At 54.7% G+C, this 55,551-nt stretch carries 65 protein-coding genes (2 of these 65 only partly in view); 23 read left to right on the plus strand and 42 right to left on the minus strand.

Going from position 1 to position 55,551, the window contains the following annotated elements; genetic code table 11:
* From SIK69_RS22380 to SIK69_RS22410, 7 genes are all read left to right on the plus strand, one after another.
* Positions 1-724 carry the 3' portion of a LysO family transporter gene (locus SIK69_RS22380; RefSeq protein WP_319629800.1) on the plus strand. It extends 176 nt beyond the left edge of the window, so the window shows 724 of its 900 coding nt (coding positions 177-900); its start codon lies off the left edge, out of view; it ends in the stop codon at positions 722-724.
* A 146-nt stretch (positions 725-870) separates the two neighbouring features.
* Positions 871-2,523: a hydroxylamine reductase gene (gene hcp, locus SIK69_RS22385; RefSeq protein WP_319787150.1), complete on the plus strand. Its 1,653-nt coding sequence runs from the start codon at positions 871-873 to the stop codon at positions 2,521-2,523.
* 10 nt (positions 2,524-2,533) lie between these two features.
* On the plus strand, positions 2,534-3,502 hold the full coding sequence (gene hcr, locus SIK69_RS22390) for an NADH oxidoreductase (protein ID WP_319787152.1): 969 nt from the start codon (positions 2,534-2,536) through the stop codon (positions 3,500-3,502).
* An 85-nt stretch (positions 3,503-3,587) separates the two neighbouring features.
* The gene (gene poxB / locus SIK69_RS22395; protein WP_319787153.1) at positions 3,588-5,306 is read left to right on the plus strand and encodes a ubiquinone-dependent pyruvate dehydrogenase; all 1,719 of its coding nucleotides are present in this window, start codon (positions 3,588-3,590) and stop codon (positions 5,304-5,306) included.
* 38 nt (positions 5,307-5,344) lie between these two features.
* Positions 5,345-6,352, plus strand: coding sequence for a low-specificity L-threonine aldolase (gene ltaE / locus SIK69_RS22400; RefSeq protein ID WP_319629796.1), 1,008 nt, complete (start codon positions 5,345-5,347; stop codon positions 6,350-6,352).
* Position 6,353: 1 nt separating this feature from the next.
* Entirely contained in the window at positions 6,354-7,784 is a 1,431-nt protein-coding gene (locus SIK69_RS22405) for an SDR family oxidoreductase (RefSeq protein WP_319787154.1), read from the plus strand.
* A gap of 96 nt (positions 7,785-7,880) precedes the next feature.
* Positions 7,881-8,894 (plus strand): 3-beta-hydroxysteroid dehydrogenase, encoded by a 1,014-nt coding sequence (locus tag SIK69_RS22410; RefSeq protein ID WP_319787155.1) that lies wholly within the window; start codon positions 7,881-7,883, stop codon positions 8,892-8,894.
* A gap of 10 nt (positions 8,895-8,904) precedes the next feature.
* On the opposite strand, the gene SIK69_RS22415 is transcribed toward SIK69_RS22410, so the two are convergent.
* Together SIK69_RS22415 and SIK69_RS22420 are read right to left on the minus strand one after the other, a co-directional pair.
* On the minus strand, positions 8,905-9,747 hold the full coding sequence (locus SIK69_RS22415; RefSeq protein WP_319787156.1) for an N-acetylmuramoyl-L-alanine amidase: 843 nt from the start codon (positions 9,745-9,747) through the stop codon (positions 8,905-8,907).
* The gene (locus SIK69_RS22420; RefSeq protein ID WP_013366920.1) at positions 9,744-10,067 is read right to left on the minus strand and encodes a heavy metal-binding domain-containing protein; all 324 of its coding nucleotides are present in this window, start codon (positions 10,065-10,067) and stop codon (positions 9,744-9,746) included. Before SIK69_RS22420 ends, SIK69_RS22415 begins: the two co-directional genes overlap by 4 nt.
* A gap of 108 nt (positions 10,068-10,175) precedes the next feature.
* Here SIK69_RS22420 and SIK69_RS22425 point away from each other — a divergent pair, with 108 nt between their 5' ends.
* From SIK69_RS22425 to artJ, 6 genes are all read left to right on the plus strand, one after another.
* Positions 10,176-10,688: a lipoprotein gene (locus SIK69_RS22425; protein ID WP_319629791.1), complete on the plus strand. Its 513-nt coding sequence runs from the start codon at positions 10,176-10,178 to the stop codon at positions 10,686-10,688.
* Between the two features lie 207 nt (positions 10,689-10,895).
* A complete protein-coding gene (gene artP / locus SIK69_RS22430) occupies positions 10,896-11,624 on the plus strand; it encodes an arginine ABC transporter ATP-binding protein ArtP (protein WP_319787157.1) in 729 nt (242 codons plus the stop codon).
* Between the two features lie 20 nt (positions 11,625-11,644).
* Positions 11,645-12,376: an arginine ABC transporter substrate-binding protein ArtI gene (gene artI / locus SIK69_RS22435; protein WP_319629789.1), complete on the plus strand. Its 732-nt coding sequence runs from the start codon at positions 11,645-11,647 to the stop codon at positions 12,374-12,376.
* Positions 12,377-12,382: 6 nt separating this feature from the next.
* A complete protein-coding gene (gene artQ / locus SIK69_RS22440) occupies positions 12,383-13,099 on the plus strand; it encodes an arginine ABC transporter permease ArtQ (RefSeq protein ID WP_319787158.1) in 717 nt (238 codons plus the stop codon).
* A complete protein-coding gene (gene artM, locus SIK69_RS22445) occupies positions 13,099-13,767 on the plus strand; it encodes an arginine ABC transporter permease ArtM (RefSeq protein WP_319629787.1) in 669 nt (222 codons plus the stop codon). The genes artQ and artM overlap by 1 nt, the downstream gene beginning before the upstream one ends.
* A 174-nt stretch (positions 13,768-13,941) precedes the next feature.
* Positions 13,942-14,673, plus strand: a complete 732-nt coding sequence (artJ, locus tag SIK69_RS22450) for an arginine ABC transporter substrate-binding protein ArtJ (protein ID WP_319787159.1) — start codon at positions 13,942-13,944, stop codon at positions 14,671-14,673.
* 60 nt (positions 14,674-14,733) lie between these two features.
* On the opposite strand, the gene SIK69_RS22455 is transcribed toward artJ, so the two are convergent.
* Entirely contained in the window at positions 14,734-16,206 is a 1,473-nt protein-coding gene (locus SIK69_RS22455) for a sensor histidine kinase (RefSeq protein WP_319787160.1), read from the minus strand.
* Complete coding sequence (locus tag SIK69_RS22460; RefSeq protein ID WP_319629784.1) at positions 16,203-16,925, minus strand: response regulator; 723 nt, start codon at positions 16,923-16,925, stop codon at positions 16,203-16,205. The genes SIK69_RS22455 and SIK69_RS22460 overlap by 4 nt, the downstream gene beginning before the upstream one ends.
* 139 nt (positions 16,926-17,064) lie before the next feature.
* Between SIK69_RS22460 and SIK69_RS22465 the strand changes: the two genes are divergently transcribed.
* The 3 genes from SIK69_RS22465 to SIK69_RS22475 are packed head-to-tail and all read left to right on the plus strand — an operon-like array spanning position 17,065 to position 18,754.
* Positions 17,065-17,664: a cytochrome b/b6 domain-containing protein gene (locus SIK69_RS22465; RefSeq protein WP_319787161.1), complete on the plus strand. Its 600-nt coding sequence runs from the start codon at positions 17,065-17,067 to the stop codon at positions 17,662-17,664.
* A 10-nt stretch (positions 17,665-17,674) separates the two neighbouring features.
* A complete protein-coding gene (locus tag SIK69_RS22470; RefSeq protein ID WP_319787162.1) occupies positions 17,675-18,445 on the plus strand; it encodes a molybdopterin-dependent oxidoreductase in 771 nt (256 codons plus the stop codon).
* Between the two features lie 42 nt (positions 18,446-18,487).
* Entirely contained in the window at positions 18,488-18,754 is a 267-nt protein-coding gene (locus tag SIK69_RS22475) for a hypothetical protein (protein ID WP_319629781.1), read from the plus strand.
* A gap of 40 nt (positions 18,755-18,794) precedes the next feature.
* Here the strand turns inward: SIK69_RS22475 and rlmC are convergent, their stop codons facing one another.
* The 10 genes from rlmC to SIK69_RS22525 form a co-directional block, all read right to left on the minus strand.
* Positions 18,795-19,922, minus strand: a complete 1,128-nt coding sequence (gene rlmC, locus SIK69_RS22480; RefSeq protein ID WP_319787163.1) for a 23S rRNA (uracil(747)-C(5))-methyltransferase RlmC — start codon at positions 19,920-19,922, stop codon at positions 18,795-18,797.
* A 42-nt stretch (positions 19,923-19,964) separates the two neighbouring features.
* Entirely contained in the window at positions 19,965-20,438 is a 474-nt protein-coding gene (locus tag SIK69_RS22485; RefSeq protein ID WP_319787164.1) for a YbjO family protein, read from the minus strand.
* A 75-nt stretch (positions 20,439-20,513) separates the two neighbouring features.
* On the minus strand, positions 20,514-21,359 hold the full coding sequence (gene potI / locus SIK69_RS22490; protein ID WP_319787165.1) for a putrescine ABC transporter permease PotI: 846 nt from the start codon (positions 21,357-21,359) through the stop codon (positions 20,514-20,516).
* Positions 21,356-22,309 carry a putrescine ABC transporter permease PotH gene (potH, locus tag SIK69_RS22495; RefSeq protein WP_319787237.1) on the minus strand — a complete coding sequence of 318 codons (954 nt, stop codon included), beginning with the start codon at positions 22,307-22,309 and terminating at the stop codon, positions 21,356-21,358. The genes potI and potH overlap by 4 nt, the downstream gene beginning before the upstream one ends.
* Positions 22,310-22,323: 14 nt before the next feature.
* Positions 22,324-23,457: a putrescine ABC transporter ATP-binding subunit PotG gene (potG, locus tag SIK69_RS22500; protein ID WP_319629777.1), complete on the minus strand. Its 1,134-nt coding sequence runs from the start codon at positions 23,455-23,457 to the stop codon at positions 22,324-22,326.
* 176 nt (positions 23,458-23,633) lie between these two features.
* A complete protein-coding gene (gene potF / locus SIK69_RS22505) occupies positions 23,634-24,746 on the minus strand; it encodes a spermidine/putrescine ABC transporter substrate-binding protein PotF (RefSeq protein ID WP_319629776.1) in 1,113 nt (370 codons plus the stop codon).
* A 406-nt stretch (positions 24,747-25,152) separates the two neighbouring features.
* A complete protein-coding gene (locus tag SIK69_RS22510) occupies positions 25,153-25,632 on the minus strand; it encodes a type III secretion system chaperone family protein (protein ID WP_319629775.1) in 480 nt (159 codons plus the stop codon).
* A gap of 106 nt (positions 25,633-25,738) precedes the next feature.
* Positions 25,739-26,641, minus strand: a complete 903-nt coding sequence (rimK, locus tag SIK69_RS22515) for a 30S ribosomal protein S6--L-glutamate ligase (RefSeq protein WP_319629774.1) — start codon at positions 26,639-26,641, stop codon at positions 25,739-25,741.
* 77 nt (positions 26,642-26,718) lie between these two features.
* On the minus strand, positions 26,719-27,441 hold the full coding sequence (gene nfsA / locus SIK69_RS22520; RefSeq protein WP_319787166.1) for an oxygen-insensitive NADPH nitroreductase: 723 nt from the start codon (positions 27,439-27,441) through the stop codon (positions 26,719-26,721).
* Complete coding sequence (locus SIK69_RS22525) at positions 27,425-27,712, minus strand: DUF1418 family protein (protein WP_319787167.1); 288 nt, start codon at positions 27,710-27,712, stop codon at positions 27,425-27,427. The genes nfsA and SIK69_RS22525 overlap by 17 nt, the downstream gene beginning before the upstream one ends.
* Positions 27,713-27,888: 176 nt before the next feature.
* Here SIK69_RS22525 and SIK69_RS22530 point away from each other — a divergent pair, with 176 nt between their 5' ends.
* Positions 27,889-28,152: a GrxA family glutaredoxin gene (locus SIK69_RS22530; RefSeq protein ID WP_319787168.1), complete on the plus strand. Its 264-nt coding sequence runs from the start codon at positions 27,889-27,891 to the stop codon at positions 28,150-28,152.
* A gap of 15 nt (positions 28,153-28,167) precedes the next feature.
* Here the strand turns inward: SIK69_RS22530 and SIK69_RS22535 are convergent, their stop codons facing one another.
* A complete protein-coding gene (locus SIK69_RS22535; protein ID WP_319629770.1) occupies positions 28,168-28,542 on the minus strand; it encodes an inner membrane protein YbjM in 375 nt (124 codons plus the stop codon).
* Between the two features lie 261 nt (positions 28,543-28,803).
* Between SIK69_RS22535 and SIK69_RS22540 the strand changes: the two genes are divergently transcribed.
* The gene (locus SIK69_RS22540) at positions 28,804-30,489 is read left to right on the plus strand and encodes an aspartate:alanine antiporter (RefSeq protein WP_319629769.1); all 1,686 of its coding nucleotides are present in this window, start codon (positions 28,804-28,806) and stop codon (positions 30,487-30,489) included.
* Positions 30,490-30,779: 290 nt separating this feature from the next.
* Here SIK69_RS22540 and SIK69_RS22545 read toward each other — a convergent pair whose 3' ends face one another.
* From SIK69_RS22545 to SIK69_RS22580, 8 genes are all read right to left on the minus strand, one after another.
* Entirely contained in the window at positions 30,780-30,995 is a 216-nt protein-coding gene (locus tag SIK69_RS22545) for an ogr/Delta-like zinc finger family protein (protein ID WP_058842448.1), read from the minus strand.
* A gap of 67 nt (positions 30,996-31,062) precedes the next feature.
* Positions 31,063-32,160 (minus strand): phage late control D family tail protein, encoded by a 1,098-nt coding sequence (locus SIK69_RS22550; protein ID WP_319787169.1) that lies wholly within the window; start codon positions 32,158-32,160, stop codon positions 31,063-31,065.
* The gene (locus SIK69_RS22555) at positions 32,157-32,642 is read right to left on the minus strand and encodes a phage tail protein (protein WP_097732496.1); all 486 of its coding nucleotides are present in this window, start codon (positions 32,640-32,642) and stop codon (positions 32,157-32,159) included. Before SIK69_RS22555 ends, SIK69_RS22550 begins: the two co-directional genes overlap by 4 nt.
* A complete protein-coding gene (locus tag SIK69_RS22560) occupies positions 32,639-35,380 on the minus strand; it encodes a phage tail tape measure protein (protein ID WP_319787170.1) in 2,742 nt (913 codons plus the stop codon). The genes SIK69_RS22555 and SIK69_RS22560 overlap by 4 nt, the downstream gene beginning before the upstream one ends.
* Positions 35,373-35,492 (minus strand): GpE family phage tail protein, encoded by a 120-nt coding sequence (locus SIK69_RS22565; RefSeq protein ID WP_166430180.1) that lies wholly within the window; start codon positions 35,490-35,492, stop codon positions 35,373-35,375. Before SIK69_RS22565 ends, SIK69_RS22560 begins: the two co-directional genes overlap by 8 nt.
* Positions 35,493-35,506: 14 nt before the next feature.
* Entirely contained in the window at positions 35,507-35,809 is a 303-nt protein-coding gene (locus SIK69_RS22570; protein ID WP_319787171.1) for a phage tail assembly protein, read from the minus strand.
* 52 nt (positions 35,810-35,861) lie between these two features.
* Entirely contained in the window at positions 35,862-36,380 is a 519-nt protein-coding gene (locus SIK69_RS22575; protein WP_110512037.1) for a phage major tail tube protein, read from the minus strand.
* Between the two features lie 9 nt (positions 36,381-36,389).
* Complete coding sequence (locus SIK69_RS22580; protein WP_203457707.1) at positions 36,390-37,562, minus strand: phage tail sheath protein; 1,173 nt, start codon at positions 37,560-37,562, stop codon at positions 36,390-36,392.
* A gap of 129 nt (positions 37,563-37,691) precedes the next feature.
* Here SIK69_RS22580 and SIK69_RS22585 point away from each other — a divergent pair, with 129 nt between their 5' ends.
* Positions 37,692-38,198, plus strand: coding sequence for a hypothetical protein (locus tag SIK69_RS22585; RefSeq protein ID WP_319787172.1), 507 nt, complete (start codon positions 37,692-37,694; stop codon positions 38,196-38,198).
* Between the two features lie 193 nt (positions 38,199-38,391).
* Here the strand turns inward: SIK69_RS22585 and SIK69_RS22590 are convergent, their stop codons facing one another.
* The 6 genes from SIK69_RS22590 to SIK69_RS22615 are packed head-to-tail and all read right to left on the minus strand — an operon-like array spanning position 38,392 to position 42,818.
* Complete coding sequence (locus tag SIK69_RS22590) at positions 38,392-38,988, minus strand: tail fiber assembly protein (protein WP_319787173.1); 597 nt, start codon at positions 38,986-38,988, stop codon at positions 38,392-38,394.
* A complete protein-coding gene (locus tag SIK69_RS22595) occupies positions 38,988-40,394 on the minus strand; it encodes a phage tail-collar fiber domain-containing protein (protein ID WP_319787175.1) in 1,407 nt (468 codons plus the stop codon). Before SIK69_RS22595 ends, SIK69_RS22590 begins: the two co-directional genes overlap by 1 nt.
* Positions 40,391-40,996, minus strand: a complete 606-nt coding sequence (locus SIK69_RS22600; protein ID WP_319629761.1) for a phage tail protein I — start codon at positions 40,994-40,996, stop codon at positions 40,391-40,393. Before SIK69_RS22600 ends, SIK69_RS22595 begins: the two co-directional genes overlap by 4 nt.
* Positions 40,989-41,897 carry a baseplate assembly protein gene (locus SIK69_RS22605; RefSeq protein WP_319787176.1) on the minus strand — a complete coding sequence of 303 codons (909 nt, stop codon included), beginning with the start codon at positions 41,895-41,897 and terminating at the stop codon, positions 40,989-40,991. Before SIK69_RS22605 ends, SIK69_RS22600 begins: the two co-directional genes overlap by 8 nt.
* On the minus strand, positions 41,884-42,243 hold the full coding sequence (locus tag SIK69_RS22610) for a GPW/gp25 family protein (RefSeq protein WP_319787177.1): 360 nt from the start codon (positions 42,241-42,243) through the stop codon (positions 41,884-41,886). Before SIK69_RS22610 ends, SIK69_RS22605 begins: the two co-directional genes overlap by 14 nt.
* Positions 42,240-42,818 (minus strand): phage baseplate assembly protein V, encoded by a 579-nt coding sequence (locus SIK69_RS22615; RefSeq protein WP_319787178.1) that lies wholly within the window; start codon positions 42,816-42,818, stop codon positions 42,240-42,242. Before SIK69_RS22615 ends, SIK69_RS22610 begins: the two co-directional genes overlap by 4 nt.
* An 86-nt stretch (positions 42,819-42,904) precedes the next feature.
* Between SIK69_RS22615 and SIK69_RS22620 the strand changes: the two genes are divergently transcribed.
* A complete protein-coding gene (locus SIK69_RS22620; protein ID WP_319787179.1) occupies positions 42,905-44,137 on the plus strand; it encodes an AAA family ATPase in 1,233 nt (410 codons plus the stop codon).
* A complete protein-coding gene (locus tag SIK69_RS22625; protein ID WP_319787180.1) occupies positions 44,137-44,790 on the plus strand; it encodes an HNH endonuclease in 654 nt (217 codons plus the stop codon). The genes SIK69_RS22620 and SIK69_RS22625 overlap by 1 nt, the downstream gene beginning before the upstream one ends.
* A 28-nt stretch (positions 44,791-44,818) precedes the next feature.
* Here SIK69_RS22625 and SIK69_RS22630 read toward each other — a convergent pair whose 3' ends face one another.
* From SIK69_RS22630 to SIK69_RS22680, 11 genes are all read right to left on the minus strand, one after another.
* Positions 44,819-45,262, minus strand: coding sequence for a phage virion morphogenesis protein (locus tag SIK69_RS22630; RefSeq protein WP_319787181.1), 444 nt, complete (start codon positions 45,260-45,262; stop codon positions 44,819-44,821).
* Positions 45,255-45,686 (minus strand): phage tail protein, encoded by a 432-nt coding sequence (locus SIK69_RS22635; RefSeq protein WP_319787182.1) that lies wholly within the window; start codon positions 45,684-45,686, stop codon positions 45,255-45,257. The genes SIK69_RS22630 and SIK69_RS22635 overlap by 8 nt, the downstream gene beginning before the upstream one ends.
* On the minus strand, positions 45,649-45,891 hold the full coding sequence (gene lysC / locus SIK69_RS22640; RefSeq protein WP_319787183.1) for an Rz1-like lysis system protein LysC: 243 nt from the start codon (positions 45,889-45,891) through the stop codon (positions 45,649-45,651). Before lysC ends, SIK69_RS22635 begins: the two co-directional genes overlap by 38 nt.
* Positions 45,782-46,210 carry an Rz-like lysis system protein LysB gene (lysB, locus tag SIK69_RS22645; protein WP_319787184.1) on the minus strand — a complete coding sequence of 143 codons (429 nt, stop codon included), beginning with the start codon at positions 46,208-46,210 and terminating at the stop codon, positions 45,782-45,784. Before lysB ends, lysC begins: the two co-directional genes overlap by 110 nt.
* Positions 46,207-46,722: a lysozyme gene (locus SIK69_RS22650; protein ID WP_319787185.1), complete on the minus strand. Its 516-nt coding sequence runs from the start codon at positions 46,720-46,722 to the stop codon at positions 46,207-46,209. Before SIK69_RS22650 ends, lysB begins: the two co-directional genes overlap by 4 nt.
* Positions 46,703-46,918 (minus strand): HP1 family phage holin, encoded by a 216-nt coding sequence (locus tag SIK69_RS22655; protein ID WP_276333839.1) that lies wholly within the window; start codon positions 46,916-46,918, stop codon positions 46,703-46,705. Before SIK69_RS22655 ends, SIK69_RS22650 begins: the two co-directional genes overlap by 20 nt.
* A gap of 3 nt (positions 46,919-46,921) precedes the next feature.
* Entirely contained in the window at positions 46,922-47,125 is a 204-nt protein-coding gene (locus SIK69_RS22660; protein ID WP_166515006.1) for a tail protein X, read from the minus strand.
* Positions 47,125-47,589 carry a head completion/stabilization protein gene (locus SIK69_RS22665; protein WP_319787186.1) on the minus strand — a complete coding sequence of 155 codons (465 nt, stop codon included), beginning with the start codon at positions 47,587-47,589 and terminating at the stop codon, positions 47,125-47,127. The genes SIK69_RS22660 and SIK69_RS22665 overlap by 1 nt, the downstream gene beginning before the upstream one ends.
* A 94-nt stretch (positions 47,590-47,683) precedes the next feature.
* Positions 47,684-48,334, minus strand: coding sequence for a phage terminase small subunit (locus tag SIK69_RS22670; RefSeq protein WP_319787188.1), 651 nt, complete (start codon positions 48,332-48,334; stop codon positions 47,684-47,686).
* Positions 48,335-48,337: 3 nt separating this feature from the next.
* Positions 48,338-49,423 carry a phage major capsid protein, P2 family gene (locus SIK69_RS22675; RefSeq protein WP_319787189.1) on the minus strand — a complete coding sequence of 362 codons (1,086 nt, stop codon included), beginning with the start codon at positions 49,421-49,423 and terminating at the stop codon, positions 48,338-48,340.
* Positions 49,424-49,439: 16 nt separating this feature from the next.
* Complete coding sequence (locus SIK69_RS22680) at positions 49,440-50,273, minus strand: GPO family capsid scaffolding protein (protein ID WP_319787190.1); 834 nt, start codon at positions 50,271-50,273, stop codon at positions 49,440-49,442.
* A 142-nt stretch (positions 50,274-50,415) separates the two neighbouring features.
* Between SIK69_RS22680 and SIK69_RS22685 the strand changes: the two genes are divergently transcribed.
* Both SIK69_RS22685 and SIK69_RS22690 read left to right on the plus strand, forming a co-directional pair.
* Positions 50,416-52,182 carry a terminase ATPase subunit family protein gene (locus SIK69_RS22685; protein WP_319787191.1) on the plus strand — a complete coding sequence of 589 codons (1,767 nt, stop codon included), beginning with the start codon at positions 50,416-50,418 and terminating at the stop codon, positions 52,180-52,182.
* The gene (locus tag SIK69_RS22690) at positions 52,182-53,231 is read left to right on the plus strand and encodes a phage portal protein (RefSeq protein WP_319787192.1); all 1,050 of its coding nucleotides are present in this window, start codon (positions 52,182-52,184) and stop codon (positions 53,229-53,231) included. Before SIK69_RS22685 ends, SIK69_RS22690 begins: the two co-directional genes overlap by 1 nt.
* Positions 53,232-53,321: 90 nt before the next feature.
* Here the strand turns inward: SIK69_RS22690 and SIK69_RS22695 are convergent, their stop codons facing one another.
* Together SIK69_RS22695 and SIK69_RS22700 are read right to left on the minus strand one after the other, a co-directional pair.
* Entirely contained in the window at positions 53,322-54,185 is an 864-nt protein-coding gene (locus SIK69_RS22695) for a hypothetical protein (RefSeq protein WP_319787193.1), read from the minus strand.
* A 1-nt stretch (position 54,186) separates the two neighbouring features.
* On the minus strand, positions 54,187-55,551 hold the 3' portion of the coding sequence (locus tag SIK69_RS22700; RefSeq protein WP_319787194.1) for an AAA family ATPase. Its footprint extends 285 nt past the window's final position; the window shows 1,365 of its 1,650 coding nt (coding positions 286-1,650); its start codon lies beyond the right edge, outside the window; its stop codon occupies positions 54,187-54,189.

Raw genomic sequence — 55,551 nt, forward strand, 5'->3', positions numbered from 1 at the left:
TGCCATATTTCATTATTCAGCGGTCAGCATTGTGGTTATTCTGCTGTGCAATATTATTGCCCTGCTGTGGCTCGAACGAACGCTCCCGTGGCACCATAACCATCAGCAGGAGAAATTACCCTCACGAATTGCAATGGCTCTGGAATCATTGCAGCTGTGCGGCGTGGTATTACTCGGTTTTCTGTTGGGGCTTACCGGCTGGCCCATTTTGCAGCACGCCACCGAAGCCAGCGAATATACCTTGATATTCCTTTTATTCCTGATTGGTATCCAACTGCGAAACAACGGCATGACCCTGAAGCAGATTGTCCTTAATCGTCGGGGAATGATTGTGGCAGTGGTTGTGGCGCTGAGTTCACTGTTTGCCGGGGTGATTAACGCCTTTATTCTCGATCTGCCGCTGAAAACCGGCCTGGCAATGGCCTCCGGTTTTGGCTGGTATTCGCTGTCCGGTATTTTAATGACCGAATCTTTCGGGCCGGTGATTGGCAGTGCCGCCTTCTTTAACGATCTGGCACGTGAACTGATTGCTATTATGCTGATCCCGGGTCTGGTGCTACGCCATCGTTCCACCGCGTTGGGGATTTGCGGCGCGACCTCGATGGACTTCACCCTGCCGGTATTACAACGTTCCGGCGGGGTGGAAATCGTGCCTGCGGCCATCGTGCATGGCTTTATTCTGAGCCTGCTGGTGCCGCTGCTGATGGCCTTTTTCTCCGCCTAATCTACCTCTCTGGCGGTAGGTCTCCTGCCGCCAAAATTGCGTTAAATCAATCTCCCGCTAAGTTGCCCGATAATTCCCTTTTCAGCACTGCATCACAGGCTTACCCTTAAACATGCATTTTATATATAACTTTAAAAGGTGTGACCATGTTCTGTGTGCAATGTGAACAAACCATCCGTACTCCCGCCGGAAACGGCTGTGCTTACGCCCAGGGTATGTGCGGCAAAACGGCACAAACCTCTGACCTTCAGGATCTACTGATTGCCACTCTGCAGGGGCTGTCAGCCTGGGCGGTGAAAGCCCGCGAGTTGGACATCATCAGCCATGAGGTCGATAGTTTCGCCCCGCGCGCCTTCTTCTCCACTCTCACCAACGTCAACTTTGATTCCCCTCGCATCGTGGGCTACGCCCGTGAGGCCATTGCCCTGCGCGAATCCTTGAAAGCACAATGCCTGGCGAAAGATGCCCGTGCCGCGGTGGATAACCCGATGGCCGATTTACAGCTGGTGAGCGATGACCTCGGCGAGTTACAGCGCCAGGCCGAAATGTTTACCCCGAACAAAGATAAAGCCGCCATTGGCGACAACATTCTTGGCCTGCGTTTACTGTGCCTGTACGGCCTGAAAGGCGCTGCGGCGTATATGGAACACGCCCACGTGCTTGGCCAGTACGATAACGAGATTTATGCCCAGTACCATAAAATCATGGCCTGGCTCGGCACCTGGCCTGCGGACATGAATGCCCTGCTGGAATGTTCGATGGAAATCGGCCAGATGAACTTTAAGGTGATGAGTATTCTGGATAGCGGCGAAACCAACGCCTACGGCCATCCCACTCCGACGCAGGTCAACGTCAAAGCGGTAGCGGGCAAAGCGATTCTGATCTCCGGCCACGACCTGAAAGATCTCTACAATTTGCTGCTGCAAACCGAAGGCACCGGGGTGAATGTCTATACCCACGGCGAAATGCTGCCTGCACATGGCTACCCGGAGCTGCGTAAATTCAAACATCTGGTCGGCAACTACGGCAGCGGCTGGCAGAACCAGCAGGTCGAATTTGCCCGCTTCCCGGGCCCAGTGGTGATGACCTCCAACTGCATTATCGACCCGACAGTGGGCGATTATGATCAGCGTATCTGGACCCGCAGCATCGTCGGCTGGCCAAACGTCAGCCATCTTGAAGGGGATGATTTCACCCCGGTGATTGAACAGGCGCAACAGCTGGCGGGCTTCCCATATAGCGAAATCGAGCACCTGATCACCGTCGGCTTTGGCCGTCAGACGCTGCTTGGCGCAGCGGATACGCTGATTGATTTGGTCAGCCGTGAAAAACTGCGTCACATCTTCCTTGTAGGCGGCTGTGATGGCGAACGCACCGAACGGAGCTATTTCACCGATTTCGCCACCAGCGTGCCGGACGACTGCCTGGTAATGACCCTCGCCTGCGGGAAATACCGCTTCAATAAACTGGATTTCGGCAACATCGAAGGCCTGCCGCGTCTGGTCGACGCCGGACAGTGTAACGACGCCTACTCGGCAATTATCCTGGCGGTGACGCTGGCTGAAAAACTGGGCTGCGGCGTGAATGATTTGCCGCTGTCACTGGTGCTGTCGTGGTTCGAGCAGAAGGCCATCGTTATCCTCCTGACCCTGCTGTCACTTGGAGTGAAAAACATCGTCACCGGCCCTACCGCGCCAGGCTTCCTGACCCCTGACCTGCTGGCGGTGCTGAACGACAAGTTTGGCCTGCGTTCGATTACCACCGTTGAGCAGGACTTACAGCAGATGCTGTGCGCGTAAGGAGACCACGATGACTATGCCCACTTCTCAATGCCCGTGGCGGATGCAGGTGCATCACATTCAGCAGGAAACCCCGGATGTGTGGACCCTGTCGCTGCTCTGTCACGACCATTATCCCTATCGCGCCGGGCAATATGCGCTGGTCAGTATCCGCAATACGGCGGACACGTTGCGCGCCTACACCCTGTCTTCTACGCCCGGCGTGAGCGAATACATCACGCTGACCGTGCGGCGAATTGATGACGGGAAAGGCTCGGAATGGCTGACGCGCGAAGTGAAACGCGGCGACTATCTGTGGCTGTCCGATGCGCAAGGGGAATTCACCTGCGACGATAAACCTGACGATAAGATGCTTTTGCTGGCGGCAGGCTGCGGCGTTACGCCGGTGATGTCGATGCGCCGTTGGCTGGCAAAATATCGTCCGGACACCGACGTGCAGGTGATTTTTAGCGTGCGTTCACCAGAAGATGTGATTTTTGCCGACGAATGGCGGCAGTATCCGCTGACCTTGGTAGCAGAGCATCACGCCGCCCACGGGTTTGTCGCCGGACGCCTCAGCGCATCAATACTCGAAAGCGTGCCTGATCTCGCACAACGCACAGTAATGACCTGCGGTCCGGCCCCCTACATGGACTGGGTGGAAGAAAATGTGAAAGCGCTGGGCGTGACGCGTTTCTACAAAGAACAATTCTTCACCCCGGTGGCGGAAGCGGCAACCAGTGGACTGAAAATCACCACCCTGCAACCGGCGAAAGCATTTTATGCGCCGGTCGGGACTACACTGCTGGAAGCGCTGGAAAGCAATCACGTGGCGGTCAATGCTGCCTGTCGCGCGGGCGTGTGCGGCTGCTGCAAAACCCGGGTGGTCAGCGGGGAGTATCGCGTCACCAGTACCATGACGCTGAGTGAAGAAGAGCAGCAGCAGGGCTATGTCTTGGCCTGCTCCTGCCATCCGCAAAGCGATTTGGTTCTGGCCTGACACCTGACCTGATTAATCGCCCCGGGCACTCCAGTGAGTTTCATCTAAGCTTGTAAGCGGTATCACAAAAAGGAGATGGAATCCCATGAAACAAACAGTTGCTTCTTATATTGCGAAAACGCTTGAACAAGCCGGGGTAAAACGAATCTGGGGTGTGACGGGTGACTCCCTGAACGGGCTGAGTGACAGCCTGAACCGCATGGGCACGATTGAGTGGATGCCGACGCGCCATGAAGAAGTGGCCGCCTTTGCCGCCGGGGCTGAAGCTCAGCTTACCGGCGAACTGGCGGTCTGCGCCGGTTCCTGTGGGCCGGGCAACCTGCATCTGATCAACGGCCTGTTTGACTGTCATCGCAACCACGTGCCGGTAGTGGCGATCGCCGCCCACATTCCGTCCAGCGAAATTGGCAGCGGTTATTTTCAGGAAACCCATCCGCAGGAGTTGTTCCGCGAATGCAGCCATTACTGCGAACTGGTTTCTTCCCCGGAGCAAATTCCGCAGGTGCTGGCGATTGCGATGCGCAAAGCGGTGCTTAACCGTGGAGTATCAGTGATTGTGCTGCCCGGGGATGTCGCGCTGAAAGCGGCTCCGGAAAGCGCCAGCTCCCACTGGTATCACGCCCCGCAGCCGGTAGTGGTGCCAGAAATGGAAGAACTGCGCAAGCTGGCCCAACTGCTGCGCTACTCGAATAATATTGCTCTCCTGTGCGGCAGCGGCTGTGCCGGGGCGCATAAAGAGCTGCTGGAATTTGCCGGAAAGCTGAAATCACCGATTGTCCACGCTATGCGCGGCAAAGAGCATGTCGAATATGACAACCCGTACGACGTCGGCATGACCGGGCTAATCGGCTTCTCATCCGGGTTCCACACCATGATGAACGCCGACACCCTGGTGCTGCTCGGCACCCAGTTCCCGTATCGCCCGTTCTACCCCAGCGATGCCAAAATCATTCAGATAGACATCAACCCGGCCAGCATCGGGGCGCACAGCAAAGTAGACATGGCGCTGGTCGGCGATATTAAGGCCACACTCGCGACGCTTACCCCGCTGCTGGAAGAGAAAAACGACCGGGCGTTTCTCGACAAAGCGCTGGAGCATTACCGCGATGCGCGTAAAGGACTCGACGACCTCGCGAAGCCCAGCGAGAAAGCCATTCATCCGCAGTATGTGGCCCAGCAAATCAGCCACTTCGCCGACGATGATGCGATCTTCACCTGCGATGTTGGCACCCCGACGGTATGGGCCGCGCGTTACCTGAAGATGAACGGCAAACGCCGCCTGCTCGGTTCGTTCAACCACGGATCGATGGCCAACGCCATGCCGCAGGCGCTGGGTGCGAAAGCGACCATGCCGGACCGCCAGGTGGTGGCGATGTGCGGCGACGGCGGTTTCAGCATGTTGATGGGCGACTTCCTGTCGGTGGCGCAGCTAAAACTGCCGCTGAAAATCGTGGTCTTTAACAACAGTGTGCTTGGCTTCGTGGCAATGGAAATGAAAGCCGGAGGCTATCTGACCGACGGCACCGAACTGCACGACACCAACTTTGCGCGCATCGCCGAAGCCTGCGGCATTACCGGCATTCGGGTGGAGAAAGCCGCAGACCTTGATGAAGCGCTGCAACAGGCCTTCAGCACCGACGGGCCGGTACTGGTCGATGTGGTGGTGGCGAAAGATGAATTAGCTATTCCACCGCAGATTAAACTTGAGCAGGCCAAAGGATTCAGCCTGTATATGTTGCGCGCGATCATCAGTGGACGCGGGGATGAGGTTATCGAACTGGCGAAAACCAACTGGCTCAGGTAAAAAGAGAGGCATAACCCTGATGGAAAAAAGGAAATGCCGTGATCGATTTACGTAGTGATACCGTTACCCGCCCTGGGCGCGCCATGCTGGAACAGATGATGGCCGCCCCGGTCGGGGACGATGTGTACGGGGATGACCCGACCGTGAATGAACTGCAACGCTACGCGGCGGAGCTGGGCGGGAAAGAAGCCGCCCTGTTCCTGCCGACCGGCACACAGGCTAACCTGGTGGCGCTCCTGAGCCACTGCGAACGTGGCGAAGAGTACATCGTCGGTCAGGGGGCGCATAACTATCTGTACGAAGCAGGCGGTGCCGCAGTGCTCGGCAGCATCCAGCCTCAGCCAATTGATGCCGCCAGCGATGCGACTCTGCCGCTCGACAAAGTCGCGGCCAAAATCAAAGCCGACGATATTCACTTCGCCCGCACTAAACTGCTCAGCCTTGAAAACACCCACAACGGCAAAGTGCTGCCGCGCGAATACCTGAAACAGGCGTGGGAATTTACCCGTGAGCGCGGACTGGGCCTACACGTTGACGGGGCACGTATCTTTAACGCCATCGTGGCCTACGGCTGCGAGCTGAAAGACGTGACCCAATATTGCGACTCCTTCACCATCTGCCTGTCTAAAGGCCTGGGCACGCCGGTCGGCTCCCTGCTGGTCGGCAACGCCGATTACATCAAGCGCGCCAATCGCTGGCGTAAAATGACCGGCGGCGGGATGCGCCAGGCGGGCATTCTGGCAGCGGCGGGTCTGTATGCGCTGAAAAATAACGTGCAGCGTTTGCAGGAAGATCACGACAATGCCGCGTGGATGGCGGAACAGCTGAAAGCCATTGGGGCAGACGTGATGCGCCATGACACCAACATGCTGTTCGTGCGCGTCGGTGAAGACAACGCCGCCGCCCTGGGCGAACATCTGCGTGCCAACGGGGTGCTGATCAACGCCTCACCGATTGTGCGCCTGGTGATGCATCTGGACGTTAATCGCCAGCAGCTCGAAGAGGTGGTTGGTCACTGGAAATCATTTCTGAACCGTAGGGGCTAACGTGCAGACAATTCTGGTGCTTGGTGCCAGCGGCTACATTGGCCAGCATCTGGTCACCGAACTCAGCGCGCGCGGTATGACCGTGCGGGCTGCGGCACGCAACACGGATCGTTTACAAAAGCTGGCGCTGCCTGGCGTCAGCTGTCATCCCCTCGATCTCAACTGGCCCACCGAACTGCCCGCCCTGCTGGACGGCGTAGACACGGTCTATTTTCTGGTTCACGGCATGGGCGAAGGCGGCAATTTCGTCGCCCATGAGCGTCAGGTGGCGCTCAATGTGCGCGATGCTTTGCGCCAGCAGCCGGTGAAACAGATTATCTTTTTAAGCTCGTTGCAGGCCCCGGAACATCAACAGTCTGATCACCTGCGTGCGCGTCAAATCACCGGAGAACTGCTGCGCGAAGCCGGTATTCCGGTCACCGAACTGCGTGCGGGCATTATTGTCGGCGCGGGATCGGCGGCATTTGAAGTCATGCGCGACATGGTTTACAACCTGCCGGTACTGACCCCACCGCGCTGGGTTCGCTCCCGTACCACGCCAATTGCGCTGGAAAACCTGCTTTTTTACCTGGTGGAATTGCTCCATCATCCGGCAGAGCAACATCGCGTTCTCGAAGCCGCCGGGCCGGAAGTGCTGAGCTATCAGCAGCAGTTCGAGCATTTCATGCGGATCAGTGGCCGTCATCGTCTGCTGATCCCCATTCCCTTCCCCACCAGTTGGATTTCGGTGTGGTTTTTGAACGTCATTACCTCTGTGCCGCCGACCACCGCCAAGGCGCTGATCCAGGGACTAAAACACGATCTGCTGGCAGATGACACGCCACTGCGAGCGCTTATCCCGCAGCCATTGATCTCCTTTGATGAGGCGGTCAAAAGCACGTTGCAAGAAGAACAACAGCTGATGAACTCCAGCGACTGGGGCTATGACGCCCAGGCGTTTGCCCGCTGGCGGCCAGAATATGGGTACTTTCCAAAGCAGGCGGGCTGTACCGTCAGTACTTCCGCCAGCCTGGATGCGCTGTGGCAGGTGGTCAATCGTCTTGGCGGCAAAGAGCGTTATTTCTTCGGCAATATTCTGTGGGATATCCGCGCCGGGATGGACCGCGCGATCGGTCATAAGCTGGCGAAAGGTCGCCCGGCACGTGAAATGCTGGAGACCGGCGATGCGGTGGACAGCTGGAAGGTTATCATCGTCGAGCCGCACAAACAGTTGTCGCTGCTGTTTGGCATGAAAGCACCGGGGCTGGGCCGCCTGAGTTTTACGCTAAAGGATAAAGGCGACCATCGCGAAATCGACGTGCGCGCCTGGTGGCATCCGCACGGTATGCCAGGCTTATTCTATTGGCTGCTGATGATCCCGGCGCATCTGTTTATTTTTCGGGGCATGGCGAAACGAATTGTGACGCTCGCCGAAGAAATCACGCGCAAATAGCGTAATCAGGGATGATTCTTCGCAGTTTCTCATTGCAACTCAGCGTAATTCACGGAAAAATGCGCACGAAATTCTTTTCAAACACAGTGGATGGATATGAAGGTCTTGGTCACCGGAGCCACCAGCGGTTTAGGCCGTAATGCGGTGGAATATCTGCGCCGTAAAGGCATCAGCGTCAGAGCAACCGGTCGCAATGAAGCGATGGGACGGTTGCTGGAAAAAATGGGCGCTGAGTTTGTCCCGGCGGACTTGACCGAGCTGGTGTCATCGCAGGCAAAGGTGATGCTCGCCGGAATCGATACCCTGTGGCATTGCTCCTCTTTCACCTCCCCGTGGGGCACCCAGGAAGCGTTCGATTTAGCCAACGTGCGCGCCACGCGTCGTCTGGGCGAATGGTCCGTGGCCTGGGGGGTGCGCAACTTTATTCATATCTCATCCCCGTCGCTCTATTTTGATTATCACCACCATCGCGACGTCAAAGAAGATTTCCGTCCGCAGCGTTTTGCCAATGAATTTGCCCGCAGCAAAGCCGCTGGCGAAGAGGTGATTAAACTGCTGGCGCAGGCCAACCCAAACACCCGTTTCACGGTGCTGCGTCCGCAAAGCCTGTTTGGCCCGCACGATAAAGTGTTTATTCCGCGTCTGGCGCAGATGATGCACCATTACGGCAGCGTACTGCTGCCACGTGGCGGCGCGGCGCAGGTGGATATGACCTATTACGAAAACGCGGTACATGCGATGTGGCTGGCGAGCCAGCCGCAGTGTGATTCGCTGCCGTCAGGCCGGGCATATAACATCACCAACGGCGAGCCGCGCAGCCTGAAAAGCATCGTGCAGAAGCTTATCCACGAGCTGGATATTCACTGCCGCATCCGGTCGGTGCCGTATCCGATGCTGGATATGGTGGCCCGCAGCATGGAGCGTTTCGGCAATAAAGCGGCGAAAGAACCCTCTTTCACCCACTACGGGGTGTCCAAACTGAACTTTGATTTCACTCTGGACATCAGCCGTGCCGAGCAAGAGCTCGGCTATCAGCCGATTGTCACCCTCGATCAAGGGATCGTGCAGACCGCCCACTGGCTGAAAGATCACGGGAAACTGCCGCGCTAACGCTCAGCCTTTAACCCTGGCCATATTTTTCCAGTAACGCTTCGGCGATGGCCTGGGTTTGTGCATCTGCGATGCCGTCGTAGCGAGCTGGCCGGAAATGCATCTGAAACGCCATAATCACGCGTTTCTTCTGATCGGCTGTCATGCCCGGTGCCACCTCATAGCCATAACGCGCAAGCACATCCAGCACCGCCCCCGTGTTCACGCGCTCCGACGGCAGACGCCCATTAAGATAGAACGCCACCCGGTTCGCATCCGGCCATGCGCCTATCCCCTGCTGCGCCATCAGCTGCCACGGGAAGAGCGGGCCAGGATCGACTTTACGCTGCGGGGCAACATCGGCATGGGCGACCACGTTCTGCGGCTCAATGTGATACCGCGCAATGATGTCTTTGGCCAGCGGGATCAAAGCGTTGATTTGTGACTGGGCAAACGGGGTAAAGCTTTTTTCCCCTGCGACGGTCTGCCAGCCTTTATTTTCCAGTTCAATACCAATCGAGGTGTCATTGATGCGCGTGGCCCCGCGCCAGAAACTCACCCCCGCATGCCAGGCCAGATCCTGTTCCGGCACCAGCTGCCAGATAAGCGGCTTACCCTTTTGCTGCGGTGGATTTTCGGGGACCAGGTAATGCACGCTGACTTTGTCATCCGTCAGGGTCGCCAGAGAATTTTCAAAATCTCCGGCAGTGTAATGGATAACCAGCACTTTGACGCGCGGGTAAGCATTGGGCGACGGATGGCTGGTATCCAGCATATAGCCCGGTTTGCTTACCAGAGGCGGCTGCCCGGCATCCTTTTTACTGGCGCAGCCTGTCAATAGCAGCGCCAGGGACATCAGTAAGCAACGCTTCATCGACGCACTTTAACGGCGGTACCGCTGACGCTGACCATCAACATACTGCTGTCTTTACCGACGGTTTCGTAATCAATGTCGATGCCGACCACTGCATCCGCGCCCAGCGCTTTGGCCTGTTCACCCAGTTCCTGGAACGCGATTTCTCGCGCCTTGCGCAGTTCTTTCTCATACGCACCAGAACGCCCGCCAACGATATCGCGGATCCCGGCAAAAAAATCACGAAAAATGTTGGCACCCAGAATCGCTTCGCCGGTGACGACGCCGCAGTATTCCACGATAGTTTGCCCTTCCAGGGTCGGTGTAGTTGAAAATTGCATTCATCCTCCTTCTTCAATGCCTTAGCTCGGTTAGTCAAACACATTATCGTCCTGATACGCTATGCTTGAAAACATCTAAATCGTACTCAGTCTATAAGGAAATCACTCATGCGCTACTCTGCCGCTGCACTTCTTGTCCCTTGCGCACTTCTGCTGAGCGCCTGCACCACCGTTACGCCTGCCTATAAAGATATTGGTACCCGGTCTGGCGCATGCGTAGAAGGCGGCCCGGACACCGTGGCTCAGAAGTTTTACGACTATCGCATTCAGCACCGCAACAACGATTTGACCGCTTTGCGCCCCTACCTGAGCGACGACCTCGCCAAAGTGCTTAACGATGCGAATAACGATCCGAACAAACGTGCGCTGATGCAACAGGACCTGTTCTCAAGCCGCACGACAGCACCTGACAGCGCCGTTGTGGCCGACGCCTCCACCATCCCAAATACCGATGCCCGCAACATTCCGCTGCGTGTAGAACTGAAGCAGGGTTCCAACAGCTGGCAGGATGAAGTGCTGATGATTAGGGAAGGCCAATGCTGGGCTGTAGACGACGTGCGCTACCTCGGCGGCACCGTCCACGCCCCGGCGGGTACCCTGCGCCAGACTCTCTCTAAGTAAAATCCCCCCGTAATAACTCAGGTAAAATGTCGGCATTCATCACAGAATGCCGACATTTATTTTATCGCCCCTACACCCTCGCTATATTGTGCTAACTTTAAGGTTAAACGTGGTTTATATTTAAGTTTTAACGCAGAAATATTGCATAACTATTCTGTGAACGTTACTATTTGCGGCCTCAATAGCTATCGGTGTCAGATTTCCCGGATGAGTATAAAACTAGAAGGCATTAACTGCTTTTACGGCGCACATCAGGCGCTGTTCGACATAACCCTGGATTGCTCGCAGGGTGAAACGCTGGTGCTGCTTGGCCCTAGCGGCGCGGGAAAAAGCTCGCTGTTGCGCGTTCTTAACCTGCTGGAGATGCCCCGCTCCGGCACGCTTTCCATTGCAGGAACTCAATTCAATTTCAGCAAAGCCCCTTCTGATAAAGCGATTCGTGACCTGCGTCAGAACGTCGGTATGGTCTTTCAGCAGTACAACCTGTGGCCGCACCTGACCGTGCTGCAAAACCTGATTGAAGCGCCATGTCGCGTGCTCGGCTTATCCAAAGAGCAGGCTCTGGCTCGCGCTGAAAAGCTGCTGGAACGTCTGCGCCTGAAGCCGTATAGCGACCGCTATCCGCTGCATTTATCCGGCGGCCAGCAACAACGTGTGGCGATTGCCCGGGCGCTGATGATGGAACCACAGGTTCTGCTGTTTGATGAGCCAACCGCCGCACTGGATCCGGAAATCACCGCCCAGATTGTCAGCATCATTCGCGAGCTGGCACAAACTCAGATTACCCAGGTTATCGTGACCCATGAAGTCGAAGTGGCGCGTAAAACCGCCAGTCGGGTGGTGTATATGGAAAACGGTCATATTGTCGAGCAAGGGGACGCGGAGTGCTTTGCCCATCCGCAGACCGACGCCTTTAAAAACTATCTTTCACACTGATGTAATCGGGAACAATGACAATGAAAAAAATCGTGATTGCCGCGCTGCTGGCCAGCGTCAGCCTGTCCGCCGGTGCAGCACAGACCATTCGTTTTGCGATGGAAGCGTCCTACCCTCCGTTTGAATCGATGGATGCCAGCAATAAGATTGTCGGTTTCGACGTGGACCTGGCGAACGCCTTGTGTAAACAAATCGACGCCACCTGTACCTTCACTAACCAGGCCTTCGACAGCCTGATCCCTAGCCTGAAATTCCGTCGTTTTGACGCCGTCATTTCCGGCATGGACATCACCCCTGAGCGTGAAAAACAGGTCCTGTTCACCAAGCCTTACTACGATAACTCCGCCCTGTTCGTGGGCCAGAAAGGCAAGGTGGCTGATATCGCCGCGCTGAAAGGCAAAAAGGTTGGGATGCAGAACGGCACCACGCACCAGAAGTTCATCATGGATAAACATCCGGAAATCACTACCGTGCCATACGACAGCTACCAGAACGCCAAACTGGATCTGCAGAATGGTCGTATTGACGCGGTGTTCGGTGATACCGCCGTGGTCACTGAATGGCTGAAAGCCGATCCGAAACTGGCCGCCATCGGCGATAAAGTGACGGATAAAGAGTACTTTGGTACCGGCCTCGGCATCGCCGTGCGTCAGGGCAACACCGATCTGCAGCAGAAACTGGATGCTGCGCTCGACAAAGTGAAGCAGGATGGGACTTACCAGACCATCTATAGCAAATGGTTCCAGAAGTAATTCTTGATGAACGAAATGTTTCCATTAGCAAGCGCCGCCGGGATGACCGTCGGCCTTGCCGTTTGTGCGCTGGCGATTGGCCTGGTGCTGGCGATGATCTTTGCGGTGTGGGAGTCAGCGAAATGGCGTCCTGTCGCATGGCTCGGCACCGGACTGGTCACCCTACTGCGTGGATTACCGGAAATTCTGGTGGTCCTGTTTATCTATTTTGGCTCCTCACAACTGCTGCTCCTGCTGTCAGACGGTTTTACGCTGAACCTCGGTTTTGCGCAGATCCCGATTCAGGTGCAAATTGAAAACTTCGACGTCAGCCCGTTCCTGTGCGGCGTGATTGCGCTGTCGCTGCTCTATTCCGCCTATGCCTCACAAACGCTGCGCGGTGCGCTGAAATCCGTCCCACAGGGTCAGTGGGAATCCGGCCAGGCGCTGGGGCTGTCGAAAGCGGCGATTTTCTTCCGGCTGGTGATGCCGCAGATGTGGCGTCATGCGCTGCCGGGGCTCGGTAACCAGTGGCTGGTGCTGCTGAAAGATACCGCCCTGGTGTCGCTTATCAGCGTGAACGATTTGATGTTGCAGACCAAAAGCATCGCCACCCGTACCCAGGAGCCGTTTACCTGGTACATCGTGGCGGCGGCTATTTACCTCGTTATCACCCTGCTCAGTCAGTACATTCTCAAACGCATTGACCTGCGCGCGACTCGCTTTGAACGGAGACCAGGCTGATGCTTGAGTATTTACCCGAACTGCTGAAAGGGCTGCACACCAGCCTGACGCTGACCGTCGCCTCCATCGTGCTGGCGCTGATTATGTCGCTGATTTTCACCATCATCCTGACGCTGAAAACGCCGGTGCTGGTGTGGATTGTCCGCGCCTATATCACACTGTTTACCGGTACGCCGCTGCTGGTGCAGATTTTCCTGATTTACTACGGCCCGGGCCAGTTCCCACAGTTGCAGAACTATCCGGCGCTGTGGCATCTGCTCTCTGAACCCTGGCTGTGTGCGATGATTGCCCTGTCGCTCAACAGCGCCGCTTATACCACCCAGCTGTTCTATGGCGCGATCCGCGCGATCCCGGACGGCCAGTGGCAATCCTGCGGTGCGTTAGGAATGAGCAAGAAAGACACTCTGGCGATTTTGCTGCCGTATGCCTTTAAGCGTGCCCTCTCTTCTTACTCCAACGAAGTGGTGCTGGTGTTCAAGAGTACCTCTCTGGCGTACACCATCACATTGATGGAAGTGATGGGTCACGGGCAGCTGCTGTATGGCCGGACCTATGACGTGATGGTATTTGGCGCGGCAGGCCTGGTCTATCTGGTGGTCAACGGGCTCCTGACCCTGATGATGCGCCTGATCGAACGTAAGGCACTGGCGTTCGAACGCCGTAACTGATATTGCATAAGAAAGCATCACCTAAAGCGGGCAAGTGATTCACTTCCCGCTTTTTTATGTCCACTGTAAAATATTTAGTCATTTTTATTGCATGATAATTCACAAGGTGGCAAGGTAACTCCCATGCCTCAGACACGGCACAACATCATAAGATTGACCGACGGGAGCTTTACCATGAAGAAATTTATTCTGGCAGCGCTGCTTGCCTCTTTCGCCGCAGGCGCGGCTGCGGCTGACAAAATCAGCTTTGGCGTCTCCGCCACCTATCCACCGTTTGAATCTCTCGATGCCAATAATCAGATTGCCGGTTTTGATATCGATCTGGCGAAAGCGTTATGCAAACAAATGCAGGCGGACTGCACCTTCACCAACCACGCGTTTGACAGCCTGATCCCGTCGCTAAAATTCAAAAAATACGACGCGGTGATTTCCGGGATGGACATCACGCCTGAGCGCAGTAAGCAGGTGGCGTTCACCGACCCGTACTACGCCAACTCAGCGCTGGTGATTGCGAAAAAGGGCGAGTTCACCTCTTTTGAGCAGTTGAAAGGCAAACGCATCGGGATGGAAAACGGCACCACGCATCAGAAATACTTGCAGGATAAGCACCCGGAAGTAAAAACTGTGGCGTACGACAGCTACCAGAATGCGATTATTGACCTGAAAAATGGCCGTATCGATGGGGTGTTTGGCGATACTGCGGTCGTGAATGAGTGGCTGAAAACCAATCCGCAGTTGGGCACCGCCACGCCGAAAGTGACCGATGCCCAGTATTTCGGTACCGGTCTGGGGATTGCCGTTCGTCCGGACAACAAAGCGCTGCTGGAAAAACTGAACGGAGCGCTGAAAGCGATTAAAGCAGACGGAACGTACCATAAAATCAGCCAGCAGTGGTTCCCGCAGTAAGCGGAAGAGTGCTGATTATCAAGCCGGGCCATTGCGCCCGGCTTTTGCATATATAACGGCTTATAACGGCACGTAAAAACGGAAACAGGCCCCCGGCGTGGCATCCACCAGCCGAATACCGCCCCCGTGCAATTCCAGCATTCGCCGCACGATCAACAGCCCTAATCCGCCCCTGTCCTCACGGGCCCGTCGCGCATTGAGCGCCGAAGGACGCTGAAACAGCTGCTCTCGCAACTCTGCCTCTACCCCCGGCCCGCTGTCGGCCACTTCCACCTGCAGTTGCGCGTTTTCCTGCCAGACGCGCAGCTGAATGGTGCCGCCCTGCGGAGTGTGGCGCACGGCGTTATCCAGCAGATTGGTCACCACCCGTTCAATCATCGACACGTCGGCATTCACCAACGGCAGCGAGCGCGGCATCTCGACCTGCAATGTCAACTGACGAGTTTCAATCGCCAGGTCGAATTTCTGCGCCACGTCCTGAATCAGCTCCCCGATGGCAAAGCGTTCCAGCTGCGGCTTGATCCCGCCATGCTCAAGTTTCGCCAGTTCAAACAGCTGCTGTGACAGATGGCGCACCTTGTGGCCCTGGCGCAGGGCAATCGCCAGATACTGGCGGTTATCTTCCGGCGACAAGCTGTCGGCTTTCATCGACAGGGTTTCCAGATAGCCGAGCAATGACGTCAGCGGGGTGCGTAAATCATGCGAAATGTTGGCAATAAACTCGCGGCGCTGGCGATCGCTGTCAGAGAGCTGATCCCACTGGCAGGCAATTTTGCGCGCCAGCTCGATAAAGGTGTTGTGCAGGATCGCAACCTCATTGGCGGGCTCGCGCTCCGGCGTTTGCTGCGCCAGTTGTTTGATGGCGCTGATGCTGTCCTGATCCAGACCGCGCACATCGGCGGTCAGCCGTTTGACCGGGCGGGTGACCGAATACCAAACCATCATCCCCGCCAGCGTGCCAAACAGCGCCACCAGCAGCAGCGACCACAGCACCGTGCTCCACAGCGCTTTTTCCCAGGCGCTGTCGGCCAGCGCATTGAGATTTTCGCCCTGCAAAATAATGTACAGATAGCAGTGTAATTCGCCGTTTAACCGCACCGGCGCAACGCTGAAGACTTTCTGTTTATCGAGGCTGCGCGGATCGTCGCCAAACACGGGCCACGCCGCGCCGCCGAGGAAGGTCTGCAACGGTGTCACATCGATTTTCTGTCGTTTGATGTGTCCAGCCGGGGCCGCATCGGCCAATAAATCGCCTTCCGGCGACACCAGATACAGCTCCACGCTCGGGTTCAGGTTCATCAGCCTGTCAAACAGGGTTTTGAGCGTCTGGCGATTAACATCCCCCTGTTTATCCAGCAGCGGTTCGCTGTTGACGATTTGCTGCGCCAGCCCGGCGGAAAGGCGCTGAACCATCGCGCTGCCGTATTGCGAGGTACTGTAAAGCTGCACGCTGCACGCCGCTACGGCGCACAGCAGTAAAATGGCGGTGAACACCAGCGTCAGCCGCTGGCTGAGGCTCAAACGGCGGATCATAAAGCGGGCTCCGTTTTATCGCTGGCAAACTTATAGCCTTTACCCCAGACGGTGAGAATGATTTCAGGCTCCGCCGGGTCGCGTTCGATTTTGATGCGCAGCCGGTTGATGTGGGTGTTGACGGTATGCTCGTAGCCTTCGTGCTGGTAGCCCCAGACCCGGTCGAGCAGCGACAGACGAGAGAACACTTCCCCCGGATGACGGGCAAACCAGTACAGCAAGTCAAACTCGCGCGGGGTTAAGTCGACAATCTCATCGCGCAGACGCACTTCGCGCGCCAGCGGATCGATAGCCAGCCCGTGGGCAGTAATCAGGCCGCCTTCCATGCGAATGTTCTGCCCCATCGCTTCCTGACGCCGGAACAGCGCTTTCACGCGGGCAATCAGTTCCAGCACCGAAAAGGGTTTTGGCAAATAGTCGTCCGCGCCCATCTCCAGGCCCAAAACGCGGTGCGTTTCACTGGTGCGGGCGCTGATAATGATCACCGGCAGGTAGCGCGTCATCTGCCGAATACGACGGCAAATCTCCAGGCCGTCAACGCCGGGCAGCATCAGATCGAGGATAACCGCATCCCAGACAGGTTTCTCGAGCTGCGCCAGGGCCTGATGACCGTCCGCTTCGTGGACAATCTCGTAACCCTCATCCTGCAAATTAAGCCGCAGCAAGGTGGCGATATCCTGATCGTCTTCAACCAGCAGTATTTTCTTTGGGTTATTCATGGCGTTCCACCGACAGTCTTTTGCTAAAGCTTAACGCAGGCGAGCGCCGCAAGTTATCACATTTTATTTAAACTTCCGTGAGGATCTGGTGACCCGATGCGGCGCATGCTGCAAACATGTCATCCGGGGAGAATCCACCATGTCCTCATCGCGTCCAGAAAAGATCCACCCGCTGTGGCTGCGCTGCTGCCATTGGGTCAACGCCGTCGCCATCGCGGGCATGATGTTCAGCGGCTGGCGAATCTATAACGCCTCTCCGCTGTTTGATTTCGACTTTCCGGCGAGCCTCACCCTCGGCGGCTGGCTCGGCGGGGCGCTGCAATGGCACTTCGCCATGATGTGGGTGTTGGTGATTAACGGCGCAGTCTATCTGACGCTCGGCATCCTAAGCGGTCGTTTCCGCCGCAAATTCTTTCCGCTTTCTGTACGCCAATTGCGCGATGACCTGCTGACAGCCCTGCGCGGCAAGTTACAACACGCTGACGTGAGGCATTACAACATGGTGCAAAAGCTGGCTTATCTCAGCGCGATTGTGCTCGGCGTCGGGCTACTGCTCTCGGGGCTGGTACTGTGGAAATCCGTGCAGTTTCCGCTGCTGCGGGAAATGCTTGGCGGCTACGAGGCCGCGCGCTACATCCACTTTTTCTGCATGAGTGCGATGGCCCTGTTCGTGATTATTCATCTGCTGATGGTGCTGCTGGTGCCACGGACGTTACTGGCCATGCTGCGTGGACGCTAAGGACAATAGAATGAAAAAATCGACCTCACTCTCCGCCAGCGACGCCCACTATCTGGTGAAAGATGCGGAGAAACTGTTAAGCCCGGACCGTCGCCGCCTGCTGCGCCAGGGTTTGACTCTGGGTGGCGTGATGCTGCTCACCGGGTGTGATATCAGCGATAACGAAAGCGTAGAGACAGCGCTGTCCCGCATGTCGCGCTTTAACGACCGGGTGCAGGGTTTTCTCTTCAGCCACCGTAATCTGGCACCGGAATACCCCGAATCCGAGATATCCCGCCCCTTTCCGTTTAACGCCTTTTACGGCGAGGACGATATCCCCCAGGTCAACGGGCGGGACTTCCAGCTGGAAATTCGTGGCCTGGTGCGGGACACCAAACCCTGGACGCTGCCGGAGTTATACCACATGCAGCAGGCAAGCCAGGTGACCCGCCATATTTGCGTCGAGGGCTGGAGTGCGATCGGCAAATGGGGGGGCGTGCCGTTTGCTCAGTTTTTACAGCTGATCGGGGCCGATACCCGCGCGAAATACGTCAGTTTCCGCTGCGCCGATGATTACTACACCAGCATCGATATGGCCACCGCCCTGCATCCGCAAACGCTGCTGGCGCTGACCTGGGATAACCAAATTCTGCCGCCGAAGTACGGTTATCCGATGAAAATCCGCATCCCCACCAAGCTCGGGTACAAAAACCCGAAACACGTTTTATCCATTGAAGTCACCAATCGCTTCCCGGGCGGTTACTGGGAAGACCAGGGTTACAACTGGTTTGGTGGCAGCTAATTCACGACGACACAACCCCAACCTAAATAACGAGGAAATACCATGAAAAAGATGATGCTTGCCGCCGCTGCCGTTTCTGCCCTGGTAATGTTTAACGTTCAGGCCGCCGACAACATGAGCAAAGACACAATGGCAAAAGATAAAATGGCGATGTCCCATGACGGAATGGCGAAAGACAATATGGGTAAACCCTGTAAAGACGAGATGTGCAAGGACGGGATGAAGAAAGAGACGATGAAAAAGGACAGTATGGGGAAAATGGATAACATGTCGAAAGACGGCATGAAAAAAGACAACATGAGCAAGTAAACGCCGGGCCGGGTCAGGTGTCAGCCTGCCCGGCGCGAGCTTAGCGGCGAATCAACAGGGTTAACACTTCGTAGTGCGCGGTGTGCGGGAACATATCAAACAGCTGCACCCGGGCAACCCGGTAGTCCGGCAGGTGGCCAACGTCTTTCGCCATCGACTGCGCATTACAGCTGGAATAGATAATAAACGGCGGTGCCATCTCGCTCAGATAATCGCACAGCGCTTTCCCTATTCCCCGACGTGGCGGATTGACCAGCACCAGTTCAGGGACACTACCCTGCGCGGTCGCAAATTGGGTGGAATCCAGGGCCTGAAAATGCAGATTGTGTAAGCCCAGCGCTGTCGCCGACTGCCTGGCACAGGCAATGGCTTCCGGGGCAATTTCTATCCCAGTGAGTGTCATTTCGGGCGTGGCGCAGTGCAGGCCAAATCCACCGACCCCACAGAACAAATCCCACATATGTTGCGCCGGTAATTCGCGTACCCAGCGCCGCGCGGTGGCGTACAGCTGACTGGCAACCGTCGGGTTGGTCTGGAAGAAACTTTGCGGACGGATCCACAAGGGCACGTCGTTAAAACGTTCCGCCAGCGCCTGCTGTTCGGTGAGAAAGATTTCCTGTTCACCCTCCATGATCGCCATGTGTACCGGCTGGATGTTGACAGAAATCACTTTCAACTGCGGCAGCTGAGCCTGTAACGCCGGTAGCGCGGCGCGCAGCTGTGCCAGCTTGGTGTCGGAGCGCAGCACAAACCGCAGCATCATCCCGCCGTCGAGCTGGCTTTCAGTCAGCAGCAGATATTTCAGTTCACCACGTTTACGCGCGACGTTATACGGTGTCAGGCCCGCCCGGGCGATGAACGGCTTCAGCGCGGCAAACACCGGGGCAAACGAAGCGGGATACAGCGGGCAATCACACAGGTCTTCCGGGGTGCCGTCGCGGTGCAACATGCCCAGCAGCGGTTTTTCAACACTGCCGCTGACCACCATTTTCGCTTTATTACGAAACCCGCTTTCCGGGCCGCCAATCGGTGCACACCACTCTTCTACCGTCGAGGCGGACAGCAGTTGCTGGAGATCCGCCATTTTGGCGGCAAGCTGTTGGGACACCGGCTGTTCGAGCCACTGACAGGAGCGACAGCGATCGGCATCATAGAGTGCGCACTGCATACAAAGACCTTTGAAATTCCAGGGGCCGGGATTGTATCACCGTTAATGCAGACGGAAAAACCGACGGCTGGCTGCGGGCACAAAAAGCAGACACAGGACCAGCATATCCGGCAGTTTTTGCATCACCAGCGAGCGGAATATTTCCCGTTTTGATTCCCCGGGAATGCTGAACAGTTCAGGATAACCATAGCCCAACGACGCAGCCCAGAGGTAAACGGCGGCGATCACCTGGGTCGACAGGTACAGCCAGCGCGACCAGTTTCGTCCTTTAATCAGCGAAAATGCACACCAGATTTCGACAAAAACCAGCACCAGGCTGGCCAGAAAAACCAGGGTTAACGCCCAGGTCTGCACGCTGCGATGGACGAACTCCATCATCCCTTGCGGACCGAGCAGGCCGAGGATCATCAATACATCCAGCGCACGAATCAGAATAATAGCGAGCGCCGCCACCTGCACCAGGACAGGGACGTTCGGTCTGGCATGTGTATTCGCAGTTTTAGAAAAGAATCGCAATTGTGGCCTTCCATGAAAACGTCTCCCTGGAAACACCAGGGAGACGATGACACAACGCTAATGATTTTAAGCGGTTCAGCCGCGTCTTGCACGCTGGATGTCGCGTACACGCTGCTTTTCAGACCTTGCCATGAGAAACCTGGCGATTAAACCAACAATTCCGACCACCCCCAGGATCAGCGTCGCCAGGACGTTGATTTCCGGGTTGACCCCCATACGTACGTTGGAAAATACCAGCATCGGCAAGGTGGTCGCGCCCGGTCCGGAAACAAAGCTGGCGATCACCAGGTCGTCAAGCGACAGGGTAAACGCCAGCAGCCAGCCGGAAATCACCGCTGGCATAATCATTGGCAGAGTAATAACGAAAAAGACCTTCAGCGGCGTCGCCCCCAGATCCATCGCCGCCTCTTCTATCGAACGGTCAAGTTCACGCAACCGCGAGGAGATAACCACTGCCACATAGGCAGTACAGAACGTGACGTGCGCCAGCCAAATTGTCAGCATGCCACGGTCAGACGGCCAGCCGGTGGCGTGGCCGAGCGCCACGAACAGCAGTAGTAGCGACAAACCCGTTATCACATCCGGCATCACCAGCGGCGCGGTTATCATGAACGCAAAGCCATTCGAGCCGCGAAAACGCCCGAAGCGTACCATCACTACCGCAGCGATAGTGCCGAGAATAGCCGCCATGGTTGCCGCACAGGCGGCAATGGTCAGGCTTAATCCTACCGCACTCATCATGGCCTCATCGCGGAACAATTCGCCATACCAGCGCGTGGACCAGCCCGCCCACACCGTCACCAGTTTGGAACTGTTGAACGAGTAGATAACCAGCATCAGCATCGGCGCATAGAGGAAGGTGAACCCGAGCAGTAGAATCAAAATACGCCACGGGGAGCGGACTACCGGTAAGTTGTTCATCCGTGTTCTCCCATCTGTTTTTGCTGATGCTTGTGGAACCACATGATAGGCACGATCAGCAGCAACAACATCACGATTGCCACGGCAGAGGCTACCGGCCAGTCGCGGTTATTAAAGAACTCCTGCCACAGCACGCGTCCAATCATGATAGTGTCCGGCCCGCCGAGCAGTTCCGGAATAACGAACTCACCCACCGCCGGAATAAACACCAGCATCGACCCGGCAATGATCCCGCCTTTGGTCAACGGCACAATCACGCTGAAGAAGGTTTTCAGCGGTCTGGCACCTAAATCGAGCGAGGCTTCCACCAGCGAATAATCAATGCGAGTCAGCGCGGTATAAATCGGCAGCACCATAAACGGCAAGTAGGCGTACACGATGCCGATATACACCGCCAGATTGGTGTGCAGGATTTCCAGCGGCTGGTCGATGACGCCGGTCCACAGCAGGAAATTATTCAGGATACCGTTGCTTTTCAGGATCCCCATCCAGGCATAGACACGAATCAGGAATGACGTCCACGACGGCAGAATAATCAGCAGCAGCAGAATATTACGCGTCGACGGCTTGCTGTGCGCCACCGCCCATGCCAGCGGATATCCCATCAGCAAGCAGCAACAGGTTGAGATCGCCGCTACCTGCAACGACTGCAAATAGGCCTCGATATACAGCGGATCGTCGGTCAATTGCAGGAAGTTACCGATATTAAGCGTCAGGGTGATTTGATTATCTGCCCACTCCCACAGATCGGTGTACGGCGGGATCGCCCGCGCAATATCGGACAAACTGATTTTAAAGACGATCAGGAACGGCAGTAAAAACAGCAAAATAAGCCACAGATACGGCAGGGCAATCACCAGCTTGCGACCATGCTTCATCTGCATTTTGGCAAGCCATACGCCAACGCCGCCGGGCTGTTTCACTTGTACCGGAGGTTCTAAAGTCTTCATCATTGCGCCCTCCTCTATACCGTCAGGACCACACAGCTATCGGCATCCCAGCACAGACGCACCTCATCGCCCCAGGTCGGCTGACCTTTGCGATAGCGGTGTTCGTTCTGTAACTGGGCACTGATCATCTGACCACTTTTCAGGCGAACGTGATAAATCGACAGATCGCCGAGATAGGCGATGTGTACGACTTCCCCGACCGCAAAGTTGTAGCCGTCAGCAGGTGCTCCGTCGCAGAGCATGATTTTTTCCGGGCGCAGCGCGACGTATACCGGCACATTATCCAGCACCGACGCGTCGGCATCGACCTTCAGCGGATGCACCAGCCCCGGAGAATCAATTACCAGGCCATCTTCCTGACGCGCTTTCAACAGCCCTTCGAACACGTTCACCGAGCCAATAAATTCGGCGCTAAAACGGGCGGTCGGATGCTCATAAATCTCTTCCGGTTCACCAATCTGTACGAACTTGCCCCGGTTCATGATCGCAATTCGCCCGGCCATGGTCATCGCTTCTTCCTGGTCATGGGTCACCATGACGCAGGTCACGCCAACACGCTCAAGAATATCCACCACCTCGAGCTGCATCCGGTCGCGCAGTTTTTTATCCAGCGCGCCCATCGGCTCGTCGAGCAGTAACAGTTTTGGCCGTTTGGCGAGGCTGCGGGCCAACGCCACACGCTGACGCTGGCCGCCAGAAAGCTGATGCGGCTTACGTTTGGCGTATTCCTGCATGTGAACCAGGCTCAACATCTCTTGCACCCGCTCAGCGATTTCCGCCTTCGGCAGTTTGTCCTGCTTGAGGCCGAAAGCGATGTTCTGCTCGACGGTCATGTGCGGAAACAGCGCGTAGGACTGGAACATCATATTGATTGGCCGCTGATAGGGCGGCACCTGCGACAGGTCTACACCATCCAGCACGATTTGCCCGGCGGTCAAGGTTTCAAAACCCGCCAGCATACGCAGCAGGGTCGATTTACCGCAGCCCGAAGGGCCGAGCAGCGCGAAGATTTCGCCTTTATAGATAGTGAGGCTGACGTCATCGACGGCGTGCTGCCCGTCAAAGGATTTGGTCAGATTGCGGATTTCCAGCAGCGGGGTCAGCGCTTTGGGGGGTTTCGCCTGTGGGCGTGGGATTGCGTCAGTCACGAGGGTGCTCTCCGGTAAAAAAAACAAACATTTGCATGGTCCGGTGCCATACAAAGAACATCACAGTGCAGATGCACTGACCCGGTGCGTTTTATTCTTGCCGGGCGGCACATCGCTGGCCCGGCCTATATGAGAGTGCAGGCCCGGTCAGCATCACGCCACCGGGCATGACGGGTTTACTTCCCGGTCTTAACCGTGGTCCACGAACGGGTGATCACGCGGTCGATTTTTGGCGATAACACGGATTGGGTGAACAGCTTCGCACGCACGTCCGCAGGCGGATAAATGCCCGGATTATCGCGCACTTCGGCAGTCAGCAGCGGCGTCGCGTCTTTATTGGCGTTGGCGTAGTAAACGTGATTACTGATATTCGCCACCACGTCAGGTCGCAGCAGGTAGTTCAGGAACTGATACGCTGCATCGGTATTTTTGGCATCCTTAGGAATGGCAAACATATCGAAGTAAACCATCGCCCCTTCCTTCGGAATGGTATAGGCAACATTCACGCCGTTTTTGGCTTCTTTCGCGCGGTTCGCCGCCTGCAGAATATCGCCCGACCAGCCAATCGACACGCAGATGTCGCCATTCGCCAGGTCGTTAATGTATTGAGAAGAGTGGAAATAACGCACGGAAGGACGCAGCTTTAGCAGCAGATCGTTCGCGGCACCGGTGTAATCTTTCGGGTCCGAACTGTTGGGATCTTTACCGAGATAGTGCAGCACTGCGGCATAGACTTCGCTTGGCGCATCCAGGAACGAGACACCACAGCTTTTCAGTTTTTCGAGATTTTCCGGTTTCAGGATCAAATCCCAGCTGTTCACCGGCGCATCTTTACCGAGCGCCGCTTTCACTTTATCGACGTTATAGCCAATGCCGGTAGTGACCATCATGTACGGAATACCGTATTTATTGTCGTGGTCGTTTTGCGCCACCAGCTTGAGCATTTCTGGATCGAGATTCTTGTAGTTCGGCAGTTTGCTTTTATCGATCGGCTGGAAAATCCCGGCCTGAGACTGACGCTCCAGGAACTGTGACGACGGCACCACCAGGTCATAACCGGTGCTACCGGCCATTAATTTCCCTTCCAGCACTTCGTTGGAATCAAAGACGTCATACACCACTTTAATACCGGTTTCTTTGGTGAAATTCGCCAGCGTATCCGGGGCGATATAATCAGACCAGTTATAAATGTGCAGCGTTTTTTGTTCAGCGGCGAGCGTACCAGCAGAGACTGCCATCAGCGCGCCCGCAACCAGGCCTGTTAACCATTTCTTATTCAAGGCGGTCATATCTCTTTTCCTTTTCAACGTCCGTTAACATTCGAACCAATGTAGATGCAGCTTTATGCATGCAAAAATCATGCATATTTTTTCAGTCAGCATAGTAAAGGAGAGAGCGTCTCTCCCGGCCGGTATTGCTCGCGAGTGCTTCAGGATATTACGCGCCGCATCAGGATAAACGCAGTATTTCACGCGCCCTGTTTGAGGCTTCGCAAGAATAACTTTAGCCAGGGTTCGAGGCTATAGCTCGGGTCAAAAAACGCCTTTTATCAATTTTTTATGCAAGATCACTATATGGCATAAGCCATCAGTGGCGTTGGAGTGGTGAATAATTCTTTAAGAAGAGGTTAACAGCAGAATATTGGCGGGTTTTGCGCAGTCGCACTGGTGGCGACTGCGTCGATTATGGCGGTCTTTAGTGAAGAAAATGGAATTGCGTCTGTTCGACCGGCTGCTCTTCTTCATCACCTTTATACAGCAGTTCATGGGAAGCGGCTTCGAGGATAACCATCGATATCTGCTCCTCGCTCTGACGGAAGAACCATTCGAACTGCTCACGGGTGACGCCGACATTCACCGACAGCGACTGGCACACCACCAGCTTCGGCAGGTTGTCATCCTGAATATCGAGGAACGCCTTGACCGTCAGGGAACTGGCATTGATAGAGGATAAATCGGAGGCCAGCGGCAGCAACGCTGAAGGCTTCACTTCCGCCAGCGCGGAAAACAGCACGACGTTGTCCAGCAGGTCGAGTTTGGCATCGAAAATACCGTCGAAATTCTGCATGTGCGGCAAGTGCAGCGCCTGACAGGTATCGCACTCATAGAAGCTGATGCCCATTTCGTCGAGCCATTGACGTAACGTATCCAGACCCGGAACGACGAGTGAATCCATAAACCCTGAAACCTCTTGCTGTGAAATAAATGCATAACCTTAATGGAACCCGTTACAGGTTACGCAAAAACGCGTCCAGATGCTACGGAACCGATGAGATCTTGTGCTATCCGCCCGTTTTAAGACAAAAACCTGGCCTGGCATGGCGCTCTATCCACTGGATCATTTTGCCCGCGATATCGATCCCGGTGGTTTTTTCGATGCCTTCCAGCCCCGGCGAAGCGTTGACTTCCATGACCAGCGGGCCGCGACTGGCACGTAAAATGTCGACTCCCGCAACGTCCAGCCCCAGCGTTTGCGCGGCCTTGATGGCAATTTCGCGCTCTAACGGCGTAATATTCGCCACCGTCGCCACCCCGCCACGATGTAGGTTTGAACGGAAATCGCCCTCTTTGGCCCGCCGTTCAATGGCGGCCACCACGTCATCGCCCACCACCAGGCAGCGAATGTCACAACCTTTGGCTTCCTGAATGTATTCCTGCACCAGAATATGCGCGTTCAGCCCGCGAAACGCGTCGACCACGCTTTCTGCCGCCTGGCGGGTTTCAGCCAACACCACGCCGATCCCCTGCGTGCCTTCGACCAGTTTCACCACCAACGGCGCACCGCCGACCATATCAATCAGGTCACGCGTGTCGTCCGGGGAGTGCGCAATGCCGGTAATTGGTAAATCAATGCCTTGTCTGGCCAGCAGCTGCAAGGAACGCAGCTTATCGCGGGCGCGGGTGATGGCGACGGATTCATTCAGCGGATAACTGCCCAGAATTTCAAACTGTCGCAGCGCGGCGGTGCCGTAAAAGGTAATCGCCGAGCCAATACGCGGGATAACCGCATCAAAATAAGGGAGCTGACGACCCTTATAGTGAATAGAGGACGCCGCCGGACTGATGTTCATATAGCAGGAAAGCGGATCGAGGATTTCGACCTGATGACCGCGTTTTACCGCGGCCTCGCGCAGACGTTTACAGGACCAGAGCGTTCCGTCCCTGGACAAAATGGCTATTTTCACCCTGCACCTCACTGTGATGACCTGAAACAGGCAGGCTCATCATACACGTCGGCGAAATTAGCGGATAGCTTCGCGCATTAACGGATAGCCCAGCCCTGTTTATGCAAATAGTCGAGAATAAACGGACGTGTTTCTTTGACGATAGTGCGACGAATATGGTCGCTCCAGGTATCAACCCGGGTGTTGCTGTCCCGCGAAAGATAATAGTCGGCGATCTGCTGGTCATAACGCGCCAGTTCGGCTTTATCCACCGGATGATAGTGATTTTCATGCACCACGATGCTGGCAGGCAGACGCGGCTTTACACCCGGATCGTCTGAAGGCCAGCCGAGACACAGGCCGAACAACGGCAGGACGTGTTTAGGCAGGTGCAGCAACTCGGTCACCGCGTCAATGCTGTTGCGGATCCCGCCGATATACACCCCGCCGAGGCCCAGTGATTCCGCAGCTATCATCGCGTTCTGGCCCATTAGCGCGGTGTCTACCGCCCCGAGCAGCAGCTGTTCTGCGCGGCCCAGCTGGGCATCCGGGCAAATTTGCAGATGACGATTAAAGTCGGCACAGAAAACCCAGAACTCAGCGGCCTGAGCGACATGCGCTTGCCCCCCGGTCAGGGTCACCAGCTGTTCACGCATCTGAGGGTCGGTGACGCGCACAATCGAGCTGCACTGTAAAAAGCTGGAGCTGGCTGCCGCCTGAGCGCTGGCGATAATCGCCTCACGCTGCGCCTGAGAAATGGGTTCGTCGGTAAAGTGGCGAATAGAACGGTGGCTTAGCAGCAGATCAATGGTCGGCGTCATTACGTTTTTCCTGGTCGGGCGAAGTCGGTTTATCGTTACGTTGCATTAGCTGTGGGGCGATGGTCTGTGCCATGCCGCGAAACAGCGCAACCGCGGCGGGGATCATCAACAGGATGCCCACAAATATCATGATTACCCCGGCTACAGGGCTTGCGAACGGTGCAGGCAAGGCGACGTATTGTTTGAGCGAAAGCCATGCCAGCACCAGCAGCACCATGCCGAGGGCTTCGAGGATCAACACGCTTTTCGGCAAAGAGCCCAGTGAGCGCATAGTCAGTCTCCGGTTAACGAGTATAACGGGGAGGATAGCAACTGTGTTTGGCGAAACAAGTCTTCTGTATAACCCCAGGGTATCGGAACAAAAGGTACAACCTTCTTTCAACGCGACGGCAGAGCGGGCATTATAGGCTCCATTCGCCGACAGGCTCAGTTTCAGGAGAGAAAACGATGTTTACCGTAATTTTTGGTCGTCCAGGTTGCCCTTACTGTGTTCGCGCTAAAGAGCTGGCAGAAAAACTGACCACCGAGCGTGATGATTTTAACTATCGTTATATCGATATTCATGCGGAAGGCATCAGCAAAGCTGACCTCGAGCAGAGCGTAGGTAAGCCGGTAGAAACCGTACCGCAGATTTTTGTCGACCAGACTCACATCGGTGGTTTCACTGATTTTGAAGCCTGGGCAAAAGAGAACCTGGGTCTGTACGCGTAATGAACGGCGTGGGCGTTAATCGCGCCCACGTATTCTTGCAACCAACCCGCTGACAAACAAAAAGCACAGCGCCCCCAGCGCACACCAGAACACCGCACTGCATAGCCACGCCAGTTCCTGCCATAACGATCGGTTCGAGAAAATCCACACACGCATCAACACCAGACAGACCGGTGCGGCCATCATTGCCCCAACGAGCGGCAATAAAATCCGCTGTCGTGATGAGAGAAAACTTGCCACAGCGCCAGGGATAACAAAGCACAGCAGGCCCAGTTCCTGATGCCCGGACGCGCGGAACGCACCTTTCATATTCATTAACAGGTAAAGGCACACCACAATAAAGAGGACAAAACAGCAGATAACGCCCGCCCAACCTCGTTCAGATCTCAAAATTCCTCCTGATATGTCTCTATCAAACTTCAACTCTGCCTCGTTGGATAAAGTTTTCCGGCACTCCTTGCCGTGACGCCTACATAAGAACAAACGATTGTTACTAGCCGCCGCTATCAGGAACGATTAAACTAACGGCCTTTATTTGATGGTGAAACACAGGCTGCCGTGTCGTTGTTTTTTTCTGGCTGACCAGGAAAAACCTTAGCCCAAAAGACCATTCCTTTCAACAACTTACTCGTAAACAAGAAGTTAGCTTCCGTGAATATAAACGTCGCAGACTTGTTAAATGGGAATTACATCCTGTTATTATTTGTAGTACTGGCGCTGGGCCTGTGTCTGGGCAAATTACGCTTAGGATCTATCCAACTCGGTAATTCCATTGGCGTTTTAGTGGTCTCTCTGTTATTAGGCCAGCAGCATTTCAGTATTAACACTGACGCCCTGAATCTGGGCTTTATGCTGTTTATTTTCTGCGTCGGCGTGGAAGCCGGACCTAACTTTTTTTCCATATTTTTTCGCGATGGCAAGAATTATCTGATGCTGGCGCTGGTGATGGTCGGCTCCGCGCTGGTCATGGCCTTAGGTCTCGGAAAACTGTTTGGCTGGGATATCGGTCTTACCGCCGGGATGCTGGCCGGGGCGATGACCTCCACGCCAGTGCTGGTTGGCGCGGGTGACACGCTGCGTCATTCAGGTATGGCTGGCCCGGAACTGGCCACTGCGCTCGATCACCTGAGCCTCGGTTACGCCCTCACCTATCTGATTGGCCTGGTCAGCTTGATCCTCGGCGCACGCTATCTGCCGAAGTTTCAGCACCAGGACCTGCAAACCAGCGCCCAGCAAATCGCCCGCGAGCGTGGGCTGGACACCGATTCCAACCGCAAAGTGTATCTCCCGGTCATCCGCGCCTATCGCGTTGGCCCGGAACTGGTGGCGTGGGCCGACGGCAAAAACCTGCGCGAGCTCGGCATTTATCGCCAGACCGGCTGCTACATCGAACGTATTCGTCGCAACGGTATTCTGGCGAACCCGGACGGCGACGCGGTACTGCAAATGGGCGATGAAATAGCTCTCGTCGGCTATCCCGATGCACACGCCCGCCTCGACCCCAGCTTCCGTAACGGCAAAGAAGTGTTCGACCGCGATCTGCTCGACATGCGTATCGTCACCGAAGAAGTGGTGGTCAAGAACCATAACGTCGTCGGTCGTCGTCTGGCACAAATTAAGTTGACCGATCACGGTTGCTTCCTTAACCGCGTGATCCGCAGCCAGATTGAAATGCCGATTGACGACAGCATTGTGCTCAACAAAGGCGACGTTTTGCAGGTCAGCGGTGACGCGCGCCGGGTAAAAACCATCGCCGACCGCATCGGCTTTATCTCGATTCACAGTCAGGTTACCGATCTGCTGGCCTTCTGCGCCTTCTTTATTGTCGGCCTGATGATCGGCATGATCACCTTCCAGTTCAGCTCCTTCAGCTTTGCCATCGGTAACGCGGCAGGCCTGCTGTTCGCCGGGATCATGCTGGGCTTCCTGCGTGCAAACCACCCGACCTTCGGCTACATCCCGCAAGGTGCGCTGAATATGGTGAAAGAGTTCGGCCTGATGGTGTTTATGGCGGGTGTTGGCTTAAGCGCGGGTAGCGGTATCGGCAATGGCCTCGGCGCTATCGGCGGTCAGATGCTGGTCGCGGGCCTGATAGTCAGCCTGGTGCCGGTGGTTATCTGCTTCCTGTTTGGTGCCTACGTACTTCGCATGAACCGCGCGATGCTGTTCGGCGCAATGATGGGGGCGCGCACCTGTGCGCCGGCGATGGAAATCATCAGCGATACCGCACGCAGTAACATTCCTGCTCTGGGTTACGCAGGCACCTACGCCATCGCTAACGTGCTGTTAACCCTTGCGGGTACGCTGATTATCGTCATCTGGCCAGGCTTGGGATAAATCTGAAGAATGCAATAAGCAGAAAAAAAAAGTGTGAACTGCCGAACTTTTTGAATGGGTGGTAGTCATAATTAGTGCCACTGCTTTTCTTTGATGTCCCCATTTTGTGGAGCCCATCAACCCCGCCGCTCTTCGGTTCAAGGTTGATGGGTTTTTTGTTGCCTGAAATACGTGGCCCTATGAATCAAGCAGTTAGAACACACCTTTGACGCCTGTGGCGACAAAATGGCGGCAGCCGTTTAGCCATGGCGGCAACAGCCGTTAAAAAACCCGCCATCGGCGGGTCAGATTCAGTAAGCAAATTGTTCCTGCATACCTTTTGGATGAGGTGGCGCGGCGCTAATTTTTTGCGGACGGCACACAGAACGGACAAAAGTTTCATGCGTCACGAACGTATGCCCGCACTCGATGTTGGTGCACTGGTTGTAACGCTCTTTGGTTTCGTTGGAAACCTGGAAGCTGCTTCGGGTATGTGCAGCCTGTCCGCACATAGGACAATTCATCATTTTCGTCAGCCCTCATTATTAACCAGTTCGCAATAATGATACATCATTGTTCGCAATTTGGAACTAATCATTCCATTTCGAAATCATCAATTTTCACCTCAAACTCAATGCTGGTCGTAAAACCACTGTCAGCGCTGACGTTGTGCGTCAACGTGGTGATGGTCCATTCCGCTTCATCAATCGGCTGTTTGAAGCCGCTGACCTTCACGGGCATTTCCGTGTAGAGATCAGCCCGCCCTTCTGCCAGCTGCAGCGAGAAGGAAGCCACACCACGCTGCAGGCGTTCCCACTGCATTTTCGCGGCCCGTTCAGCATTGGCCCGGTTGGCATAGGTCCGGTTCAGGACCAGCACGTTTTCATCCGTTCCGACCAGATAATCCCCCTGCTTTGCTTCTGGCTCCTTTGTTGCTGTACTTTTCTTCCGGCGCTTAACGCCAGTGGTTTCTTTCTTCGCAGGCTCCCGCGTGTGTAACCAGCTGGCAATCACACCTGTATAAGCTCCCCGGTCTGCCAGGCTAAAACGGTGGCTGTCTCCGGCGCTGCGGGTAAGGGTGATTACCGGCAGCGGCTTTCCGCTGGCAGTTCTGCCCTGCCCCTGGCGGATAAACAGCAGATGCCCGTCTTTGACGGACGCGATGGCACCATACTTCCGGGCCAGTTTCATCAGAAAACTCGCGTCACTTTCGTTGGTCTGGTCCAGGTGATCCAGCGGTTTGCTGGTCAGGCCTTTGCCCAGCGCCATTGTCAGATTGTGGCGGGCGGCAATGTCTTTCACCACGTCGCCCACGGTTGTCTGGTGCCAGGATTTCTCCCGGCGTGTGTTCAGGGTTTCCCTAAAGTCGGCGCTGCGGGCGCGGATGATCAGCCTGTCCGGCGCGCCTGTATGTTCAATTTCATCCACCGTGAAACTGCCCTTTGGAAAAAGGGGCTGCCCTTTCCAGCCCAGCGCCAGGGTGATGACTGCCCCACGTCGGGGCAGCGCAATCTGTCCGTCCGCATCATCCAGTTCCAGATCGAGCTGGTCCGCTTCAAACCCCCGGTTGTCCGTCAGGGTCAGGCTCATCAGACGCTTGTCCAGCACCTCCGTCACGTTCTTACCTTCAATCACGATACTGAACGCGGGCGTTTTGCTGTTGAGGTCGAAAAGGTCAGAACTGACATTCATTGCAGCAGCCCTCCCACGGTATTTGTGATGTTCCCAATCGCGCCAGCAGCGGAGTCCTGCAGGTTGCTCAACTGGTCGCTGAGGCTGCCGAACATATCAGACAGTGACTCATCCGCCCGTTTGAGCGTCAGCGTAAACTCAATCCGCCTGGCTTCCCCTCCGGCGAAAAACTCCGTTTTGGTCTGGCTCAGACTCTCAATCACAAACATGCCGTAAATGGTGCCGCTGCCCTCAATCAGAGGCCACGACTTGCCCAGCTCCGCCATCTGTTCCAGCGCCAGAAGTGACAACCTGCCGCCAGTAATTTCAGGCAGCAGCACACCGGAAAGCGTCAGCGAATCATTATCCGGCCCGAGAAACTGTGTGGACGGACGGCGGCTCACCCGGCTGTTGGTCGCGTGCCGCCAGCTACGCTGATACTGCAACTCCTGATACGGCACCGTGCGCAGCTGAAACACGTATAAACCCAGCACCATCATCATGAATCGTATCCCCCTTGATCACTGAAATTACTGCGGGCTTTCGCTCTGGCCCGACGCTCACGCTCATCAAGTTGTCTTGCCACTTCGCGGGCAATGTCCTGCGCATTTTGTCCGGGCTGGGCGACGATATGAATTGGCGCGTTAATTTCATAACGCACAACCGATGGCTGGCTGGCAGGTTTTTCCGACGGTGCCCGATATGTTACGGCGGGCAGGCTCATCGGGTGAAGTGGCACCGCCTCTGCAGGCACCGCTGCCGTGCCCATCATCCCGGCAACAACGGAAGCCAGCGCAGCAGTGCGCCTGCGGCTGGTCACATTTGCCGGACCGTTGACGATTTCCGGGCCGTTCTCCCCGACAATGCCAAACTGACCGCGAGGAATATCGCCGCCGCTGTCATACATTCCGGCAAAGGGAACCCCGGCAGCTGCAGCGCCGCCCACAACCTGCACCTGTGTTTTGCCCAACGCTTTATCATTGCCTCTCATCCAGTCAGGCAAGTAATCCGTGACGGAGGACAGCCTGCTTTTCAGCGTCTCCCATTTGGCATTGATACCGTTCAGAATGCTGTCAATGATGGCGCTACCCATGTCCTGGAATTTTGCCGGGAGCGCGGCAACATCTGCCAGGATGGCAGTCCATTTATCACTGATGATCTGCCGGACGGTGGCCCACGCCTCCGACACCCCGGCCTTGACGGCACGCCATGTGTTACTGAAAGCCTGGTTTATCCATTCCCCTGCAGCAGAAGTGGCGTTGCAGACCGCATCCCACATGGCTTTAAACTTCGGCCCCAGCGTGTCCCAGTTCTGCCAGATGAGAATGGCCCCCATCGCAATCAGGCCAATCACCGCCAGGATAGGGTTTGCGAACATAAGACGCCCCAGCCACATAATCCCCTTGCCGATACCGCCGATAGCTTTAGTGATCAGACCAAACGCATTGCCTCCTTTGATGCCCAGGATAGAAAACTGCAGGCGCATCAGCGCCAGCGGGCCAAGCACGGCGGACACCGCCAGCATCACGGTGCCCAGCACCACCGCCACAGAGGCCAGGGCCGCCACGACTTTCAGCAGCCCTCCTGCCAGCTTCGGGTTTTCCTCAATCCAGCGACGGAAAGAACCAGTTACTTGCTTCACCGAGCTCATGATCGCCATTAACGGCTCACGCAGCGTTTCACCCAGGCTGCTGAACGTGTTCTGTGCTCCGGTCTTAACCAGCAACCACTGCGAGGACAGGGAGTCTTTGTTAATGTCAGACTCTTTCTGCATGGAGCCACTGGCATCACCGCCGGACGTGAGTTTGAGCTGGCGCTGCAGCTCCGGCAGGTTGTTTGCGAGCTTCGCCGCGTCATCACCAAATTCCTTGCCAAAAACCAGCGTCATTGCGCCCAGGCGCTTGTCTTTCGGCAGGTTATTGACCTTCTCCAGCACGCGCTGAATGGTGCCCATTGCATCCCGGGTCATCTCTTTTTCAATCTGCGCCGGGTTCAGTTTCAGCAGGTCCATGCCCGCAAAAAAGCTTTTGCTCTGCATGGTGGCAATGGACAGCTCCCGCACCATGGCATTTGCCGCACTGGCTGCCACCTCCGGGGCGGCCCCGAGAGACAGGAACGTGGAGCCGAGCGCCGCGGCTTTGCGATAATCCAGACGGTCTGCCACCCCGCCCATGCGCTGCAGGACGTCGATAATGTCCCCGCCTTTTGACATGGCGTTATCGTCCAGGTAATTCAGCGCATCGCCCAGTTGCTCGATGTTGCGGGTCGGGACTTTGTAGAGCTGGGCAATTTTCCCCAGGCTTTCGGAAAGCTCATCTGCCGGAAGCTCAAACGCCGTGGAGGCTTTCGCCGCCGTGGCGGCAAAGGCCAGAAGGTCACGCTTCTGGTCAACCCAGGAGTCATTCGGGTTTGCCACGTTCATGCGCGCGCCACCCTCAACCAGGGCGGCAAAGTCCACCGCGCCATTTGCCATCGGCAGCTGTTCACTGGCGGCCTTGATGGCGTCCTGCATTTCATAAAAACGAGCGGTGCGGTTGCCGTTGTCATCGCGCAGGCCGTTGACCTGTTTAGCCACCCCCTTCATGGCATCTTCCATGCTGGCGTAGCTTTTCACCGCCGCCATTACCGGCGCACCCATTGCCACCCCGGCGGCGGTTGTCGTCGCCCCGGCCCCGGCAATGCGATCCCGTACTTCCAGGCGGCGGGAATATTCCGCGCGTGCAGCGTTCATGCGTGCCTGCTGCTCACCCAGGCGTTTCAGTGATTTCTGTTGCCTGTCCAGAGCCTGCCGGGTTTCATCTGCGTTCTGCCGCAGTTCCCGCTGCGCTCCACTCAGCTTTTTTGTATCGATGCCGGAATCTTTGAGTGCCTGGCGCTGGCGCTGCACGGACTGACGCAGCCCGTTGTATTTGGTCTGAAGCTCATTTACACGGGTTTTGGCCTGTTCCAGCAGTCGGGCCTGTTGGGCGGTAGGCCGATTGGTGGCGGCGAACTGCGTGGCGAGTTTTGCGGCTTCTTCGCGGGCGGCCTTGAGGTTAGTTCCGGTGACTGCCAGTTGTGAGCTGGCCTTGCGGAAGCCCTCAATTCGCCCGGCCTGGGCATCCAGCTCTTTGAGTCGGGTTTTGCTTTGTTGCACGGCGGCAGCCAGCGCCTTTGTGCTGGCCTGTGCATTTCGGAATGGGCGGGTGAGTTTATCAACCGCATTCAGTACCACCTGCAGGCGCAGGTTGTTATCACTCATCGCTGGCCCCGCTTCTCAGGATTGCTTTATGCCGCCACTCCAGCACCTCAGTCAGCGGCATAACCTCAGTGACGGACGGCGGCCAGTGAAAAATGGTGGCAATATCTGCCACCAGGTCATCAACCGTCAGGCTGTCGGCAAATCGGCAAGCACCGACTTCTTCAACAAAAAAGTGACCACCTCCACGGACATTGCGGTGAGGTCTGCCGGGTCCAGCTCCGCCATTTCCTGCGGGGTCAGCGTCGGGCTGGAAATGCGCGGAATGATGGTCATCATCGCACTCACGTCCATATCCATAATGGCCTGCAGGCGGGTGCCACGCAGCGCACCGGACTGGGGTTTACGCAGCACCACCTCTTTAATTTCGCTTTTGCCGCGCAGGATTGGCGTATCCAGTACCACGGTTTTTTCGTTTGTTTTGTCGGTCATGTTCTTGTCCTGAAAAAGTGAGTTCTGGCGCGGTAGCCCGCGCCGTTATGGGTTACTGCAGGCCGATTGCGCGGCGGTGCGCTTCCATCAGGTCCACGCCGTCCACGATTTCAACCATGTTGATCGTGTCGACCTCATACAGCACTTCGCCGTTAATGGTCAGTTTGGCGTAGCTGTTGGTGCTGCTGACTTTGGTGGCGTTGCTCTCCCCGGTTTTCAGCTCGCCGGAATCAATCTCTTTATGACGCCCGCGCACAACCAGCTCCACGGCCTGCACTTCCCCGGTGTCATCGCGCTGGATGGACGCGGTAAAGCGCAGCTGCACGCCGTCGGCGGTGGTCTTCGCCAGCTGTTTAAACAGCAGCGACTCCATCCCGCCAATGGAAAATTCAGTGTCCAGCGCGCCGTCATCCAGCCCCATGTCCACATCCACCGCGCCAGCCATGCCGCCGCCGCGATACTTCTCAAACTTGCGGGTGAATTTCGGCAGGGTCAGGGACTCAACGATCCCCTGCCAGTTGTTCCCGTCGTTGAACAGGTTCAGGTGTTTTAACTTGCGTGGTAAAGCCATGTTGCCCCCTTATGCGCTGACCTGGCTGGCGAAATTCATCAGGTACTGGTCCGTGATACGCTGGCGTAACAGCAGATTTTCCAGTGGTGGCACAGGCGTGTAGTCGTAATCGATCAGCAGCTTCCCGGCCTTGAGCGTGTCCTTATCGTTCACGGACTCATCCAGCCAGCAGTCACCGCCAATCAGATAACCCTGACTCACCAGGCTGCGCATTTTGGCGCGGATACCTTCGATAATGTCGCGGGCCAGTGACGGGTTAAGCGGTTTGTCCACCGCCCACATGTGAGCCTCTGCCATGGTGTCAGCCAGCACCTGCGCCGTGCGGGTGTAGCTCTCAAAAGCGAACAGCGGATCATCGCTCAGGCAACGGGAACCCCAGAAGCGGAAGCCATCTTTACGGATAAGCGTGGTGATATCGTTCTGGTTCAGCAGCCCCGCATCGGTTGCCGGGTCCTGCAGGTCCCAGAACACATCCGCCGACAGCCCGGTGACGCCGTTCACGCCGACATTGGACAGGGTTTTGTGCCACCCGGTTTGCTCGTCGATTTTGGCACGCAGACCCAGGGCGCGGGCCGTGGCAAACGCCGTGGCATCGGCCTGCAGCACGGTGTCAAAGTTGATGAAGTCAGGCCAGATCAACATCCCTTCACGCTGGCTAAAGTTCTCACGGTAAGTGATCGCTTCTTCCATCGTTTTGCAGCCATAGGCCGACAGGTAAGCGAACCCGCGCAGGCTTTGCGCCACGCCCAGCAATTCAGTGGCAACGGCCTGCGTGTCATGGCCCGGCACGCCGAGAATGCGCGGCTTAACGCCCAGCTGAGACTGCGCCGAGAGCAGCGCCTTGATGCCCGTTTTTTTGCCGTCAGCCGTCACACCGCCGATAATGTTGGTAGTGGTTTCCGCTTCGGTTTCGCCCTGCGCCACGCGGATAACCACGGTGACAGGTTTGGCCTGGTCGGCAATCGCATCCAGTGAACGGGCCAGGGTGCCGGACTCGCCTGCTTTGCCGCTGGCGGTCAGTACGTCGGTCAGTAAGACAGGTTTATTGAGGGGAAACACTGACGGGTCGGCGTCATCCCCGGTGCAGACCATTCCCACAATGGCGGTGCTCACCGTGGTAATGGTGCGGGTGCCTTCGTTGATTTCCTCAACGCGCACCCCGTGGTGGTAATCCTGAGCCATATAACGAATCTCCTGTAGAAGAGTTTCACCATGATTCCTTTGTATGGAATGAAAATCATCGAGGCCATATTGTCTGAGTTATGATACAAAGTAATCGTTGAAGGATTAGCAAGCAGATGAGAGTTAGAAATGGTTTTTAGTGAGATTACCGTTTTGTCATGTCAAATAGTTGCGTCTTTGCTGATGGGGTGTGATTATTTCATGCCTTCCGCATGGAGAGCCAAGATCAATCATTCTCTTTCTGAATACTTTTCCCGTTTGAGGGATAATGTTGACAGGGATATATCCCAAAAATTCAAAGAAACACTTGCACAATTACAAATAGTATTATTCTGTTTATGCCTGATAGCCATTGCAGCCGCCATATATCATTTTAGAGTTTTTTTATTTGAGAGCTTACCCCCCATATTGTATTTATGCGTCACAATAATTTCACTTTTATGCGCAGTCATAGCACTGCATTACATCATCGGTCACACAGTAAAATTGCTCGTCGCATTAGGTCTTGGGGGGTTATTCTTCAGAAGTGTTTCTGTATTCTTACTAAAAACAGAAAAAGGTCCACTTGCTGGAACAGGATTTTTAATGTTACTTGTCTCATTCATTATGCGTTACGCAAATATCACTCATAACTGAATATTTCGAACCAGAAACGAAATTTACCACACAAAGGATATACCCTTTATCATGCGTCAAAAAATAAATATCAAATTGGCGAATCAGTAATTCACACTTCAAGCAATTAAAACCGTAGTGCACGCTTCCAGCCTTGTGAGGGGAATTGCATAATGGACGGGCAGAAAAATCCCCGCACGAGGCGGGGGAGGAATTAAGCGGCTGGTGCTTCAGGCCAGATAATGGCGGGAGCGGTGCTGGTATCCACACGAGTCAGCAGAACACGGTATTTTCGCCACTCATTAAAACGGGCCTTTTCCTCATCGGTTGCCATATCCAGATCAACCGCATCCTGCAGAGGTTCGATTTGCTCACTGGCACTTTTTATCAGCGCTGCTTTGGTGGCGTTTGCCGCTGCAACTTCTGCCGACTGTTGTGCGGCTTCGTCCGTTACCCAGCGCTCACCGTTCCATTTATCGTAAGGCGTTGAAGGTGGGTAGATAGTTGTGTCAGAAGGATAATTCCCAGGCATAGTGATTTGCACTGCGTCTCCCGTCTTAATATCCCATACTGTCTCTCCCCGATGATCGATGAGATATTCCCAGCCCTCCAGCTTGCTGTTACGACAGACAACATAGCCATTTTTTGTCGCCGGGGGCTTATCGATACAGGCATTCGCAGGAATGGAAACACCGACAGACAGAAACTCAGTCGTCCGGGATAAATACTCACGAGTCAAGCCATCGTAGTTAAACACAATGATTTCACCCGCAATAACAGCAAATCCATTTTCTAATACTGTAGTCATCATTACGCTGCCCTCACGATGTAGTTGAATGCAACACTACGTGGTCGAGTTTCAAAGCTGGATGTCGCGGGAGAACCCACACCCGAGCCTGTTGATGCACGGTATGTTCGGAAGGTGGGTGCTCCGGTCATGAGTCCCATGTTATTGCCCATAGGAGACAGGTCTTTTCTGTAAAGAATGACCTTATCCTGTATGGCTGTGCCATCCCACGAAGTGCCGGATGCGCCAGGTGTTAATCCCACACTGGGCATGCCGGGAATATCGTTAAAGACCATATAAATGTCTTTTTCAAGCTGATCTGTTGGATTGCCTAAATGCGTAGGTAAACCATGAGCATGGTCTTCCAGAGCACAGCTCTGATAACTGAGAAGTGCTCGTCCTGCGTCTACACCTCGCCCATCATCCCACCCACGAATAAACTCACCACGTAAGTCCGGCAAATTGCCGGACGGATAAGCCACAGCCAGTTTTGGGTATTTCGATTTGTCGAAAGCAGCACCATTGCATTTTAACCATCCCTCTGGTGCGATTGCCTGAGGCCACGGGATCGGTACGCCTACAGGTAACGCAGAACCGGCACCCAGGCCGAGATTGTTAAGAAATGCGGCAACATCAGCAATATCAGCACCGTTGGCAGATTTATCCATTTTCCCTGCGAGCGCATTGGTCATGGTGGTGGCGAAGTTCGGATCATTGCCCAGAGCTGCAGCCAGCTCGTTCAGCGTGTCCAGTGCGCCAGGGGAGGAATTGACCAGCGCCGCAATAGCGGTCTGCACAAATGCCGTGGTGGCAAGCTGGGTGGTGTTATTGCCTGACGCCGCAGTGGGTGCTTTTGGTGTTCCGGTAAAGGTCGGGCTAGCCTTTGGCGCATACTGCGTATGGGGATCAACCGCGGCGATATGTTTCGCCATCTGGTCATCCACGTACACCTTCAGCTCCAGCACCTTGTCATCCACATACTTGCGGGTTGCCAGCACCACCGTCGGGTCAATTTTCAGGGTGATGTTATCGGTGCTACTGGTAATCAGCACCATGCGCACGGTCTGTGTGCGCCCGCTGCCCTCCGCCAGCTGCGGCTTGTAACTTTCCGGGCAGTTGCCGACGGCAATCAACGCGCCTGTCTCATCAAACAGACCGACCTCACGAATCCACCAACCGCCCTCCGTTTCAGGAATTACCTGCTCAGCAATAATCTGGCTACTGTTCTGCGGGTCGATGTACAGCATGTTTAGATCGGCGCGGCGCTTTTCTGCAATCAGGCCAGTCTGCTGCGCGCTGGGTGTCGGCAGCACACCGCCCCCGTCGCCCACCGCCATTTTGGTAATTTTCAGCGGGACACCGAGCGCGGCGGCACTTGTCAGTTTTGCCGCGCCAATGTCCGTCAGCAGGGTGTAAAATTTTGCGCTCATGGGTTCACTCTCACTGTGTCGATAACATGGACCGCCCCGCCCGCAAAGGCCGGGCCGCCGGAGGTAATGGTTTCGTTGATATACGGGTAGACGGTGATTTCTTCCCCGATGTAGGTGCCAGCCCCGACCCAAAACGGGCCGCTGGTCTGCAGGTTGATGGACATGCCGATCAGATGGCGGCTGCAGGGTTTGGCGTCACCGATCAGGCGCTCCAGCTCCAGATAGGTTTCCTCCGTGATGCCCTGGTCCTGCACGCCAATGTCCAGCCGGAACGTGCCGGGGGCCTCGTTGGTCTGCCACCACTCCAGAATGCGGATCAGGAAACCGAACGGCTCCACCACCCGCCGCACGGCGCTGGTTGTGCCCTTGTGCTGATGAATGTAAAAGGCATCCTGCACCACCCGGCGTTTCACGTTTTCCGACCAGCTTTCGTCCCAGCGGTCTACGGAAAATGCCCAGGCCAGATACGGCAAAAAGGCAACCGGACACGCTGCCGGGTTCCACAGGTCACGCAGAGGAACCTGCAGATCGGAAATGCCGCTGCAGCTCTCCGCCAGGCGGCGCTCAAGTGCTGACGAACCCGGCGGCAGCAGGCTATTCATCCGTGCCCCCGACGCTCACGCTCCAGTCAGTGCAGGAAGCGGCCTGGGTTTTATCCAGCACCACATCCGCCAGCGGCGAAAGCAGTTCCACCCGCTGCACGCCCTCAACATGCAGGGCCGCATAGATGGCGCTCAGGCGAATATCCCGCCCCAGCCGGGTCTGGCTGGCGATGTACTTCTGCAGGCTTGCCCTTGCCGCTTCCAGAATGGGTTCAGACTCCGGTCCTGGATAGAGATAGAGCAAGGCGCGCACGCTGTAATTCACAATGGAAGCCCCGCGCACCGTCAGGCGGTCAGCCACCGGGCGCACGCTCTCACTGTTCAGCGCTTTTTCCACCACCGCCAGCAGGTCTGCATCCGCCGTGCCGTCACCCTCCCGGCTTAATACGGTCAGCACCACCTCAGCCGGGGCCGGGCTGGTTGCGCTGGCATCTGCCACGCGCCCGTCCGCACTTTTGGCGTGAAACTCGTAGGCCGCCGTGGGTCCCGCCACAGACAGCCCCTCAAAGGCTGCCGGGATACGCAGGCGCAGTGCTTCATCAGTTTCCATCACCGCTGCCACGGGCGGCACGGCATCGTTATCTGCAGGCGTGACCGTCAGGCGCTTAACGTTGTAGTTAGCGCCGAGCTGCTCCAGATCGCTGCTGTTGGCATAGGCCACCATTACCGCCAGCGCTGCCTCATTAATGCGCTGTAACAGAAGAATTTCCCGGTAAGTATTCTCCTGCAGTTGTTTGGTGATTGGCTCAGACTCCAGCGCCAGTGTGCGGCGCACCGCGTCCTGCTGGTCAGCCGGATACAACGCCACGAAAGACGCCTTTCGTTCAGCCAGCAGCGTTTCAAAGTCCGGCACTTTTACAATCTGCGGCGGGGGTAACTGGGAAAGATCAATGGCTGCCACTTTGTGCTCCTGTTGCAACGGAAAGGGAAACGGGCGCGCCGTCAGTGCGCCGCCCGGTCAGCTCGACCACCATCGAACCGTCAAAACTGCTGTTGATGGCGATGGCATCCAGCGTCAGCCGTGGCTCCCAGCGCGTTAGCGCCACATAGACGGCGCTCATCATCTGCAGCCGTAGCCCCGGATTTTGTGGCTGGTCAATCAGGGCAGACAGCAGCGAACCGTATTCCCGGCGAGCAATACGGCTGCCCTGCGGGGTGACCAGAATGTCCTTCACGGACTGGCGCAGATGTTCGGTGTCGGTGATGGCCTTACCCGTGGCGCTGCTCATGCCGGAAAACATCGTCATACCGGACCTCCAGATGTATCACCGCCGGACTTCACTTTGTTGTGGGCGTGGTCGTCCACCACGATCCCGTTAGAACTCATCGGGCCGCCGCCCTGGTTAACAGCACCGTTAATCACTACGTTGCTGTTAATGCGGGTGGTGTCGGCTTCCACAACGAAGTTTTCAGTTTTAAAAGTGACGTTATCTGCGGCCTCGATCACCATCGATTTAATCCCCCGGACGTACCAGCGCCCGGTTTCGGGTTCGTACTCAAACCAGCCACCGTCCGGGTATTCCGTCACGCTGCCGTCCTCAGAATTGGAAGGCGGCGGAAACTGGTTTGAGTAGACAGCAGGCAGGGCAAAGGCAGTTTCCAGATTGCCGCCCAGGCTGAACAACACAACCTGCTCCCCCACTGACGGTTTCCACCAGGTGCGCGAATTGCCCGCGCGCAGCGTCAGCCAGTTAATCCAGTTGGTTTCAAGGTCGCCCGTTTTCACTCGGCACAGCCAGTTGTCCCGGTCCACTTCCGTTACAGTTCCGGTGCGGATCAGGTTGGTGATAAGGCGCATGATTTCTGTGAGTTGTGCGTTCATCTGTTCCTCTTTTTGATGAACTATATTTCTATTCAGTTTATATTTATCGACTACGGCTTTGTTTCAGTGATGACACAAGAGGACTTATGCTTACAGCTATTAACGAAATCTCAATTCCGATCCCATATACAGAAAAAAAAGCCAATCTGAACCTTAATGGGAAGAACTTGATAATAACTGGTGGAAATGGAAGTGGTAAAACCAGTTTCATAACATCTATATACGAATATTTGAAAAATGGAATAGACAACCCAGATAACAATAACAAGCAAAGTCTTGAGCAAAGGATGCAAAGCCATCAAAGATATATGAAGAATGGTGGTCGTGATGTGGACAACTATTCATGGCGCGAGCAACAAGTAAAAGAAATACAAGAAAGACTATTGGCTCTCGAAACTTTCAAAGTAACAACATCGACTAAAGAAAGTCAGAATACTCGTTCACTATTACGTTTTCATAAAGCTCTTAGAGAAGCATCAATTACTGCCCCGCAATTTGTACCAAGGCTTGCTGCTCTGGTGGAAGATAACGCTCACTTTCCGAATGAAAAAGATGGTGATGATATCTTTGAAAATTATCTCATTAGTTTGAAGACTTCTCAAAGTTATGCTATTTCTTTTGAGAATAACGAAGCGAAAGCAATAGAAATACAAAAGTGGTTTGATAAAATAGAATCTGATTTACAAGGACTGTTCGAGGATCCCCTACTCAAATTAACATTTGATAGCAATGAAGGTAAGTTTTACCTTTATCAAACTTTGAAAGACAAATTCACTTTTCAAACATTATCATCAGGATACTCTTCAATCTTAAGAATATATGCGGATTTAATTATGCGCATAGAAATGTGGGAATTGACTCCGGGGAGCATTGAAGGGATTATATTCATTGATGAGATAGATGCACATTTGCACGTATCATTACAAAAACAAATACTTAAATTTTTTACAGAGGCTTTCCCTAACGTTCAATTTATTGTAACGACCCACTCGCCTTTCGTTGTAGCATCTGTCACAGATGCTATTATCTATGATTTATCTAGTAACCAACAGATTACGGACGTATCAGCGTACTCCTACAACATCATTCTTAAAGAGTTATTTGGAGTAAACCCAATATCTAATGTTTTGTTTGACAAGCTAGAAGAAATTGAAAACATCATAACAAAATTAGACAACACCAATATTAAAAAAGCAAACGACATTATACAATCACTGGCCTCTTCAGAAGAGTCCATGGACAGTGAAGCAAGCGCATTTATTGACTACGCAAGACTTCAAATTATTAAATTCAGAAAATCCAGCGCTCAGGGGGAATAATGTTTAGAGTCAATAGAACATACCCTGCACCAGCATCACTGTCCAAGATGGTAAAATATGATGGGCCTGATGTACATGAGGCATTGCAGCAGTGTTTCTTTGGGAAATGTTACATCTGTGAAAACAAGGACCCATTAGATATAAACATTGAGCATTTCATTCCCAAGGATGAAGATAAAAACAAAGCATATGACTGGGACAACCTTTATTTATCATGTGGTAGATGTAATAATATAAAACTAGCCAAGCACAATGAATTGCTTGATTGCTGCAACGAAGTCGTCTGGGATCGTATAAAACTATTACCAGGCTTTTCTCCGAAAGCAAAAAAAGTCACCATCAAACCTTTATTTGATGATGTAAAAACAGTAACCACTGCTTTATTACTGGAGAAAGTTTACAATAGTGATCACACAATAAATAAGAGACTTACATCTGCGGCATTACGGACGCAAATAACAAAAACCACCCAAAAACTCATGAGAAACATAATTGAATATTATGAAGATGACACACCTGATGAACGAAAAAACTATTTACTCGAAAAAATTAAAGTTATGATCAGACGTGATGCCAAATTTTCGGCATTTAACAGATGGATTGTCGCCGACGACGCAGAATTATGCGAAATTTTAGAGCCCTTCATGGACTAAAAATTTCGTTAGCTGTCCTAATGCCTAATTACATTAAACTGCGGAGTAGTATGTCTGTAGTGATTTTCACAAGCTCATCGTTGACACCGAGTAGCCTCCGAGAAGCATAACGCACCTCAGGCCCTCTACGGCTTACACGATCCCGTAAGCCGTAATGATGCACCCGCGCAATGCGCTGAACCTGTCCGGCAAACTCAACGCTGGCGGAGTCAGCGGTAGCGGCGGTTTTCAGGTATTTCGTGGTGCGGAGTTTGACGAACATCTGCCGCTTAATGCGGCCCTTCTTTGTTCGGGCCGTTACCCGGCGCGGCTCGTAGCCCGTCCCATCAGGATTGCGTTGCAGGCGGATGTTGTTCTGCTGGGTCCGGCGCAGCTGTTGCGCCAGCTCCCGCATCATGCGCTTACGCGCCGCTGGCTCCAGATTTGCCAGCAGCGCCGCCAGCCAGGCGTCAACTTTCTGCAGGTTATCCACGCTTCACCGTCCACATTTCTTCCGGTACATCTGGCTCCGGCTCCGCATTGACGGTTGAGATTCCGCCCTCCGAACTCACCAGAATGCGCTCCGTCAACTGCAGGTCCAGGCTGATATCGCAAATGTCATTGCGAAGAATATCCACCTCAAAGGAAAACAGCTTTTCGCGCAGTTCCGGGTTGTTGATGGCATCAGGCTGATTCTCCATCAGCCACAGCAGCACCGGGGCCATCAGCAGGTTTTGATCGCCGCTAAAGTCTTCAATCACCACATTCAGGGTGTAACGATATTCCCATGACATGGAGCTGGCCCCGGATGCCACCAGTGAGCCTTTATCCACAAAAAGATGCAGCTTGTCCGGGTTTTCCCGAACGTAGGCCACCGACTTATTCAGCGCGGCGCGTAGGGACTGCGGCTTGTTCACTGTCTCGCTCCTGACAGGACACGATGGTGTCCACTTTGTCGGCACAGACCGCCCAGGCGGCCTCCGCTTCATCAAGCAGGGTCAGAAGATCGCCGTTACTGCGTGGCGCTGACCTTTCCAGGCGGCACTGCGTCACCTTTGGACAGCCACTCACGGTAAGCTGCACCTCCGGTGAGGGTGGGTCTTTCGCGCAGCCTGATAACATCAGGAGGCAAAAGAGTGTCAGCCCAGCGGCGCAAATCGTCGTTTTCACGTTTAAGCTCCTCGATCCGGTTCTGTCGCTGATGCAGCAATGAGCGCGTATCTTCTGCCGCCGCATAAAGCTGCATCTGCTCCCGGCTATTGGTTTCTGTCAGGATGGACAGGCCGATCAACTGGCTGTTTTTCTTCGCCAGCTCATCAGCCTTATCTTTAAGCGCGAGGTCCTGAGCTTCGATAGTGTGGCTGGCGTTATTGAGCCGCCACGACTGCCAGCCCAGCGCTGCCAGAGCCACCGCCAGCATCACTGACAGCAAGCGCATCATGCGCCCGCCCCTTTCAGGCACCAGGCCATTTCCCGCGCGCGGCGATTGTCCAGCCCCTGATTGAATACACCTTTGACATACACCCAGCGCGGCAACTGGCGGCACGCATCTGCCCAGCGCTTTTGATTGAGCAACTTCACCAGCGTGGAGCTGCAGGCATTACCCGTGCCGACGTTGAACGCAAACGACACCACCGCGTCATAGACCTGTTGCGGCACCGTCTGCTGCACACATTTTTCCAGGGCCCTTTCCACCCGCTGCACGTTGCTGATAAGCATCCCCGCCGCCTGCCGCTCAGTGATGGCCCGGCCCGGCACCACGCCGGAAGTGTTACCGATGCCATCAGTCCACACGCCTGCGCTGCACTGGTACGGCTGCAGGCGGCAGCCCTCGTAATCCGCAATCAGTTTCAGGCCATCCAGCGAGGTGTGGAGTGACTGAAAACCCGGCAGCGTGGCGGCGATGGCCAGCACCGCACCGACCAGGCAGCGCTTAACGATTGATGGATTCATACGCCTCCCGCGAGAGCCGCCCGGCACGCAGCAGCTGGTAAGTTTTGTGTTTGTAGTACCAGTTGATCAGCAGCATCAGCACGCCAATCAATACCCCGCCCACCGTGGACGCATCCTTGATGGAAAGATCCCCCATCCACGCCAGCACAACGGCGATACACCAGGTGATAAAGGCGCTGATTCGTTCAAGCGTCATGGTTCAGTCCCATAGCTGAACGGTCTGCACGGTGGGCGTTTCCGTAATATCCGGCAGCTCCACCTGCAGCCCGTGAGGTAAAAAGGGGCCATATTCAGCCAGCCCCGGATTTGCCCGCAGCACCTGCTCAGTGACACCCTGCGTGCGCCCGTAGTGACGCCAGCAAAGTGCATCCACCGTGTCATACTGGTGCGCACGCACTTTCATCAGATAAGCTCCACCGTGCAGTGCGGCGCATCCTGCACCCGGCTGATAGCCCAGCGGGCATCACGCCACAGATCGGCGCTGGCCTCCGTCAGCTCATCCCCACGCTTTACCGCAGACGCCGTGGCGTCATAGTCCTGGTAACGCTCATTCAGCACTGCCCGCGCCCAGCAATACACCGCATTGCTGTAGTGGTGCAGGCGTTCACTTTTGCCGTCCAGTTCTTCGGCAGGCACATCCGCCAGCATCCGGTAGCCCAGCGCCTGCTGACGCTGGCGGAAGGTGTACAACTCCGCGTTGACTTCTGACATTGCCGTGAGCGCCAGCTGTTTCAGCCGGGCGGGCGTTACCGTGCCGTCAGTGCGCATCACGCTGCGAAATTCGCACAGGTCCACATCGGGCCAGAACGGCGTGTTTTTGATGACCTCCGCCTGTTCCGGGGCCTGCTCAGGCGCAACAAACTGCATACAGCTTTCTCCTGAAAAAGTGGGCGGTGAACGGGATGTTGATAAGGCGCTGCCTGTCGCCATCCCGTGCCGCCCGTGCGCGGGGCACGTTCCGTCACTGACTCTCGTTGCGCAGTCTGCGCTCAAGCCGTTCTTTGTCTTTTTTCACACCGCAGCGTGGGTCCAGCTGCAGCGCATGAGTGAGGTGATTCAGGGCGGAGGCCGGGCTGGTTTCGCAGAGCAAAAGGCCAATGGCTTTATGCAGACGGGCGCGGGACTGATCCGGCATGTCGGTGCCGTCCGTCATATCCAGCGCCTGCAGCAAAAACTCCGTCTCAAAAGGTTGTGAGGCGGTGATGGCGGCCTGCGCCGCGTCTGCCAGCTCCTCAACCAGTACCGTCTGCGTGTTGCGGTTGCCGAGCGGCATCACCCAGCCGTGGCGCAGGGCATGTCCGGCGATTTCCAGCGCTCCGGCATAATCACCGGCATCAATGCGCCAGAGCATGGCGTACATCACCACGTCATCCTGCTGCGCAGCGTCAGCCGTCAGAACGCCCTCCACCCAGGCGGCATATTTCGGCAGCAGTTCCACCTTGATTTGCGCCTTTGTCACCGTGGACTGAATACCTTTCAGGCGGCGCTTGTCTTCTGCCAGCTGCAGCAGCATCTGGTCATAGCCCGACGCATGCCGAACACTGCCGCCCGTGCGGGCGGCCTGTTCAGCCTGAACGCGCAGGCGGTGTTGCCGTGCGGGACTCAGGCTCATGCGTTATTCCCCCGTTCCTGATTCGGCTGGTTCTTCCTCAGGAGCAGCGGGCGGGGTGAAATCACCGATATCAATGTTTTCTACCAGAGCCACGCAGCGGTAGTCCTCCACCACATACGCCTCGTTGACGGATTCAAAGTTTTCAATGCGGTCACGCTTTGGATTGTCGATAACGGCCCGGCGGCGGGTGTCTTCCTGCCAGTAAATGGACAGGTTATCCAGGCGGGTGATCAGCAGAGCATTCGCCGGGAAGAACGGCGCACGTACCGCCTGCAGACCGCCCATGCGTTTCTGACTGATGATGAGATCGGCGGAGATTTTTTCGCTGTTGTCCTGCTCTTTGTTGACCAGCGGGAAATACTTGTCCGCCAGCAGGGCACGCCCACAGACCACCACCAGACCGTCATCGTCCTGGAAAATCGGGTCGATTAGCTCGTTGACGGCATCCATTACCACCGCGTCCAGATTGATGTACTGACCACCCGGCCCGACTTTTACCGGGTCAGCCGTGGTGGTGCCGTCTGCATCGGTGGTGCTGCCCATCACGCAGTCCGGCGCATCTTCACGCACCTTCTGCAGCCAGCCTTTGTTCACATCCTGCAGCAGCGGGTTATCAACACGATTGGAGGTTTTGGCACGCTTCACGCCGTTAAAGCCGATCATGATGCGGTCCAGGGCCTGGCGCTGGATGATGGCGTTCCGGATGCGCAGCTGGAAGTCCTGGAATTTTGCCCACAGGTCCAGCTTCGCGTAGGTCAGCACCGTGTCAAAGTTGGTCTGCTCGCACTTGTATTCCACGTCCGTCATCAGTGTTGGATCAACCGCTTCGCGTTCTTTGGCGGTGGTGTCGGTGGTTCCTGCGATGGTGCTGCCCACTCCCAGCCCCAGCAGCTGACCGGACTGCTCAGACACGGGCATGATGTTAATCAGGGTGAGGAACGCGGCGGACTGCTGAATCTGGTCTTCCAGAGTCTGCTGCACGGACGGCTCTACCGTGAACTTGCTGGACAATTCCTCCACCGGAACATTGTTCAGGCGGGCCAGCTGCATCAGGTAGGCGTTAAAGGCAAATTTGGTTTTCTGTTTCATCGGGTTGTGTGCTCCATCAGCAGTTAGTCACGGTGCCAGCCGGAGCGTCACCGCCCGGCGCGCGCTGGCGGTAATCCTTGCGGCTGTCTTCGGCATTCAGCTGCTGCTGCAGCGCCGTAAAATCGGCCTGCTGTTGCTGCAGTGAGGTTTCCAGCGCAGACAGGCGCGTCTCCTGCTCTGACAGGGATTTGTCCGTGCGCTCGCCAAAGCTCTGCTGCTCAGTAGCGACCAGCTCCACGGCCTTATGCACATCAGAGAAACGCGCGTCATCGGTCTGCTCTTTTTTGGCAAACAGCGCAGTGACACGGGAAAAGAGGGATGGCTTGTCGTCCTGGGTTTCGTCCAGTTCGATAACCGTTTCAGCCGCTGCAGAAAACAGGTTGTCGGGGTTCTGCTTACGGTTCGCCAGCGGGTTATGGATGGCGGTGGCGCTAAAGGTCAGCATTTCGGTGCCGAGGCTCGCCGGGTCATCAGTTGCCGCCAGTCCTACCAGATACGCTTTCCCGGTGTCGGCAAACTGCGGGCTGACTTCCATGGAGGTAAAGAGCTTCTGCCCTTTCTTCACCAGGGCCACAAGTGCATCCGTCGGGGTGACGTCGGCATACAGCGCCATCTTGCCTGCCAGCGGACCGTCTTTAATTTCCTCAGCAACCAGTGCCGACACGGTGCCGTAGCGGTTAAAGGTGCTGTCCGGCACGTAGGACTTGATGTGCTCAAGGTTAATCTGCGCGGTGTACACCGCCGGGTTGTAACTGGCTGCCATCTGCACCAGCCAGTCACGCTGGATTTCGCGTCCGTCAGTGGTGGCACCTTCCACCCCGATGCGGAAACGCTTTGCTTTCGCTGTCATGAGCCATGCTCCGTTAGAAAAAACTTACTGGAGCCTTATGTTTGCTGGGATGGGGGGAGTGAAACAACGCGCGGGCTTTGTGGGGTTCACCACACAAAACGCAGCCGGGGAAAGGTGTCAGGCAAGGCCGTAATCTTGTGCCATGAACACCACACTGACTCCCGCAGATCTCGATCCCCGTCGGCAGGCCATGCTGCTGTATTTTCAGGGATACCGCGTAGCCCGCATTGCTGAAATGCTGGGCGAGAAAGTTGCAACCGTACACAGCTGGAAGAAGCGCGACAAGTGGGGCAAATACGGCCCGCTGGATCAGATGCAGCTCACCACTGCCGCGCGTTACTGCCAGCTCATCATGAAGGAGCAGAAGGAAGGGAAAGACTTCAAAGAGATTGACCTGCTGGCGCGTCAGTCAGAACGCCATGCCCGCATTGGCAAATTTAACGACGGCGGCAACGAGGCCGACCTTAACCCCAACGTGGCGAACCGCAACAAAGGCCCACGTAAGCCAGCGGAAAAGAACGTATTCAACGACGAACAGACCGAAAAGCTGCAGGAGATATTCCACAGCTCGATGTTCGCCTACCAGCGCCACTGGTGGGAGGCGGGCAACCGTCACCGCATCCGCAACCTGCTTAAATCCCGCCAGATTGGCGCAACGTTCTTCTTTGCCCGCGAGGCACTGATTGACACCATCACCACCGGGCGCAACCAGATTTTCCTGTCAGCCAGTAAGGCCCAGGCGCACGTTTTTAAGCAGTACATCATCGACTTCGCCAAAGAGGTGGATGTGGAGCTGAAAGGCGACCCGATGGTGCTGCCCAACGGCGCAACACTCTATTTTTTGGGCACCAATGCCCGCACCGCGCAGAGCTACCACGGCAACCTGTACCTGGACGAATATTTCTGGATACCGAAATTCCAGGAGCTGCGCAAAGTGGCCTCCGGCATGGCGATTCATAAGCGCTGGCGGCAGACCTACTTCTCCACGCCGTCCAGCCTGACGCACAGCGCCTATCCGTTCTGGTCCGGGGCGCTGTTCAACCGGGGCCGCGCCAAAACGGACAAGGTGGATATTGACCTGACCCACGGCAGCCTGGCCCCTGGCCTGCTCTGCCCGGACGGACAGTATCGCCAGATTGTCACCGTGGAAGATGCGGTGCGTGGCGGCTGTAACCTGTTCGACATTGACCAGCTGCGCATGGAGTACAGCCCGGACGAGTACCAGAACCTGCTGATGTGTGAATTTATCGACGATCTCGCGTCGGTGTTTCCGCTCAGCGAGCTGCAGGCTTGCATGGTGGACAGCTGGGAAGTCTGGACCGATTTTCAGGCCCTGGCCCTGCGTCCGTTTGGCTGGCGTGAAGTGTGGATCGGTTATGACCCGGCGAAAGGTACGCAGAACGGTGACAGCGCCGGATGTGTGGTCATGGCTCCGCCTGCCGTGCCGGGCGGCAAGTTCCGCATTCTGGAGCGCCACCAGTGGCGCGGGATGGACTTCCGCGCCCAGGCCGACGCCATCAAACAGCTGACGCAGCAGTACAACGTGACCTATATCGGCATCGACTCGACGGGCGTGGGCCACGGCGTTTACGAGAACGTGAAGGCGTTCTTCCCTGCCGTGCGTGAGTTTGTTTACAACCCGAACGTCAAAAACGCCCTGGTGCTCAAGGCGTACGACATTATCAGCCACCGCCGCCTGGAGTTTGACGCCGGGCACACCGACATTGCGCAGTCATTCATGGCTATCCGCCGGGCCACCACCGCCAGCGGCAACCGCCCGACCTACGAAGCCAGCCGCAGCGAAGAAGCCAGCCATGCAGATTTGGCCTGGGCAACGATGCACGCGCTGTTTAACGAACCGCTGCAGGGCGAGGCCGCCAATACCAGCAACATTGTGGAGATTTTTTGATGAGTGAACACGACGCCCTGACCATTACCGCACCAGTGCAGGAAGCTGCGCAGATGCATAATAGCGCCCGCGCGGAAGCTTTCAGCTTTGGCGACCCGATCCCGGTACTGGACCGCCGCGAACTGCTGGACTATGTGGAATGCGTGCAGATGGACAGATGGTATGAGCCGCCCGTAAGCTTTGACGGCCTGGCCCGCACCTACCGCGCCGCCGTGCATCACAGCTCACCGATTGCCGTTAAGCGCAACATTCTGACCAGCACGTTTATCCCGCACCCGCTGCTCAGCCAGCAGGCATTCAGCCGTTTCGTGCAGGACTACCTGGTGTTTGGTAACGCCTATCTGGAGAAACGCACCAACCGGCTGGGTGGGATTCTGTCACTGGAGCCATCGCTGGCGAAATACACCCGCCGCGGGATCGATTTAGACACCTACTGGTTTGTGCAATACGGCATGACCACGCAGCCTTATGAGTTCACTAAAGGCAGCATTTTTCACCTGATGGAGCCGGACCTGAACCAGGAGATTTACGGCCTGCCGGAATACCTGTCCGCCATCCCTTCCGCCCTGCTGAACGAGTCCGCCACCCTGTTCCGCCGTAAGTATTACATCAACGGCAGCCACGCGGGGTTCATCATGTACATGACCGACGCCGCGCAGAACCAAGAGGACGTGAACAACATCCGTCAGGCCATGAAAAGCGCCAAAGGGCCAGGCAACTTCCGCAACCTCTTTATGTATTCGCCAAACGGCAAAAAGGATGGCATCCAGATCATCCCGCTGTCAGAGGTTGCGGCTAAGGATGAGTTTTTGAACATCAAGAACGTGAGCCGGGATGACATGATGGCAGCACACCGCGTTCCACCGCAGATGATGGGGATCATGCCGAGTAATGTTGGGGGGTTTGGGGATGTAGAGAAGGCTAGTAGAGTTTTTGTCAGGAACGAGTTAATTCCACTACAAAAAAGAATGATGGAAATAAATAAGTGGGCTGGAGAAAATATTGTTAAATTTGAGAACTATAAATTAGCTGCAGAAGATACCAACTAGCTAAACGTGTTGTACGAAATAGTAACCAAGCCCAGCCTAACATTACTCATGTACTCTTTCAGCGCGCAACGCGCGCTGAAAATACAAAAATCACTTTAGACGGCCACTTGTTTCCCGGTCACCTAAATGCAACTCATATAGTATCCATTCAATAACATCCGGATGAATTAGACCAGCCACAAAAACAGAATTCCAATTATTTTTACCTTTATGTTTCTCATCCAACAAGGACAGCTCACGAATAAGTAAATTTAATGCGTCATCATAAGTAAATAGACTCTTATTCAGCCCTCGAACAATAAGCTCAGGATACAAATAGAATGATTCCCATTGCTGAGACAAGTAACCTTTTATATCATTCTTAATCACAACATTGTCGAGATGATACTTAACATTATTGAAGTCAGAAGATCTTGGGTCAATTATGATTTTTACGTCAATTGTAGGTGTTTGCCCTAAATTAGTAAACTCAGCGCGTATCAACCTTTCGCACAACACATTATCAAAATAGGGATGTAACATTCTATGCCCTGCGGCATTAGATATAGTTGTGCTTTTAAAAGTATTACATTTACATGCAGGAACTAAATTTTTAGTGAATACAGCAAATTCTGGATAACTTTCCTTCGGTAAAACGTGGTCTAAAGTACCGCTATGCATTGAACCACACATTGAGCATAACGAGTTAGCATTAGCAGCTCTTATCTCATCAATTATAGATATACATTTCACAGGCTCTTTATAATAATACTTCAATGCCTCTGCTATCGAGCCACTCAACGTACCACAGGAATTAACATTCAGAAACCCCTTGTTCTTAATGTATTCCTTATATGCATTAAGTATGAATGCATCTTGTCCATTTAGAACTGAATAGTGTTTCAACCTCCTATTAGAAGACATTTCTTTAAATGCAGAGTAATCTTTAAAAACAGGCTTGTTTAATTTATTCATTTCAGTTATCCATTTCATTTCTCAACGATGTTAATACATTAACTGAGAAATCTTCACTGTATTTAGATGCTACGTCCTCCCATGTCATGTTTTTTCTCTTTATGCTATTTTTAACTTTGTTTAAAATCTGTGTTGGTTCACTCTCTCCGAAAACAAAATATGAGATATTCCCTATATTTGCGCCGAAAGTACTTAACCTCGGTTTCTCACTTACAACCACTCCATCATCTCGTCTTCTGATTATTGTGACTTGTTCCTTAAAAACCTCTCGAACAAGATAAACTGAATGTGTTGCGATGATAGCTGATGAACCTGTCATTTCTAATAAGTTATCAAGCAATGCCATAAATTTATTGATAAATGAAGGATGCAGATGTGTTTCCGGTTCATCTATTAAAAGAAGCGTACCATTTTCGATATATAAACAAACTTGCACACAAAACTTAATAAATGATATTTCACCACTACTTAAAGGGTAACAAGTATCTTTAATAAGCCTTAAGGGTTCACCAGAGAGATGAATCTCCGAATAAAGTGAAAGCCTAGCCTCTTCGCCCCTAAAATTAATTTCGTTTAATTTAACAAATGGGGAATTATCGCCACTACACTTGATTACTAAGTCGTTATTCTCATTTAGGACTTTCAATGCCGCAACAAAAATATCCCATCTATTATTATACCCAATAACTCCATTATTTCTCGCAAGCTGTACTACATAATCATTTAAATTTAATGTAGATTTAGCCACACGATTTAAAGTAAGTCTTTTATACCATATCAACGATCTTTTTCTTTTATCAGTTGGAAATGAACTCTTGCTTTCGTTTGTGGGGGAAAATGCGATAAGTCTACTAATTTGGATTCGTTCTTCTATACTATCGTTTTCAGGATCTACAACAGCAACTAGATTGCTGTTTCCATTAATAGCTGCCAACGCAATTTCCCTAAGGGTTTGACTTTTACCTACACCATTCTCACCTATAATTATCGAAATTCTCTTAGGTAAATCATGATCGTGATCGAAATTAAATGTGTAAGATACTTTATCTTCATTAACTTTATTCACATAACTAATTTTTAGGTGTTGCGATAAATTGCCCAACTCTTCATACTGAACGCCGGAAAGCACAGTCTCTGCGTTTTTGAAAGTAAAGTAGGACTCTGATTCCCGAATAAATGATTTATTAAAAACCTCGGTGTTGATTGCTTTTTTTCTCAATGACTCAGCATTAGCATCACTTTTTTTCGAGAGAACATCATTAATAAAATCCAATATTTTCTTAGACTCACTCACTCCGAAATTATTTATCAACATGCGATAATCATTCATATCTTGCAGCATTACAAAATAATCATTAAACTCTTT

It is taken from the genome of Scandinavium lactucae (assembly GCF_033843265.1).
Classification (GTDB): Bacteria; Pseudomonadota; Gammaproteobacteria; order Enterobacterales; family Enterobacteriaceae; genus Scandinavium; species Scandinavium lactucae.

Bases quoted from the DNA above. Each gene is read 5' to 3' on its own strand.
- hcp (WP_319787150.1), top strand. From the start codon at position 871: ATGTTCTGTGTGCAATGTGAACAAACCATCCGTACTCCCGCCGGAAAC.
- hcr (WP_319787152.1), top strand. From the start codon at position 2,534: ATGACTATGCCCACTTCTCAATGCCCGTGGCGGATGCAGGTGCATCAC.
- poxB (WP_319787153.1), top strand. From the start codon at position 3,588: ATGAAACAAACAGTTGCTTCTTATATTGCGAAAACGCTTGAACAAGCC.
- SIK69_RS22410 (WP_319787155.1), top strand. From the start codon at position 7,881: ATGAAGGTCTTGGTCACCGGAGCCACCAGCGGTTTAGGCCGTAATGCG.
- SIK69_RS22415 (WP_319787156.1), bottom strand. From the start codon at position 9,747: ATGAAGCGTTGCTTACTGATGTCCCTGGCGCTGCTATTGACAGGCTGC.
- SIK69_RS22420 (WP_013366920.1), bottom strand. From the start codon at position 10,067: ATGCAATTTTCAACTACACCGACCCTGGAAGGGCAAACTATCGTGGAA.
- SIK69_RS22425 (WP_319629791.1), top strand. From the start codon at position 10,176: ATGCGCTACTCTGCCGCTGCACTTCTTGTCCCTTGCGCACTTCTGCTG.
- artP (WP_319787157.1), top strand. From the start codon at position 10,896: ATGAGTATAAAACTAGAAGGCATTAACTGCTTTTACGGCGCACATCAG.
- artI (WP_319629789.1), top strand. From the start codon at position 11,645: ATGAAAAAAATCGTGATTGCCGCGCTGCTGGCCAGCGTCAGCCTGTCC.
- artQ (WP_319787158.1), top strand. From the start codon at position 12,383: ATGAACGAAATGTTTCCATTAGCAAGCGCCGCCGGGATGACCGTCGGC.
- artM (WP_319629787.1), top strand. From the start codon at position 13,099: ATGCTTGAGTATTTACCCGAACTGCTGAAAGGGCTGCACACCAGCCTG.
- artJ (WP_319787159.1), top strand. From the start codon at position 13,942: ATGAAGAAATTTATTCTGGCAGCGCTGCTTGCCTCTTTCGCCGCAGGC.
- SIK69_RS22455 (WP_319787160.1), bottom strand. From the start codon at position 16,206: ATGATCCGCCGTTTGAGCCTCAGCCAGCGGCTGACGCTGGTGTTCACC.
- SIK69_RS22460 (WP_319629784.1), bottom strand. From the start codon at position 16,925: ATGAATAACCCAAAGAAAATACTGCTGGTTGAAGACGATCAGGATATC.
- SIK69_RS22465 (WP_319787161.1), top strand. From the start codon at position 17,065: ATGTCCTCATCGCGTCCAGAAAAGATCCACCCGCTGTGGCTGCGCTGC.
- SIK69_RS22470 (WP_319787162.1), top strand. From the start codon at position 17,675: ATGAAAAAATCGACCTCACTCTCCGCCAGCGACGCCCACTATCTGGTG.
- SIK69_RS22475 (WP_319629781.1), top strand. From the start codon at position 18,488: ATGAAAAAGATGATGCTTGCCGCCGCTGCCGTTTCTGCCCTGGTAATG.
- rlmC (WP_319787163.1), bottom strand. From the start codon at position 19,922: ATGCAGTGCGCACTCTATGATGCCGATCGCTGTCGCTCCTGTCAGTGG.
- potI (WP_319787165.1), bottom strand. From the start codon at position 21,359: ATGAACAACTTACCGGTAGTCCGCTCCCCGTGGCGTATTTTGATTCTA.
- potH (WP_319787237.1), bottom strand. From the start codon at position 22,309: ATGAAGACTTTAGAACCTCCGGTACAAGTGAAACAGCCCGGCGGCGTT.
- potF (WP_319629776.1), bottom strand. From the start codon at position 24,746: ATGACCGCCTTGAATAAGAAATGGTTAACAGGCCTGGTTGCGGGCGCG.
- SIK69_RS22510 (WP_319629775.1), bottom strand. From the start codon at position 25,632: ATGGATTCACTCGTCGTTCCGGGTCTGGATACGTTACGTCAATGGCTC.
- nfsA (WP_319787166.1), bottom strand. From the start codon at position 27,441: ATGACGCCGACCATTGATCTGCTGCTAAGCCACCGTTCTATTCGCCAC.
- SIK69_RS22525 (WP_319787167.1), bottom strand. From the start codon at position 27,712: ATGCGCTCACTGGGCTCTTTGCCGAAAAGCGTGTTGATCCTCGAAGCC.
- SIK69_RS22530 (WP_319787168.1), top strand. From the start codon at position 27,889: ATGTTTACCGTAATTTTTGGTCGTCCAGGTTGCCCTTACTGTGTTCGC.
- SIK69_RS22545 (WP_058842448.1), bottom strand. From the start codon at position 30,995: ATGATGAATTGTCCTATGTGCGGACAGGCTGCACATACCCGAAGCAGC.
- SIK69_RS22550 (WP_319787169.1), bottom strand. From the start codon at position 32,160: ATGAATGTCAGTTCTGACCTTTTCGACCTCAACAGCAAAACGCCCGCG.
- SIK69_RS22555 (WP_097732496.1), bottom strand. From the start codon at position 32,642: ATGATGATGGTGCTGGGTTTATACGTGTTTCAGCTGCGCACGGTGCCG.
- SIK69_RS22560 (WP_319787170.1), bottom strand. From the start codon at position 35,380: ATGAGTGATAACAACCTGCGCCTGCAGGTGGTACTGAATGCGGTTGAT.
- SIK69_RS22570 (WP_319787171.1), bottom strand. From the start codon at position 35,809: ATGACCGACAAAACAAACGAAAAAACCGTGGTACTGGATACGCCAATC.
- SIK69_RS22575 (WP_110512037.1), bottom strand. From the start codon at position 36,380: ATGGCTTTACCACGCAAGTTAAAACACCTGAACCTGTTCAACGACGGG.
- SIK69_RS22580 (WP_203457707.1), bottom strand. From the start codon at position 37,562: ATGGCTCAGGATTACCACCACGGGGTGCGCGTTGAGGAAATCAACGAA.
- SIK69_RS22585 (WP_319787172.1), top strand. From the start codon at position 37,692: ATGGTTTTTAGTGAGATTACCGTTTTGTCATGTCAAATAGTTGCGTCT.
- SIK69_RS22590 (WP_319787173.1), bottom strand. From the start codon at position 38,988: ATGATGACTACAGTATTAGAAAATGGATTTGCTGTTATTGCGGGTGAA.
- SIK69_RS22595 (WP_319787175.1), bottom strand. From the start codon at position 40,394: ATGAGCGCAAAATTTTACACCCTGCTGACGGACATTGGCGCGGCAAAA.
- SIK69_RS22600 (WP_319629761.1), bottom strand. From the start codon at position 40,996: ATGAATAGCCTGCTGCCGCCGGGTTCGTCAGCACTTGAGCGCCGCCTG.
- SIK69_RS22610 (WP_319787177.1), bottom strand. From the start codon at position 42,243: ATGACGATGTTTTCCGGCATGAGCAGCGCCACGGGTAAGGCCATCACC.
- SIK69_RS22615 (WP_319787178.1), bottom strand. From the start codon at position 42,818: ATGAACGCACAACTCACAGAAATCATGCGCCTTATCACCAACCTGATC.
- SIK69_RS22620 (WP_319787179.1), top strand. From the start codon at position 42,905: ATGCTTACAGCTATTAACGAAATCTCAATTCCGATCCCATATACAGAA.
- SIK69_RS22625 (WP_319787180.1), top strand. From the start codon at position 44,137: ATGTTTAGAGTCAATAGAACATACCCTGCACCAGCATCACTGTCCAAG.
- lysC (WP_319787183.1), bottom strand. From the start codon at position 45,891: ATGTTATCAGGCTGCGCGAAAGACCCACCCTCACCGGAGGTGCAGCTT.
- lysB (WP_319787184.1), bottom strand. From the start codon at position 46,210: ATGATGCGCTTGCTGTCAGTGATGCTGGCGGTGGCTCTGGCAGCGCTG.
- SIK69_RS22650 (WP_319787185.1), bottom strand. From the start codon at position 46,722: ATGAATCCATCAATCGTTAAGCGCTGCCTGGTCGGTGCGGTGCTGGCC.
- SIK69_RS22655 (WP_276333839.1), bottom strand. From the start codon at position 46,918: ATGACGCTTGAACGAATCAGCGCCTTTATCACCTGGTGTATCGCCGTT.
- SIK69_RS22660 (WP_166515006.1), bottom strand. From the start codon at position 47,125: ATGAAAGTGCGTGCGCACCAGTATGACACGGTGGATGCACTTTGCTGG.
- SIK69_RS22665 (WP_319787186.1), bottom strand. From the start codon at position 47,589: ATGCAGTTTGTTGCGCCTGAGCAGGCCCCGGAACAGGCGGAGGTCATC.
- SIK69_RS22670 (WP_319787188.1), bottom strand. From the start codon at position 48,334: ATGAGCCTGAGTCCCGCACGGCAACACCGCCTGCGCGTTCAGGCTGAA.
- SIK69_RS22675 (WP_319787189.1), bottom strand. From the start codon at position 49,423: ATGAAACAGAAAACCAAATTTGCCTTTAACGCCTACCTGATGCAGCTG.
- SIK69_RS22680 (WP_319787190.1), bottom strand. From the start codon at position 50,273: ATGACAGCGAAAGCAAAGCGTTTCCGCATCGGGGTGGAAGGTGCCACC.
- SIK69_RS22685 (WP_319787191.1), top strand. From the start codon at position 50,416: ATGAACACCACACTGACTCCCGCAGATCTCGATCCCCGTCGGCAGGCC.
- SIK69_RS22690 (WP_319787192.1), top strand. From the start codon at position 52,182: ATGAGTGAACACGACGCCCTGACCATTACCGCACCAGTGCAGGAAGCT.
- SIK69_RS22695 (WP_319787193.1), bottom strand. From the start codon at position 54,185: ATGAATAAATTAAACAAGCCTGTTTTTAAAGATTACTCTGCATTTAAA.